Source organism: Noviherbaspirillum humi (assembly GCF_900188095.1).
In the GTDB taxonomy this organism is placed as follows: domain Bacteria; phylum Pseudomonadota; class Gammaproteobacteria; order Burkholderiales; family Burkholderiaceae_D; genus Noviherbaspirillum; species Noviherbaspirillum humi.
In genome coordinates this window covers 1-56,627 of sequence record NZ_FZOT01000004.1, presented here as the reverse complement: position 1 = coordinate 56,627, position 56,627 = coordinate 1, and the positions used below count along the sequence as shown (strand labels likewise).

53 protein-coding genes and 1 tRNA gene (1 of these 54 running past the window's edge) are annotated in these 56,627 nt (G+C 63.0%); 14 read left to right on the top strand and 40 right to left on the bottom strand.

Features of this window, described 5'->3' with window-relative positions; all coding sequences use genetic code 11:
• The 5 genes in view from ispG to ndk are tightly spaced (at most 45 nt apart) and all read right to left on the bottom strand, a layout consistent with a single transcriptional unit that may run on beyond the window.
• Positions 1-249, bottom strand: partial view of a flavodoxin-dependent (E)-4-hydroxy-3-methylbut-2-enyl-diphosphate synthase gene (gene ispG, locus CHB88_RS08585; RefSeq protein WP_089398914.1) — the start only. It extends 1,017 nt beyond the left edge of the window; only the first 249 of its 1,266 coding nucleotides appear in the window; its start codon is at positions 247-249; the stop codon falls past the left edge of the window.
• A 6-nt stretch (positions 250-255) separates the two neighbouring features.
• Positions 256-1,287 carry a helix-turn-helix domain-containing protein gene (locus tag CHB88_RS24355; protein ID WP_176442384.1) on the bottom strand — a complete coding sequence of 344 codons (1,032 nt, stop codon included), beginning with the start codon at positions 1,285-1,287 and terminating at the stop codon, positions 256-258.
• Complete coding sequence (gene pilW / locus CHB88_RS08570) at positions 1,280-2,074, bottom strand: type IV pilus biogenesis/stability protein PilW (protein WP_245844846.1); 795 nt, start codon at positions 2,072-2,074, stop codon at positions 1,280-1,282. Before pilW ends, CHB88_RS24355 begins: the two co-directional genes overlap by 8 nt.
• The gene (gene rlmN, locus CHB88_RS08565) at positions 2,071-3,243 is read right to left on the bottom strand and encodes a dual-specificity RNA methyltransferase RlmN (RefSeq protein ID WP_089399146.1); all 1,173 of its coding nucleotides are present in this window, start codon (positions 3,241-3,243) and stop codon (positions 2,071-2,073) included. The genes pilW and rlmN overlap by 4 nt, the downstream gene beginning before the upstream one ends.
• A gap of 45 nt (positions 3,244-3,288) precedes the next feature.
• Positions 3,289-3,714, bottom strand: coding sequence for a nucleoside-diphosphate kinase (gene ndk, locus CHB88_RS08560; protein ID WP_089398912.1), 426 nt, complete (start codon positions 3,712-3,714; stop codon positions 3,289-3,291).
• Between the two features lie 203 nt (positions 3,715-3,917).
• Here ndk and CHB88_RS08555 point away from each other — a divergent pair, with 203 nt between their 5' ends.
• The gene (locus tag CHB88_RS08555; protein WP_089398911.1) at positions 3,918-4,610 is read left to right on the top strand and encodes a Bax inhibitor-1/YccA family protein; all 693 of its coding nucleotides are present in this window, start codon (positions 3,918-3,920) and stop codon (positions 4,608-4,610) included.
• Positions 4,611-4,677: 67 nt separating this feature from the next.
• Here the strand turns inward: CHB88_RS08555 and rlmD are convergent, their stop codons facing one another.
• The 6 genes from rlmD to surE all read right to left on the bottom strand — a co-directional run bounded on the left by rlmD (position 4,678) and on the right by surE (position 10,527).
• Positions 4,678-6,018, bottom strand: coding sequence for a 23S rRNA (uracil(1939)-C(5))-methyltransferase RlmD (rlmD, locus tag CHB88_RS08550; RefSeq protein ID WP_089398910.1), 1,341 nt, complete (start codon positions 6,016-6,018; stop codon positions 4,678-4,680).
• A 75-nt stretch (positions 6,019-6,093) separates the two neighbouring features.
• A complete protein-coding gene (locus tag CHB88_RS08545; protein WP_089398909.1) occupies positions 6,094-6,879 on the bottom strand; it encodes a 3'-5' exonuclease in 786 nt (261 codons plus the stop codon).
• Positions 6,876-7,907, bottom strand: a complete 1,032-nt coding sequence (gene rpoS, locus CHB88_RS08540; protein WP_089398908.1) for an RNA polymerase sigma factor RpoS — start codon at positions 7,905-7,907, stop codon at positions 6,876-6,878. Before rpoS ends, CHB88_RS08545 begins: the two co-directional genes overlap by 4 nt.
• Positions 7,908-8,882, bottom strand: a complete 975-nt coding sequence (locus CHB88_RS08535) for a peptidoglycan DD-metalloendopeptidase family protein (protein ID WP_089398907.1) — start codon at positions 8,880-8,882, stop codon at positions 7,908-7,910.
• Positions 8,883-8,932: 50 nt separating this feature from the next.
• A complete protein-coding gene (locus tag CHB88_RS08530; RefSeq protein ID WP_089398906.1) occupies positions 8,933-9,793 on the bottom strand; it encodes a protein-L-isoaspartate(D-aspartate) O-methyltransferase in 861 nt (286 codons plus the stop codon).
• A complete protein-coding gene (gene surE / locus CHB88_RS08525) occupies positions 9,790-10,527 on the bottom strand; it encodes a 5'/3'-nucleotidase SurE (protein WP_089398905.1) in 738 nt (245 codons plus the stop codon). The genes CHB88_RS08530 and surE overlap by 4 nt, the downstream gene beginning before the upstream one ends.
• Positions 10,528-10,635: 108 nt before the next feature.
• Here surE and CHB88_RS08520 point away from each other — a divergent pair, with 108 nt between their 5' ends.
• Entirely contained in the window at positions 10,636-11,616 is a 981-nt protein-coding gene (locus CHB88_RS08520; RefSeq protein WP_089398904.1) for an NADPH:quinone oxidoreductase family protein, read from the top strand.
• Positions 11,617-11,664: 48 nt separating this feature from the next.
• Here the strand turns inward: CHB88_RS08520 and CHB88_RS08515 are convergent, their stop codons facing one another.
• The 3 genes from CHB88_RS08515 to CHB88_RS08505 all read right to left on the bottom strand — a co-directional run bounded on the left by CHB88_RS08515 (position 11,665) and on the right by CHB88_RS08505 (position 14,961).
• Positions 11,665-12,603 carry a flagellar brake protein gene (locus tag CHB88_RS08515; protein ID WP_089398903.1) on the bottom strand — a complete coding sequence of 313 codons (939 nt, stop codon included), beginning with the start codon at positions 12,601-12,603 and terminating at the stop codon, positions 11,665-11,667.
• A gap of 93 nt (positions 12,604-12,696) precedes the next feature.
• On the bottom strand, positions 12,697-14,718 hold the full coding sequence (yoaA, locus tag CHB88_RS08510) for a DNA repair helicase YoaA (protein ID WP_089398902.1): 2,022 nt from the start codon (positions 14,716-14,718) through the stop codon (positions 12,697-12,699).
• A gap of 42 nt (positions 14,719-14,760) precedes the next feature.
• Entirely contained in the window at positions 14,761-14,961 is a 201-nt protein-coding gene (locus CHB88_RS08505; protein WP_089398901.1) for a YdcH family protein, read from the bottom strand.
• Between the two features lie 267 nt (positions 14,962-15,228).
• Between CHB88_RS08505 and CHB88_RS08500 the strand changes: the two genes are divergently transcribed.
• The gene (locus tag CHB88_RS08500) at positions 15,229-16,035 is read left to right on the top strand and encodes a PP2C family protein-serine/threonine phosphatase (RefSeq protein WP_089398900.1); all 807 of its coding nucleotides are present in this window, start codon (positions 15,229-15,231) and stop codon (positions 16,033-16,035) included.
• Positions 16,036-16,066: 31 nt separating this feature from the next.
• On the opposite strand, the gene CHB88_RS08495 is transcribed toward CHB88_RS08500, so the two are convergent.
• The 13 genes from CHB88_RS08495 to CHB88_RS08435 all read right to left on the bottom strand — a co-directional run bounded on the left by CHB88_RS08495 (position 16,067) and on the right by CHB88_RS08435 (position 30,314).
• Entirely contained in the window at positions 16,067-16,753 is a 687-nt protein-coding gene (locus tag CHB88_RS08495) for a hypothetical protein (RefSeq protein ID WP_089398899.1), read from the bottom strand.
• The gene (zapE, locus tag CHB88_RS08490; protein WP_089398898.1) at positions 16,731-17,828 is read right to left on the bottom strand and encodes a cell division protein ZapE; all 1,098 of its coding nucleotides are present in this window, start codon (positions 17,826-17,828) and stop codon (positions 16,731-16,733) included. Before zapE ends, CHB88_RS08495 begins: the two co-directional genes overlap by 23 nt.
• Before the next feature lie 154 nt (positions 17,829-17,982).
• Entirely contained in the window at positions 17,983-18,381 is a 399-nt protein-coding gene (locus tag CHB88_RS08485; RefSeq protein WP_089398897.1) for a hypothetical protein, read from the bottom strand.
• A gap of 10 nt (positions 18,382-18,391) precedes the next feature.
• A complete protein-coding gene (gene lpdA, locus CHB88_RS08480) occupies positions 18,392-19,819 on the bottom strand; it encodes a dihydrolipoyl dehydrogenase (RefSeq protein ID WP_089398896.1) in 1,428 nt (475 codons plus the stop codon).
• A gap of 88 nt (positions 19,820-19,907) precedes the next feature.
• Positions 19,908-21,179, bottom strand: a complete 1,272-nt coding sequence (odhB, locus tag CHB88_RS08475) for a 2-oxoglutarate dehydrogenase complex dihydrolipoyllysine-residue succinyltransferase (RefSeq protein ID WP_089398895.1) — start codon at positions 21,177-21,179, stop codon at positions 19,908-19,910.
• A gap of 60 nt (positions 21,180-21,239) precedes the next feature.
• A complete protein-coding gene (locus tag CHB88_RS08470) occupies positions 21,240-24,095 on the bottom strand; it encodes a 2-oxoglutarate dehydrogenase E1 component (protein WP_089399145.1) in 2,856 nt (951 codons plus the stop codon).
• Positions 24,096-24,349: 254 nt separating this feature from the next.
• The gene (gene gltA, locus CHB88_RS08465; protein ID WP_089398894.1) at positions 24,350-25,663 is read right to left on the bottom strand and encodes a citrate synthase; all 1,314 of its coding nucleotides are present in this window, start codon (positions 25,661-25,663) and stop codon (positions 24,350-24,352) included.
• A 70-nt stretch (positions 25,664-25,733) separates the two neighbouring features.
• Entirely contained in the window at positions 25,734-26,003 is a 270-nt protein-coding gene (locus tag CHB88_RS08460) for an FAD assembly factor SdhE (RefSeq protein ID WP_089398893.1), read from the bottom strand.
• Between the two features lie 100 nt (positions 26,004-26,103).
• Entirely contained in the window at positions 26,104-26,814 is a 711-nt protein-coding gene (locus tag CHB88_RS08455; protein WP_089398892.1) for a succinate dehydrogenase iron-sulfur subunit, read from the bottom strand.
• Positions 26,815-26,823: 9 nt separating this feature from the next.
• Complete coding sequence (sdhA, locus tag CHB88_RS08450; RefSeq protein ID WP_089398891.1) at positions 26,824-28,602, bottom strand: succinate dehydrogenase flavoprotein subunit; 1,779 nt, start codon at positions 28,600-28,602, stop codon at positions 26,824-26,826.
• Between the two features lie 3 nt (positions 28,603-28,605).
• On the bottom strand, positions 28,606-28,974 hold the full coding sequence (gene sdhD / locus CHB88_RS08445) for a succinate dehydrogenase, hydrophobic membrane anchor protein (RefSeq protein WP_089398890.1): 369 nt from the start codon (positions 28,972-28,974) through the stop codon (positions 28,606-28,608).
• Positions 28,975-28,977: 3 nt separating this feature from the next.
• Complete coding sequence (gene sdhC / locus CHB88_RS08440; RefSeq protein WP_089398889.1) at positions 28,978-29,388, bottom strand: succinate dehydrogenase, cytochrome b556 subunit; 411 nt, start codon at positions 29,386-29,388, stop codon at positions 28,978-28,980.
• A 137-nt stretch (positions 29,389-29,525) separates the two neighbouring features.
• Positions 29,526-30,314 (bottom strand): GntR family transcriptional regulator, encoded by a 789-nt coding sequence (locus CHB88_RS08435; protein WP_089398888.1) that lies wholly within the window; start codon positions 30,312-30,314, stop codon positions 29,526-29,528.
• Positions 30,315-30,612: 298 nt separating this feature from the next.
• On the opposite strand from CHB88_RS08435, the gene CHB88_RS08430 reads away from it, so the two are divergent.
• The 6 genes from CHB88_RS08430 (at position 30,613) to CHB88_RS08405 (ending at position 37,804) form a co-directional block, all read left to right on the top strand.
• On the top strand, positions 30,613-31,602 hold the full coding sequence (locus CHB88_RS08430; RefSeq protein WP_089398887.1) for a malate dehydrogenase: 990 nt from the start codon (positions 30,613-30,615) through the stop codon (positions 31,600-31,602).
• A 74-nt stretch (positions 31,603-31,676) separates the two neighbouring features.
• Positions 31,677-32,636, top strand: a complete 960-nt coding sequence (locus CHB88_RS08425; RefSeq protein WP_089398886.1) for an HpcH/HpaI aldolase/citrate lyase family protein — start codon at positions 31,677-31,679, stop codon at positions 32,634-32,636.
• Between the two features lie 76 nt (positions 32,637-32,712).
• Positions 32,713-33,183 (top strand): hypothetical protein, encoded by a 471-nt coding sequence (locus tag CHB88_RS08420; protein WP_089398885.1) that lies wholly within the window; start codon positions 32,713-32,715, stop codon positions 33,181-33,183.
• Positions 33,184-33,324: 141 nt separating this feature from the next.
• Positions 33,325-36,036: an aconitate hydratase AcnA gene (gene acnA / locus CHB88_RS08415; RefSeq protein WP_089398884.1), complete on the top strand. Its 2,712-nt coding sequence runs from the start codon at positions 33,325-33,327 to the stop codon at positions 36,034-36,036.
• 126 nt (positions 36,037-36,162) lie between these two features.
• Positions 36,163-36,342 carry a hypothetical protein gene (locus CHB88_RS08410; RefSeq protein ID WP_089398883.1) on the top strand — a complete coding sequence of 60 codons (180 nt, stop codon included), beginning with the start codon at positions 36,163-36,165 and terminating at the stop codon, positions 36,340-36,342.
• 211 nt (positions 36,343-36,553) lie between these two features.
• Entirely contained in the window at positions 36,554-37,804 is a 1,251-nt protein-coding gene (locus tag CHB88_RS08405; RefSeq protein WP_089398882.1) for a DUF2863 family protein, read from the top strand.
• Positions 37,805-37,839: 35 nt separating this feature from the next.
• Here CHB88_RS08405 and CHB88_RS08400 read toward each other — a convergent pair whose 3' ends face one another.
• Both CHB88_RS08400 and CHB88_RS08395 read right to left on the bottom strand, forming a co-directional pair.
• Positions 37,840-38,304: a CYTH domain-containing protein gene (locus CHB88_RS08400; protein WP_089398881.1), complete on the bottom strand. Its 465-nt coding sequence runs from the start codon at positions 38,302-38,304 to the stop codon at positions 37,840-37,842.
• A complete protein-coding gene (locus CHB88_RS08395; protein WP_089398880.1) occupies positions 38,304-39,437 on the bottom strand; it encodes a M14 family metallopeptidase in 1,134 nt (377 codons plus the stop codon). The genes CHB88_RS08400 and CHB88_RS08395 overlap by 1 nt, the downstream gene beginning before the upstream one ends.
• Before the next feature lie 55 nt (positions 39,438-39,492).
• Here CHB88_RS08395 and CHB88_RS08390 point away from each other — a divergent pair.
• A tRNA-Pro gene (locus tag CHB88_RS08390) sits at positions 39,493-39,569 on the top strand.
• 588 nt (positions 39,570-40,157) lie between these two features.
• Here the strand turns inward: CHB88_RS08390 and CHB88_RS08385 are convergent.
• Positions 40,158-40,769, bottom strand: a complete 612-nt coding sequence (locus CHB88_RS08385; protein ID WP_245844844.1) for a response regulator transcription factor — start codon at positions 40,767-40,769, stop codon at positions 40,158-40,160.
• Positions 40,762-42,219: a sensor histidine kinase gene (locus CHB88_RS08380; RefSeq protein ID WP_176442383.1), complete on the bottom strand. Its 1,458-nt coding sequence runs from the start codon at positions 42,217-42,219 to the stop codon at positions 40,762-40,764. The genes CHB88_RS08385 and CHB88_RS08380 overlap by 8 nt, the downstream gene beginning before the upstream one ends.
• A 245-nt stretch (positions 42,220-42,464) precedes the next feature.
• On the opposite strand from CHB88_RS08380, the gene CHB88_RS08375 reads away from it, so the two are divergent.
• Genes CHB88_RS08375 through CHB88_RS08365 form a run of 3 tightly spaced genes read left to right on the top strand, consistent with a single transcriptional unit; the run spans position 42,465 to position 45,258 of the window.
• Positions 42,465-43,010: a TRAP transporter small permease subunit gene (locus tag CHB88_RS08375; protein ID WP_245844843.1), complete on the top strand. Its 546-nt coding sequence runs from the start codon at positions 42,465-42,467 to the stop codon at positions 43,008-43,010.
• On the top strand, positions 43,007-44,731 hold the full coding sequence (locus tag CHB88_RS08370) for a TRAP transporter large permease (RefSeq protein ID WP_089398877.1): 1,725 nt from the start codon (positions 43,007-43,009) through the stop codon (positions 44,729-44,731). The genes CHB88_RS08375 and CHB88_RS08370 overlap by 4 nt, the downstream gene beginning before the upstream one ends.
• Before the next feature lie 50 nt (positions 44,732-44,781).
• Positions 44,782-45,258: a group I intron-associated PD-(D/E)XK endonuclease gene (locus CHB88_RS08365; RefSeq protein WP_089398876.1), complete on the top strand. Its 477-nt coding sequence runs from the start codon at positions 44,782-44,784 to the stop codon at positions 45,256-45,258.
• A 70-nt stretch (positions 45,259-45,328) separates the two neighbouring features.
• On the opposite strand, the gene CHB88_RS08360 is transcribed toward CHB88_RS08365, so the two are convergent.
• From CHB88_RS08360 to CHB88_RS08350, 3 genes are all read right to left on the bottom strand, one after another.
• Complete coding sequence (locus CHB88_RS08360) at positions 45,329-45,958, bottom strand: 3'-5' exonuclease (RefSeq protein ID WP_089398875.1); 630 nt, start codon at positions 45,956-45,958, stop codon at positions 45,329-45,331.
• A 969-nt stretch (positions 45,959-46,927) separates the two neighbouring features.
• Positions 46,928-48,088, bottom strand: a complete 1,161-nt coding sequence (locus CHB88_RS08355) for an L-talarate/galactarate dehydratase (protein ID WP_089398874.1) — start codon at positions 48,086-48,088, stop codon at positions 46,928-46,930.
• Positions 48,089-48,250: 162 nt separating this feature from the next.
• On the bottom strand, positions 48,251-49,219 hold the full coding sequence (locus CHB88_RS08350; RefSeq protein WP_089398873.1) for a Bug family tripartite tricarboxylate transporter substrate binding protein: 969 nt from the start codon (positions 49,217-49,219) through the stop codon (positions 48,251-48,253).
• 261 nt (positions 49,220-49,480) lie between these two features.
• On the opposite strand from CHB88_RS08350, the gene CHB88_RS08345 reads away from it, so the two are divergent.
• Entirely contained in the window at positions 49,481-50,551 is a 1,071-nt protein-coding gene (locus tag CHB88_RS08345; RefSeq protein ID WP_089399143.1) for a LacI family DNA-binding transcriptional regulator, read from the top strand.
• A gap of 73 nt (positions 50,552-50,624) precedes the next feature.
• Here the strand turns inward: CHB88_RS08345 and CHB88_RS08340 are convergent, their stop codons facing one another.
• The 6 genes from CHB88_RS08340 to CHB88_RS08315 all read right to left on the bottom strand — a co-directional run.
• On the bottom strand, positions 50,625-51,611 hold the full coding sequence (locus CHB88_RS08340; RefSeq protein WP_089398872.1) for an aldo/keto reductase: 987 nt from the start codon (positions 51,609-51,611) through the stop codon (positions 50,625-50,627).
• A gap of 149 nt (positions 51,612-51,760) precedes the next feature.
• A complete protein-coding gene (locus tag CHB88_RS08335) occupies positions 51,761-52,153 on the bottom strand; it encodes a VOC family protein (RefSeq protein WP_089398871.1) in 393 nt (130 codons plus the stop codon).
• A gap of 232 nt (positions 52,154-52,385) precedes the next feature.
• The gene (locus CHB88_RS08330; protein WP_089398870.1) at positions 52,386-53,987 is read right to left on the bottom strand and encodes an ATP-binding response regulator; all 1,602 of its coding nucleotides are present in this window, start codon (positions 53,985-53,987) and stop codon (positions 52,386-52,388) included.
• Positions 53,987-54,442 carry a response regulator gene (locus tag CHB88_RS08325; protein ID WP_089398869.1) on the bottom strand — a complete coding sequence of 152 codons (456 nt, stop codon included), beginning with the start codon at positions 54,440-54,442 and terminating at the stop codon, positions 53,987-53,989. The genes CHB88_RS08330 and CHB88_RS08325 overlap by 1 nt, the downstream gene beginning before the upstream one ends.
• Before the next feature lie 10 nt (positions 54,443-54,452).
• A complete protein-coding gene (locus CHB88_RS08320; protein ID WP_089398868.1) occupies positions 54,453-55,868 on the bottom strand; it encodes a sensor histidine kinase in 1,416 nt (471 codons plus the stop codon).
• A gap of 591 nt (positions 55,869-56,459) precedes the next feature.
• A partial coding sequence (locus CHB88_RS08315) for a 2Fe-2S iron-sulfur cluster-binding protein (RefSeq protein WP_143131188.1) occupies positions 56,460-56,627 on the bottom strand: 168 nt, incomplete at its 5' end.

Below are 56,627 nucleotides of genomic sequence, written 5' to 3'. Positions count from 1 at the left end.
GATCGCCGGAACGGCGGCAGCGGCTTCCGGATTGTTGACCGTAATGCGCACCAGCTCGGAACCGGCCCGCGCCAGGTCCTTGACCTGGATCGCGGTGCCGATGACGTCGGCGGTATCGGTATTGGTCATCGATTGCACGCGCACGGGTGCGTCGCCGCCGATGATCAGGCTGCTGGTGCCGGTGCTGACGGTGACGGCGCGGCGCTTCAGGCGCGGCAAGGGTCCGGAGGGAATCGGTTGAGCGGACATGGCTGCTTATTTCAAAGTGAGGCGGGCGACATGGCCTTTGTCTAGCCCCTTGGTCTTGATCGGGGCGCCCCGAAACGTCACGTCGACGCCGGGCGCATTGCCGAGCACGAGGACGGCCTGACCCGGCACATCGAAGTTCTCGGTACTGCCTGCCTTGAACAGGCGCGCCACCATGGACTTGCTTTCACCGGCGCGCTTTAGGTCAACCCAGGAATCCTCCCGGAATTGCAGGACAAGCCCGTTGCTTGAGGTCGCCTCCGCAGCCGGCTTCGAATCGGTGGCCGGCGTATTGACGACTTGCTTCTCGGCGGCGGCGTCGATGCTTCCGCTCGGCGCGGCTTTTTCCGGGGTCGCCGGGCGCGATGGCGCGGGAACCGGCGCCGCGGTTTCGGGCTTGGCTTCCGGCGCGGCGGCAGGTGTCGCTGGGGCGGAGGATGCGGCGGCGCTGCCTGTAGCGGCATCAGGTGCCGAGGGACTCGCCGGCTCCGCTCCTACGGCGCCCGATTTCTCGGCGGGCTTGTCGGGGGAAGTTGATTCAGCCGTTTTGGGTACTGCGGGCGCGGTGCCGCCGGACAGGACGCCGGACTGATATACGGCCCAGGCGAGTAGTGCCAGCAGCGCCAGCACTGCGAGAACAATGTAGGGCTTTTTCATCCCATTCGAACGGCCCGTCATGAGCGGCGAGCGCCGCTCCGAGAACGGCTCGGAGATCGCCCGCCGCGACGCCGTCGGCTCGATTGCAGGGGCAGCCTCCTTCGGCAAGGCAGCCATCAGCTGCGCCGGATCAAGCCTTACCAGCTTGGCATAGGCACGGATGAAACCGCGGGTGACGGCCATGGTAGGCAGCGCCGCGAAATCGTTGGCTTCGATGGCCACTACCTGCTTTGGCGCCAGGTATAGCTGGCTGGCCACCTGCTCCACCGTCCAGCCAAGCTCCTGGCGCTGGCGGGAAAGCTGCTCGCCAATCGACAGGCCGGAGGAAGAGGAAGACCCGGTATCGCCGGCCTCGGGCTTTTCATTGAATTCGGAATCACTCATCGAATGCTCCACGCTCGTAAGCGGAATACTCTGCCGACCGCGGAAAACGACGGCGCAACTGGGTGGCAAGGCTGGTTTCCGCATCGCGATTGCCCAGCTTGCGTTCTATGCGGACGGCGAGCCATAGCGCCTCGGGACCGGCGCCTTCAGCGGACACGGCGCGATTGGCATAGAAACGGGCACGCTCGTAATCGCGCTGCTGATAAAAAATTCTGGCCAGACCAATGTTTGCTGTTGAATTGGCCGGATTGAACTGAAAGGCCTGCATGAAATAGCGCTCGGCAGCGGCACGGTCCTGCAGCTTCAGGCTGCACAAGCCGGCATTGGCGAGGGCCTTGTCGGGCGACTGGTAGCCGCGGCTTTTCAGCGCGGTTTCGAAATAGCCAATCGCTTGTCGTTCGCGGCCGTTTTGGCACAGGAACCAGCCGTAATTGTTGTTGAAATCCGGATTGGCGGGACTGAAGCGAATGGCTTGCTGCAGATTCTCTTCCGCCAGCTTGGCTTCGCCCATGTCCATGTAGATCAGGCCGCGCAGACTGTAGGCATCGGCGAAGGCGGGATCCGCCAAAAGCGCCTGCTTGACCTCGTCCAGCGCCACCTCGGTCTGGCGCTGTTCGTAGTAACCCACCGCCAGTTGCAGGCGGATACGGGCCCGGCGCTGACTGTCAGTCTGGTCAGAGCTGGTGCTCGGCTCGCTGCTGCCTTGCGCCGGCAACGAGCGACATCCCGCCACCAGACAGGCCGCTGCCAGCAGCAGCGCCCAAGTCAATCCCTGCAGCCGCGTCACGTAGGCACCTGAACGATGCGGCCGAAGTTCTTGCCGTACTTGTTCTGATACTCAGCCATTTTTTGCATCCTCTCCTGAACCCGCGTCCTGTCCTGGACTTCCCCCGCCAGCTGGCCGCAGGCGGCATCGATATCATCGCCGCGCGTCTTGCGGATGGTGGTGACGATGCCGGCATCCATCAGGATCTGGGCAAATGCCTTGATGCGCTTGTTGTTGGACCGGACCAGCCCGGACTCGGGGAATGGATTGAATGGTATCAGGTTGAACTTGCATGGCACCGGATGCGGATTGTCCTTGACCAGCCGCACCAGCTCGCGCGCGTTTTCATCGCCATCATTCACCCCGTCGAGCATGCAGTACTCGAAGGTGATGAAATCGCGCGGCGCGAAATCGAGATATCGGCGGCAGGCGGCCATCAGGTCCGCCAGCGGATACTTGCGGTTCAGCGGCACCAGCCCATCACGCAAGTTATCATTCGAAGCGTGCAGCGACACCGCCAGCGCAACCGGGCATTCCTGCGCCAGCTTGTCTATCATCGGCACCACGCCGCTGGTGGAGAGCGTCACGCGCCGCCGCGACAGGCCGTAGGCATTGTCGTCCAGCATCAGCTTGAGCGCGGTGACCGTCGGCTCGAAGTTCAGCAGCGGCTCGCCCATGCCCATCATCACCACGTTGGTGATCTGGCGCTCGCCTTTGGGACCAGGCTCCACGCCCTTGGTGCGGCGCAGTTCGAATTCGGCCATCCAGAGCTGCCCGATGATTTCGCCGACCGACAGGTTGCGGCTGAAGCCCTGCTTGCCGGTCGAGCAGAAACGGCAGTTCACGGCGCAGCCGGCTTGCGTCGAAATGCACAGCGTGCCGCGATTTTCCTCGGGAATGAATACGGTCTCCACGGCATTGCCCTGCCCGACGTCGAATAGCCACTTGCGCGTGCCGTCGGCAGAAGTGTGGTCGCTGATGATGGCGGGCGCCGTGATGGCGGCGTTCTGCTTCAGCTTTTCGCGGAACGATTTGGCCAGATCGCTCATCTGGTCGAAATCCGCCACGCCAAACTGGTGTATCCAGCGCTGAAGCTGCTTGGCGCGAAATGGCTTCTCACCCAGCTCGGCACAGTAAGCGGCAAGTTGTGCGGGATCGAAATCCAGAAGATTGGTGAGAGCCATGTTCAGCAAAGCCTTGTGGTTCGCCCGCCGTCGCGGCGGACGAGCGGGACATTAACGGGAATAAACGTTCAATGCCGGGAAGTAGTAAGCGATCTCGACAGCCGCGGTTTCGGGCGCGTCGGAACCGTGAACGGCATTGGCGTCGATGGAGTCGGCGAAGTCGGCGCGGATGGTGCCCTTCTCTGCCTTCTTGGGATCGGTTGCGCCCATCAGCTCGCGGTTCTTGGCAATGGCGCCTTCGCCTTCCAGAACCTGGATCATGACCGGGCCGGAAATCATGAAGTCAACCAGATCCTTGAAGAAGGGGCGCTCGCGGTGAACGGCATAGAAGCCTTCAGCCTCGGCACGGGACAGATGCGCCATGCGGGCAGCGACGATCTTCAGACCGGCATTTTCAAAACGGGTGTAGATTTGGCCGATCACGTTTTTCGCGACTGCGTCCGGTTTGATGATCGACAGGGTGCGCTCGATTGCCATCTGTAAAAACTCCAATGAAAATAAGGGTTTAAGGAGAAAAATCAAGAATCAAACTAACCTTTGATTTTACCACGAAACCCATATCTAAGAGACTGGGTAGTTGCCGTCGATGAAAAGCGCTCGATTTGCACCTATTCTTCGTCATTCGGGCACATGATATGCTCTGAATACTGTTCAACAATTCAACGATTCCTGGAGGTTACATGGATAGCAATCTGCATACCGCGTACGGCACATCCAGCCAAGCCCTGCTTGTACGTAACCGGGTTTTGCGCAATACCTACTGGCTGCTCGCCCTTTCCATGATTCCCACTGTCTTGGGCGCATGGCTTGGCGTTCAGTTCAAGTTTTCCCTCTTCTCGAGCAGCCCGTTCATCGGTTTCATGGCTTTCCTGGCAATCGCCTTCGGTTTTTTCTATGCCATTGAAAAGACCAAGAATTCCGGCCTCGGCGTTGCCATCTTGCTTGGCTTTACCTTCTTCATGGGATTGATGCTGTCTCGCCTGATCAGCCTCACCCTCGGATTTGCCAACGGTCCGGCGCTGATCATGACCGCCTTCGGCGGCACCGCCGCCATCATGGCCGTCATGGCAAGCGTGGCCACCTTTTCCAAGCGTGATTTTTCAGGCTTGGGCAAATGGTTGTTCGGCGGCGTGCTGGTCATTCTGCTTGCAGCAGTGGCAAATATCTTCCTGCAGATGCCGGCGCTCTACCTGGCGGTATCGGTGATGGCCATCGGCATCTTCTCGGCCTTCATCCTCTACGACGTGCAGCAGGTGATCAACGGCGGCGAAACCAACTACATCACCGCCACCCTGGCCATCTATCTCGATCTCTACAACATTTTCAGCAACCTGCTTGCGCTGCTCGGCATCGTTGGCGGCGAACGCGAATAAGCCAACGGCAAAGCGTCAATGAAAAAGCCGACCGTCAGGTCGGCTTTTTCGTTTACACCGGTGACGATCAGGGCAGGTCGAATACGGCAATGGATTCCACATGCGCCGTATGGGGGAACATGTTGACCACCCCGGCTTTCTTCAGCACGTAGCCGCCCTGATGCACCAGCAGCCCCGCATCGCGGGCGAGGGTGGCCGGATTGCAGGACACGTAGACGATGCGCTTCGGCATCAGGTCCGGCCGGTTTTCCTTCAATCCGACGATGGCCTGGCAAACCGCAATCGCGCCTTCACGCGGCGGATCGACCAGCATGCGATCAAATCTGCCCAGCGCGACCAGGTCCTCGCTGCTGGCCTCGAATAAATTGCGGCAATAAAACACCGTTTTCTGCGCCAGCCCATTGGCGGTTGCATTCTGCAATGCGCGCTCGTTCAGCGCGGTGCTGCCTTCGATGCCTACCACCTCGCGCGCCTGGGTTGCCAGCGGCAGGGTGAAGTTGCCGAGGCCGCAGAACAGGTCGGCCACGCGGTCTTCCGGCTGTACGTCCAGCAGCTTCAAGGCCCTTGTCACTAGCAGCCGGTTGATCTGGTGGTTGACCTGAGTGAAGTCGGTCGGCTTGAAGGGCATGCGGATGCCGAACTCGGGCAGCGCGTAATACAGCTGCTTGTCGAGCGGATAGAACGGATACACGGTGTCCGGCCCCTTGGGCTGCAGCCACCACTGGATCTCATGCAGGTCGGCGAAGGCGCGCAGCTTGTCCTTGTCGGCCTCGGTCAGCGGCGCCATGATGCGCAGCACCAGCGCGATCACTTCTTCACCCACCGCCAGCTCGATCTGCGGCATCTGCTCGAAGATGGTCAGCGATTCCACCAGGCGGCGCAGCGGCACCAGCATCGCCGATACCTTGGGCGGCAGGATTTCGCAGGTTTGCATGTCGGCCACGTAAGAGGATTTCCGCTCATGGAAACCGACCAGCACGCCGCCCTTCTTGCGCACGTTGCGCACCGACAGGCGGGCACGATAGCGGTAGCCCCAGGTCGGACCGTGGATCGGGCGCATCATGTTCTCGGCCTTCACCTTGGAGAGATGCCAGAGATTGTCCTCCAGCACCCGCTGCTTCATCGCGACCTGGGCGTCGGCATCCAGGTGCTGCATGGCGCAGCCGCCGCAATTGCCGAAATAGCGGCATTTCGCCTGCACCCGCTGCGACGATTCACGTACCACCTCGGTCAGGGTGGCCGCTTCCCATTTCGGCTTGCGCCGATAGGATTCATAACGCACGCGCTCGCCGGGAAGCGCGCCTTCCACGAAGATGACCTTGCCTTGGGTGCCATCTTCGTTCGTCAAGTGGCCCACGCCCCGGGCATCCATGTCCAGGGCTTTGATGTCGATTGCGTCTTGCTGCATAAATTGAAATGGTCACGGCCAAGCCTTGCCGGACTTGGCGACTATGAAGGGTGATGCCGGGAGAGCAGGAAAAAGTCAGGCCAGCGGATCGCGCCAGGCATCCAGGTATTGTTTCCAGTGCGGCCCGTCGAGTTCCGCCAGGTGCGCCCGCACCAGCGAAAGCTCGCTATTGTACTCGTCCCGCGTCATTGATCCACGCATGAGCTGGAAACGGCAGTACATGAGGTAAGTGTTGACCACGTCGGTCTCGCAGTAATCGCGGATTTCCTGCAGCCGTCCTTCCTGGTACAAGGTCCAGACCTGGCTGCCATCCACGCCGAGCTTGCCGGGGAAGCCACACAGCTTGGCCAGCTCATCCAGCGGCGCGTTGGCGCGGCCGGTGTACATCGCCAGCAGGTCCATCAGGTCGAGATGGCGCATGTGGTAGCGGCTGATGTAGTTGTTCCACTTGAAATCGCGGTCGTCGTCGCCCATCTCCCAGTAGCGGGAGGCGGTGACGCCGCTCACCATGGCACGGTAGTGCAGCACCGGCAGGTCGAAGCCGGTGCCGTTCCACGAAACCAGCTGAGGCGTATAGCGGTCGATGGTGCGGAAGAAGGCATGCACCAGCTTGGATTCCTCATCATGAGTGCTGCCCAGCGACTTGACGCGAAAACCCTCGCGGTCACGGAACACGCAGGAAATCGCCGCCACCTTGTGCAGATGATGCTGCAGGAAGTCGCTGCCGGTGCGCTCGCGCCGTGCAGCGAAGGCGGCCGCCGCGACGTCGGCGTCGAGCATGCTCTCCGGATGGCCCTGGAGTAAGCGCAGGCCGTGCACGTCGGGGATGGTCTCGATGTCGAATACCAGAATCGGGATCAAAGCAGCGCATCCTTGCCCACGCCGCGCGCAGTCAGGGCGCGCTTGAGCTTGACCAGCGCCTCCTGCTGAATCTGCCGCACCCGTTCGCGCGTGACGTTCATCTCCGCCGCCAATTCTTCCAGCGTGGCGGGATCGTCGTTGTCGAGGCCGAAGCGCCGCATGATCACCAGGCGCTGCTTGTCCGGCAATTTTTTCAGCCAGTCGCGCACCAACACCGTCATTTCGTGATGCTCGGCGCGGGAGTCGGGGCTGTCGGCGCCGTCGCCGGGCAGCATGTCCATCAGGCTGGCTTGCGGGTCGTTGTCGAGCGGCGCGTCGAGCGAGGTAGCATGCTCGGACAGCGCCAGGATATCCTGCACGTCCTCCACCGGCCGCTCCACCAGATGGGCGATGTCCTCGGCGGTGGCATCCTTGCCATCGTGATGCTGGGCTTCGAGATGGTACTTGGCCCGCAGTATCTGGTTCAGTTCGCGCACCATGTGCACCGGCAGGCGCACGGTGCGCGCCTGATTCATGATGGCTCGCTCGATGCTCTGGCGTATCCACCAGGTAGCGTACGTCGAGAAACGAAAGCCGCGTTCCGGCTCGAATTTGTCGATGGCGCGCATCAGGCCGAGATTGCCCTCCTCGATCAGGTCCAGCAGCACCACGCCGCGGTTGATGTAGTGCTTGGCGATCGACACCACCAGACGCAGGTTATGTTCGATCATCTTCTGCCGCGCATCGAACTCGCCCTGCTTGGCCAGGGTGGCGTAATGCACTTCCTCCGCCGCCGTCAGCAGCGGCCGGGAACCGATCTGATTCAGGTAATGCTGCGTGGTATCGGTGGAGAGCTCCGCCGCGAGCACGGTCTTGAGTTCCTCCACCGGGTCGAGGGCCACCGCTACCGCGCCCTCGCCGCCATCAGTCATCGCATCGGCGCCGTCCGCAAGAACGGCTTCGGCATCTTCCCCGGAGTCCGCCCGGATATCGGACAAATCATCGGGGGATAAATCGTCTTCCGGCGTGGCTTCGGGTTTGCGCGTCATTTATCTGGCAGGTAAGAATTTGGAAGGATCCACCGGCTTGCCCTGATGGCGGATCTCGAAGTGAAGCTTTACCGAATCGCTGTCCGAACTTCCCATTTCGGCTATCTTCTGGCCCTTGCTGACCGTCTGGTCTTCCTTGACGAAAATGGCCTTGTTGTGAGCATAGGCCGACAGATAATTCGTGCTGTGCTTGAGGATCACCAAATTGCCGTAGCCGCGAATGCCACTGCCGGCGTACAGCACCCGACCGGCGCCGGCCGCCAGCACCGGCTGTCCGGGCTTGCCGGCAATGTCTATGCCCTTGCGGCCATCGCTGAAACCGGCGACGACCTTTCCTTCGGCCGGCCAGATCCAGGCAATGCCTTCTTCATCGGTCGCCGGCGGCGCGCTCTCTGCCGGCCTTTCCGGTGTCTTGCTGTCGCTCACCTTCGGCGGTTCGGTCTTCGAAGGCACAGTCGGCGCGGTCGCATCAGGCTTGTTAAGTTCGGCCAGCGCGGATTCCGAGAATGCCCGCTTCTCCCCCCGCGGACCGGTCTTGTGGGTGGACGCCGCCGCGCCATTGGGCAACGGGCGCGATTCGGCCGTGGAATTTGGAACCACGCTGCCAGTCTGAACGCCCGAAGGAGCAGCGCCAGCCACAGGTGCATCCGGAGGAAGCACGCGCAACACCTGGTCTACCTTGATGTCGTTGGGATTGGAGAGATTATTCCATATCACGAGGTCGCGGTAATTCTGACCGAACTCAAGGGCAATCTGGATCAAAGTATCGCCACGTTTCACGGTGTAAAAACCGCGGGTGTCGGCTTGCTTGGGCGGCTGCGGCTGCGCGGGCGCCGGCGCGGGCAACGGTCGCGGAGCCTCGGCGTTGCGCGACGGAACCGGCCGCTCCACTACCGGCGCCTGATTGCGGGTGGTGCTGCATCCGGAAACGATGGCAAGCAGCATTGCCATCCATGTTAAGCGGTATTTTTTCATTATCACTACGATGGAATCAGTGCCGCCGGCGGCGGCGACCTGGGTCGGCGTCAGACCGTGCCGGACTTCAAGGGTACGAAATGGCAGTCTTCAAGCGTCGTCCTGGTCCACTCGAAACGGCTGACGCGTTCGATCAATTGCAGCACCTGGCGCTCTCCCCCTACCGGCGCCACCAGCCTGCCGCCTACGCTCATCTGTTCGAGCAGGGCCTGGGGTACCTCGAGGCCCGCAGCGGCGAGGATGATGCCGTCGAATGGGGCAGCTTGAAGCAGGCCAAGCATACCATCTCCATAATGCAAGCGGATATTGGGAATCCGCAGCGGCCGCAGATTGGACTTTGCCAGTTCATGCAGCGGCTTGATGCGTTCGATCGAATACACTTCCTTCGCCACCAGTGACAGGACCGCTGCCTGATAGCCGCAGCCGGTGCCGATTTCGAGCACCCGTTCCAGCTTTCCCTGCTGCTGGTTATCGCGCATGACTTCGATCATTCGAGCGACGATGTACGGCTGTGAAATCGTCTGCTGATGACCGATGGGCAGCGACGCATCAATGTACGCCTGGCTCGCCATTGCCGGCTCGACGAACAGATGGCGCGGCACGGCTTCCATCGCCGCCAGCACCGTACGGTCGGCGATGCCCTGCTTGGCCAGGCGCGCCACCATGGCGCCGCGTACCGAATCAGGCACCGCGGCGCCATTGCGGGCCGGCTGGGCAGGCGTGGCCGGCAGCGATACCGCCACCGCAGCCGGTTTGACGGCAACCGGCCGCTGCTGATGCTGGGCCGCATTGCGGGTGGCAGTCTGAGGCGTGGCGACCTTGGCTGCGCCGGGCTTCTGCCTGCCTTCCTTGGGCCGGCCCTCCACCACGTTGGAAAGCGTCAGCGGAAAGCGCTTGCTTGCTTCGCTCACTGCAACTCCTTCTTCAGCAGGTCGAGCTGAGCGCTGTGCGTCAGGTCGATTCGCAGGGGCGTAATCGATACCCGGCCGTTGGCCACCGCATTGAAATCCGTTCCTTCTGCCGCGTCCTTCTCCTTGCCGGCCGGCCCGATCCAGTAAATCTCGCGGCCATGCGGATCCTGGGCGCGGATGACCGGCTCCGACTGATGCCGCTTGCCGAGCCGGGTGGCGCATTTGCCGCGGAGGCTGGCGTAAGGCAGGTTGGGTATATTCACGTTCAGCAAATAGGGCTTGGGCAGCGCCGGCAAGCCGTGCTCGACGATTTCCCGGGCCACGCGCGCGGCCGTGTCGAGATGCGCCCAGCCTTTGTCGACCTGGGAAAAGGCGATCGCCGGCACGCCGAACAGAAAGCCTTCGGTGGCAGCGGCGACGGTGCCGGAATAGAGGGTGTCGTCACCCATGTTCTGCCCCTGATTGATGCCGGAGACGACCAAGTCCGGCTTGAAGGCCAGGGCGCCGGTAAGCGCGATATGTACGCAGTCCGATGGCGTGCCGTTGACGAAATAAAAGCCGTTCTCGGCGCGATAGACAGAGAGCGGGCGGTCCAGCGTCAGGGAATTGGAACTGCCAGAGCGGTTGCTGTCGGGAGCAACCACCATGATCTCGGCAATCGGGCGCAACGCCTCGGCCAGGGCAACGATGCCCGGCGCCAGATAGCCGTCGTCATTACTGATGAGTATCTTCATGGAATGATTTTACCTGAAGCCCTTGCGGCTTCGGCGCATATTGACATTTCCTGATGCCCCCATAAAATCAAACGCTCGTTCTTTTTTTACAATCACTCAGGAGACAAGATGAAAGCCATCCTCTGCAAACAATGGGGCGCGCCCGAGACGCTGGTCGTCGAGGAGTTGCCCGATGCCGTACCGGCCGCAGGCCAGGTGGCCATCGATGTGCAGGCCGCCGGCGTCAATTTCCCGGATGTGCTCATCATCCAGAACAAGTACCAGTTCAAGCCTGAACTGCCTTTCACCCCCGGCAGCGAACTGGCCGGCGTTGTGCGCGCCGTCGGTGAAGGCGTCATCGCCTTCAAGCCGGGCGACAAGGTCATGGCCTTCGTCAGCCAGGGCGCCTTCTCCCAGCAGATCAGCGTCGCGCAAAACCTGGTCATGCCGATGCCGCCCGGCCTCGACTTCGACACCGCGGCCGCCGTCACCCTCACCTATGGCACCTCGCATCATGCGGTAGTCGACCGGGCGGCACTGCAGCCTGGCGAAACCATGCTGGTGCTGGGCGCCGCCGGCGGCGTCGGCCTTGCAGCCATCGAAATCGGCAAGGCCCTCGGCGCCCGCGTCATTGCCGCCGCCTCGACCGATGAAAAGCTGGCCGTGTGCAAGGCCCATGGCGCCGACGCCACCATCAATTACGCGACCCAGGACCTTCGCGAGGCGATCAAGGAAGCCACTGGCGGCAAGGGGCCGGACGTGATCTACGACCCGGTCGGCGGCGTCTATGCCGAGCCGGCGTTCCGCTCCATCGGCTGGCGTGGGCGCTATCTGGTGGTGGGTTTCGCCAATGGCGAGATACCCAGGCTGCCGCTGAATCTGGCCCTGCTGAAGGGCGCTTCGCTGGTGGGCGTATTCTGGGGCGACTTTGCGCGGCGCGAACCGAAAAAGCACATGGCGGCGATGCAGCAGTTGATGGGATGGATGGCCGAAGGCAAGATCAAGCCGCATATTTCGCATCGCTACGCGCTGGCCGAGACGTCCCAGGCGCTTAACGACATGGCGGCACGCAAGGTCACCGGCAAGGTGGTGATCAATCCGCAGCGCTGAAATCGGCCCCAGCCACGCCGTACGCGTCGTGGCTGATGGTTCGCAGCCTCAGTCCGCTTCTGCCAGCGTCTGGTGCACGAAGGCGGACAGAATCAGGCGCTCGTGCAGCGGCACGTCGACGAATTCGAAGCCGTGCCGATATCCGTCTCCGTTCTCCGACGGGATCACGGAACGCAGCACCGCAGTCAGGCTGAGATACTCGTCCTGCTCGGCCGCATTCACCTTGAACTTGATGATTCCCTGACTGGCCTTCTCGCCCAGGGGGTGCTTCGCGATTGCCGAAGCACCGCCGACGCTCAGGTCCAGCAGCGTTGCCGCTCCCGTCTTTTCCGGCGTGCCGAGGGAAATCGCGGCAATGATTTTCACCTGGGCGCGCACCCCACGGCGCACCGTGGTGCAGCGTACTTCGCGCGGATACGACAGGTGGATGTAAGGATAAGGCGTATGCACCGACTTCAGCGCTGACGAGGTGAAGGCATAGGCCTTGCGCCCGGAGAAGGCGCGAATCACGAAGGTCTGACCGTCGCGGATGAAGGCGATCTTGCCATCGATGATGGGCGCGGTGACCATGACCGACCGGCCCTTGACGAAACCGATCAGTTTCACATGATAGCGGGCGGAGGGATTGTCGATCTGCTGCAGATACATCGCCTCGCCGACCTGCCATCTCGCATCGTCGAGCGCGATCATGCGTTCCTTATCGGCTTCATTCTCGATCGCTGCGGTCGCCGCGCCAGGCTTGCCATTAGCGTCAGGCGCGGACCTGGCGCCATCCCCGGTTTCCTTCCGCGTGTCCGAGAAATTCCACGGGTCCGCCTGTACAAAGCCATTTTTCAGCAGCCCGTCGAGCTGAGACTGGCTCTCGATGGTGCAGCCGGAAGCCAGCAGCAATTTCCCATGCCAATCGTAGACAGGCCGATTCAACGGCTTGCCGATCGCAATCTCGTTCACCTTGAGGGGAACCAATGAAGAAACCGTCTCGCCCATGTCCGCTTATCTGATCTCTCGCGTGTTTTACCGGAAGTTTCGACAACTAGTATAACGGCAATCGCTTGAATTCAAGCAATTGTTTAGCGCAAGTCAGGATGCCAGATCGACAACCAGCGGGACTTCGGTGGTTGGTTGCCTCGTCTCCTTGAAGAACGCCTTGACCGCTTCCGCATCGCGGGTGCGGCTGAAGGGTGGCAGGCTTTGCCAGATGCGGCGTCCGTAGGGCTTGTTGATCAGCCGCGGGTCGCAGATCATCAGCACGCCCCGGTCGCTGCGGTCGCGGATCAGTCGGCCGGCACCCTGCTTCAGGGTGATGATCGCCTCCGGCAGCTGGTGATGGACGAATCCATTCAAGCCCTTCTTTTCCAGCGCCTCGATGCGGGCCGCCAGTACCGGATCGTCGGGCGGCGCGAATGGCAGCTTGTCGATGATCACCAGCGACAGCGCGTCGCCCCGCACGTCCACGCCTTCCCAGAAGCTCTGGCTGCCGACCAGCACCGCCTTGCCGCTCGCGCGGAACCGGTCCAGCAGTTCCGTGCGCCCGGCCTCGCCCTGCACCAGCAAGGGGAAATCGAGCCCGCGCTGTTCGAATTCCTTCTTCAGCCGCTCCGCCACCCGGTTCACCGCGCGCAGGGTGGTGCACAGGAAGAAGGTTCGCCCGCCCGCCGCCTCGATCGCCGGCAGGGCGGCATCCACCGCCGCGTCGGTATAGTCCGGCGCGTTCGGCTGCGGCAGGTTGGACGGCACATACAGCAATCCCTGCCTGGCGTAATCGAAGGGGCTTGGCCAGGTATGGGCCGGCTCGTTGTAGAGGCCCATCTGCGAGGTGTAATGGGTGAAGTCGTTCTTCACCGCCAGCGTGGCGGAAGTGAAGATCCAGGCGCGGGGCGGGCCCTCCCGCTGCTTGCTGAAGATGGGCGCAATCGACAGCGGGGTCTGATGCAATTGCAGTGACGAGGAATAGGCTTCCACCCAGAGCACCTTGTCCACCGCCTTTTCCACGTTCTCCGGCGCGTTCCAGGCATTCAGCTTTTCGAGCAGTTCGAGCGCCCGAGTACGGCACTGGTCGATGGTCTCGGCGCGCTCGGCCTGGCTTTCCAGCACCTCGGCCATGCCCTGCATTTCTTCCTTGAGCTTTTCCAGCGCCGGGAAAAACCGGCTGGACGGCGCAATCTGGCCGAGAGACAACCGGACTACATCCTGCGGAAAGGCCAAACGCAATTCGCGCGCCGCCAGTTCGACGGCATTGACCACTTTCGGCCAGTCGGCACCGTCCCGCGCATGGGACAATCCTTCTGCCAGAACGTCGCGGCAGAGTTCAAATACCTGCGAGGTGGAGACGGTCTCGCCAAAGAACAGCGTTGCGGTTTCCGGCAACTGGTGCGCCTCGTCGAAGATGATGGTATTGGCCGACGGCAGCAGTTCGGCCACGCCGGTATCGCGCAAGGCGACGTCGGCAAAGAACAGGTGGTGGTTCACCACGACGACATCGGCCTGCTGCGCTTCCTTGCGCGCCTTCATGACGAAGCAATCCTGGTGGTACTGGCATTCGGTGCCGAGACAGTTGTCGCGTGTCGAGGTGACGAGGTTCCAGACGGTGGCAGTCTCCGGCACCCGGGACAGTTCCGCCTTGTCGCCGGAAGAAGTGGTCTTGACGAAACGCGAGATCTCCCGCAGGTAGCCGACGTCATCGCGCGATGTCAGCCGGCCGTTGGCCAGGGTGCGCTCCAGATGAAAATGGCAGACATAATTGGCTCGCCCCTTCAGCAAGGCGACCGAGACCGGCGCGTTCAAAGCCTTGCGAACGGTGGGGATGTCCCGCAGGTAGAGCTGATCCTGAAGGTTTTTGGTCCCGGTGGAAACGATCACCTTGCCGCCCCACAGCAGAGCCGGTACCAGATAAGCGTACGTCTTTCCGGTACCGGTGCCGGCTTCGGCGATCAGGGATTTCTGCTCGGCGATGGCTTGGGCGACTGCCTTCGCCATCTCCGTCTGCGAATCGCGCGGCCGAAAGCCGCTGATGGTTCCGCTCAGGGAGCCGCTTTCGGCAAACAGGCGGTCGATGTCCGCGTCATGGGATCCGGCGGGTGGCGTATTGTTATGGTCAGTCAAGGCGAATCAACAATCAATGCAAGTGGGCTTACTGCGAGCAGCTTAGGCAGGGATATCCGGCACCAGTTGCATCTTCAGCAGCGTAATATGGTCCTTCAGCTGCAGCTTTCGCTTCTTCAGCCGGCGCAGCTGCAATTCGTCGTGCAGCGCGTCCTTTGCCAGAAGATCGATCACGGCATCGAGATCCCGATGCTCGATTTCCAGTTCGGTGATGCGACGACGGATGTCTTCAGATGGGGTCATGGCAAAGTAAAGTAAACCTGTCGGTGGCATAAATTTCGGAGCCACATCGTAATTCAAATCCGGACGATTGATCCCGCCAAGGTGTGAAAAAGGACCATGCCGGCGGCAAAGTTTGCAACATGCACATAAAAATGTCGCTTTGCAGTACGATGAGCCGGCCGCCGTTGATCGTATGCGGCGATTGTTGTAACAATTCGTCTTTGCCGGAAGGATAGAATTCCCGACTGCAATAATCTTAACGGCGTCAAGTTTAATTTACCCGACCCCATGAGCCAATACAAAATCGAGGGCAGCACCGGTCAGCACCTAGGCGACCGCGACGAGCAGCAGGATCGCGTGGCCCTGTTCGGATCGCCCAAGGCGCCCGGCTACATGATGGCCGTGCTGGCGGATGGCATGGGGGGGATGAAAGGCGGCGCCCTGGCCGCGGAGCAGGTGATCCGGACCGCGCGCCAGGCTTTCGAGGCATTCTCGCCTCAGGCCGACGACATCGGCGCAATGCTCCGCGCCATCGTCGCCGATGCGCATACGGTGATCAAGCTTACGGCGGTGACGTCGGAAAAGAATCCGCACAGCACGGCAGTCATTCTGGTGCTCACCCCCGACCGGCGCGCCTACTGGACCCATGTCGGCGATTCCCGCCTGTACCGTTTCAGCGGACCGAACTTCGCCGAGCACACCCCTGATCATTCCTACGTGGCGAAGCTGGTGGCCGAAGGCAAGCTGTCGGAAGAGGCGGCGCATAGCCATCCGCTGGCCAATGTGCTGGTCAACATTCTCGGGAGCCACGAGCATGAGCCCGAGGCCAGCGTCGCCAGTCATGACGGCCTCAAGGCGGGAGATGCCTTCCTGCTCTGCTCGGACGGTCTGTGGCGCTATTTTTCCGGCATGGAGCTTGGCGTGGCGGTCGCGGTCAACAGTCCGCGTCATGCCGCCGAAATGCTGATTCGAAAAGCCAGGGAGCGCGCCGTCGGCACCGAGGCTGACAATTGCACCCTGGCGATCGTCAAGCTGGTCCCGGTTGAAGTGTCGGAGAAGACGTATTCTGCTAACCAGATGAAACGGGCCGTCTGAAACGGCCCGATACGCTATTGAAATCAAAGGGTCACGGCTTGGCGGCTGCCGCCTTCTGCCGGGCCTCTTCTTCCCGCTGCCGCCGCTTTTCCTCGACTTCGCGCTGTCTTTCCTCGGATTCCTGCACCTTGCGGTTGTAGGCCTCCACCTTCGCGGCACGCTTTGCTTCGCCTGCCTTCTCTTCAGCTTCCAGCTTGCGAAGCTTCTCCTCATGCCTGGCCACACGCGGGTTGACGCCGGCCGCCGACTCCGACGGCGGCTGCGCCTTTGCCGGAGCAGACGGTTTGGGCGTCCGGGGCAGGCCGGGCGGCGGCGCCTCGCGGGCATTTCTTTCCGCCAGCCCGCGGTCACGCTCCTCGATCTGGGCGCGGCGCTTATAGGCATTCGCTTCCACTTCGATTGGGCGCACCGCTGCCAGCGCCTTGCGGCGACGTTCCTTTACCGCGTCCATGCAATCGGAGGCAAAGAACTTCTCCGTGCACAGCTGTTCTTGCTGCGCCGCCCGGGCCGCGATGTCCTGCTTGGCGGAAGCAACCGCCGCCAGTGCCTCGTCGGCGGCCTCGGCAGACTGGATGGAGCCGGCCGGATACTGCTGCACGACCCTGCCGGCGCCCATGTCCCCGTGATCGTCGGCGCGCGCCGGCGAAAACGCCATCAGCAGCAAGGCAAAGACCAGCCATGCCGCATGGACCACGCTAGGAAAGCGAACCGGCGACATCGCGGCGCTCGCTTTCCATGTACTCGTGCGACTGCATTTCGATGATGCGGGAAACGGTGCGGTGAAATTCATTGGCGAGCATACCCTCGGTGTACAGTTCTTCCGGCTCGACTTCGGCCGACATCAGCAGCTTGACCTTGTGATCGTACAGCACGTCGATCAGCCACGTGAAGCGCCTGGCCTCCGATGACATGGCTGCCGACATGCGGGGAATGCCGGATAGAACGATGGTATGGAAGCGGCTCGACAGTTCAAGGTAATCGTTCTGTGAGCGCGGACCGCCGCAGAGGGTGGCGAAGTCGAACCAGACGACGCCGCCGGCGCGTCGCAGCGCCTTGATTTCGCGCGCCTCGATGTGGATTCGGGGATCCTCGTCCTCGGTCTCGGCGATCGCGGCGAAGGCGTGGCGCAAAGCCCGGTCGGCCTCGGCGCCGAGCGGAGTGTGATACGCCTCCACCTGTTCCAGCGCGCGCTTGCGGTAATCGAGGCCGGCATCGACATTGAGGATGTCCAGCTTGTCCTTGAGCAGGCCGATCGCGGGCAGGATGCGGTCGCGGTGCAGTCCTTCCGGATACAGCGCATCCGGCACATAGTTGGACGTCATGATGAACGAGACGCCGTTCTCGAACAGGGCCTTGAGCAGGTTGTAGAGAATCATGGCGTCGGCGATGTCCGAGACGTGGAATTCGTCGAAGCAGATCAGCCGGTACTTCTTGGCGATGCGGCGCGCCACTTCCAGCAGCGGATCGGCCATGCCCTTGAGTTCGTCCAGCTCACGGTGGACGCCGCGCATGAATTCGTGAAAATGCAGGCGCGTCTTGCGATGCACCGGCACCACCGAATAGAAGCTGTCCATCAGGAAGGATTTGCCGCGGCCGACGCCGCCCCACATGTACACGCCACGCGGCACCTGGGGCCGGGTGATGATGCGCATCAGCTTGTTGGAGCGCTGCGACTTGTACGCCACCCAGTCGTCGTAGGCTTGCTGCAGCCGCTCCACGGCGCGCCGCTGTGCCTCATCGGACTGATAGCCGCGCTGCGCCAGCGCGTGTTCGTAGAACTCCCTGACATTCATGATAGTTTCTTTACGTTCATCGACGTCGGCAGACTCGTTTCATCGGTCACCGGCGTAAAAATGGGCGAGACCAGCTCGCCCATGCATCAACAGGTATATCGCCACGTCAACGGGACACCCGGCACGACGGATGCCCGTTACCGAAAAACTGCGCTCACTGCGGCGTCAGCTCGACCGCCACCCGCGTCGGATAGCCGCCGCGGCCGAGCGTGATCGGCACATTCAGGCCGACGCCCACGCCGACATGGCCGCCACCGCCTCCGACGCCGAGCCCGAGGCCGGAACCGACGGGACCGGAGGGCCGCAATAGCAGCTCGGAGGTGCGGTAGCCCTGCATATTGCACACCACACGCAGATCGCCGGTGGAAGCGCCGACGTTGATCGACGCCGGCGTCATCACGTTCCAGCTGCCGCCGTTGGAGCTCACCATGCAGGCGGCGCCCGGCACGGCCTGGCCCCGGCTGACGGTTTCGATGGTCATGTTGCCGCCGCTCGATCCCGTGGTGGCGCATGCTGCAAGCAGGACGGACACGGACAGGATCAGGCGGCGCATGACGGACTCCTTAGAAGTTGAGCGAACGCTTGTCCACTGCCAGCGCCGCCTCCTTGGTAGCTTCGGAAAGCGAGGGGTGAGCGTGGCAGATGCGCGCGATATCCTCGGCGGAGGCGCGGAACTCCATCGCCACCACGGCTTCGGAGATCAGCTCGGAAGCCACCGGTCCGATGATGTGCACACCGAGGATTTCGTCGCTCTTGGCATCGGCCAGGAACTTCACCATGCCGCTGGTATCGCCGAGCGCGCGGGCGCGGCCATTGGCCAGGAACGGGAAAGTGCCGGCCTTGTAAGCCACGCCTTCGGCCTTCAGCTGCTGCTCGGTCTTGCCGACCCAAGCGATTTCCGGGGACGTATATATGACCCAGGGAATTGTGTTGAAGTTCACATGACCATGCTGGCCGGCGATGCGCTCGGCCACGGCAACGCCCTCTTCCTCGGCCTTGTGCGCGAGCATCGGACCGCGCACGACGTCGCCGACCGCCCAGACGTTCGGCAGGCTGGTCTTGCAGTCGCCGTCGACGGCGACGAAGCCGCGTTCATCGAGCTGCAGGCCCACCGCCTCGGCATTCAGGCCGATGGTGTTGGGCACGCGGCCGATGGAGACGATCAGCTTGTCGAACACCGCCTTCTGCGCATTGCCCTTGTCGTCGGTGTACTCGACGGTGACATCGTTCTTGCCCGGAGTGATGGTGCCGATCTTCACGCCGAGGCTGATGGACAGTCCCTGCTTGGTGAACAGCTTGAACGCTTCCTTGGCGATCTGTTCGTCGACCGCGCCCAGGAACGCCGGCAGCGCTTCCAGCACGGTGACATCGGCGCCGAGGCGGCGCCAGACGCTGCCCATTTCCAGGCCGATGACGCCGGCGCCGATCACGCCCAGCTTCTTCGGCACGTCGCCGATGGCCAGGGCGCCGGTGTTGGACAGCACCAGCTTTTCATCGAACGGCACGTTCGGCAACTGGCGCGGATTGGAGCCGGTGGCGACGATCACGTGCTTGGCGGTGATCGTTTCCTCGCTGGCGCCGGCGACCTTGATCTCGTAGGTGCCGCCCTCGGCCTTGACGAAGGAGCCGCGGCCGTGGAAGAAGGACACCTTGTTCTTCTTGAAGAGGTAGAGGATGCCTTCGTTGTTCTGCTTGACGACGGTATCCTTGCGGCCCAGCATGCGGCCGAGGTCGAGCTTCAGGCCCTGGACGTCGATGCCGTGCTCGGCGAAGCCGTGGCCGGCGTGCTCGAAATGCTCGGAAGATTGCAGCAGCGCCTTCGACGGGATGCAGCCGACGTTGGTGCAGGTGCCGCCGGGAGCGGGCGTGCCTTTCTCGGTCTTCCACTCGTCGATGCAGGCGGTGGAGAAGCCGAGCTGGGCGGCGCGGATGGCCGCGACATAACCACCGGGGCCGGCCCCGATGACGACAACATCAAAATTTTTTGCCATGGTGTGATCCAGTCAACCTAAACGGAGCGGGGATCGCGTCACGATCCCCGCCCTTCAATTCACTTTCGTTGCGCCGCTTGCGCAGCGATCAGAGGTCCAGCAGAAGGCGAGCCGGGTCTTCCAGCGCTTCCTTCATGGCCACCAGACCCAGGACGGCTTCGCGGCCGTCGATGATGCGGTGGTCGTAGGACATGGCGAGATAGTTGATCGGACGGATGACGATCTGGCCGTTCTCGACAACCGGACGCTCCTTGGTGGCGTGCACGCCGAGGATGGCCGACTGCGGCGGGTTGATGATCGGGGTGGACAGCATGGAACCGAACACGCCGCCGTTGGAGATGGAGAAGGTGCCGCCGGTGAGCTCGTCCAGGGTCAGCTTGCCGTCCTTGGCCTTGACGCCGAATTCGGCGATCTTCTTCTCGATGTCGGCGATGGTCATCTGGTCGGCGTCGCGCAGGATGGGCACGACCAGGCCGCGCGGCGAACCGACGGCGATGCCGATGTCGAAGTAGCCGTGGTAGACGATGTCGTTGCCGTCGACCGAAGCGTTCAGGATCGGGTATTTCTTCAGGGCGGCCACGGCGGCCTTGACGAAGAACGACATGAAGCCGAGCTTGACCCCGTGCTCCTTCTCGAACTTGTCCTTGTACTTGTTGCGCAGCTCCATGACCGGCAGCATGTTCACTTCATTGAACGTGGTCAGGATGGCGTTGGTGGATTGCGACTGCAGCAGGCGCTCGGCGATGCGGGCGCGCAGGCGGCTCATCGGCACGCGCTCTTCCGGACGACCGGCGAGGTTCAGGCCAGTCGGCGCGGCTACTTGCTGCAGGGCCGGCTTGGCAGCCGCTGCAGGAACGGCGGGCGCCGGTGCAGCCTTGTTTTCGACGGCGTTGATCACGTCGCCCTTGGTGACGCGGCCATCGCGGCCGGTGCCGGCCACGGAAGCAGCGGAAAGGTTGTTATCGGCCAGCATCTTGGCGGCGGCCGGCATGACCTTCACGTCGGAAGCGGCGGGCGCCTTGGCGGCCAGTGCGTTCACGGCCGCGGCAACCGGATCGGCGGCCGGGGCTGCGGCTGCAGCAGGCGCAGCTGCGGCGGGCGCCACGGCGCCAGCGACGGCTTCGGTGTCGATGCGGGCGATGATTTCGCCGGCGACGACCGTGCTGCCGTCGCCCTTGAGGACTTCGGTGATGACGCCGGCGTCAGGGGCCGGCAGTTCGAGCACGACCTTGTCGGTCTCGATGTCGATCATGTTTTCGTCGCGGCCGACGGACTCGCCGACCTTCTTGTGCCACTGCAGCAGCGTCGCTTCGGCGACGGATTCGGACAACTGCGGGACTTTCACTTCGATGATTGCCATGTAACGCTCCGTTTCGGGTTGTTCTTGCGGCGCGCCAGTTTCTAGCGCGCCGCCGGGTATTTATTTGGTGAGGACAAAGCCCTTGAGCTTCGAGAAGGCGGTATCGATCAGCGCCTTCTGCTGCGCGTAATGCTTGTCGTAGTAGCCGACTGCCGGCGAGGCGCTGGCCGGACGGCCGGCGTAGGCGAGCTTCTGACCCTCTTCGAGGTTTTCGAAGATGTTGTGCTGGATCTGGAACCAGGCGCCCTGGTTCTGCGGCTCGTCCTGCACCCATACCAGCTCGTTGAAGTTGGGGAACTTCTTGAGCTCGGCAGCGAAGGCCTTATGCGGGAACGGATACAGCTGCTCCACGCGGATGATGGCGGTGTCGGCCTGCGCGCGCTCCTTGCGGGCGTTGACGAGGTCGTAGTAGACCTTGCCGGAGCAGGCCAGCACGCGCTTTACCTTCTTCGGATCGATCTTCTCGTCCACTTCGCCGATCACGGTCTGGAAGGTGCCCTTGGCCAGCTCGGACAGCGGCGAACCGGCATCCTTGTTACGCAGCAGCGACTTCGGCGTCATGATCACCAGCGGCTTGCGGAACAGACGGATCATCTGACGGCGCAGCAGGTGGAAGATCTGGGCGGCGGTGGTCGGCTGGACGACCTGCATGTTGTTCTCGGCGCAGAGCTGCAGGTAGCGCTCGAGGCGGGCCGAGGAGTGCTCCGGACCCTGGCCTTCGTAGCCGTGGGGCAGCATCATCACCAGGCCGGACAGGCGGCCCCACTTCACTTCGCCGGAGCTGATGAACTGGTCGATGACGACCTGGGCGCCGTTGGCGAAGTCGCCGAACTGGGCTTCCCAGATGGTGAGGGTGTTCGGCTCGGCGGTGGAGTAGCCGTATTCGAAGCCGAGCACGGCTTCTTCCGACAGCACGGAGTCGATGACGTTGAACGGCGCCTGGTTTTCGGCCACGTTCTGCAGCGGAATGTAGGTGCCTGCATCCCAGCGCTCGCGCTTCTGGTCGTGCAGCACGGCGTGGCGGTGCACGAAGGTGCCGCGGCCGGCATCCTGGCCGGTCAGGCGCACGGCGTAGCCGGAGGAGACCAGCGACGCGTAGGCGAGGTGTTCGCCCATGCCCCAGTCGAGGTTCATCTCGCCGCGGCCCATGGCGGCGCGGTCGCCGAGGACCTTCTCGACCAGCGGATGGACCTTGAAGCCTTCCGGCGCGACGGTGATGCGCGCAGCCAGGCGCTTGAGCTCCGCCAGCGGCACGGCGGTGTCGGCGGCGTCGGTCCACTTGCGGTTCAGGAACGGCATCCAGTCAACGGCGTACTTGCCCTTGAAGTTGGAGATGACCGGATCGACGGTATGGCGGCCGGCGTCCATCGCATCGCGGAAGGCCTTGACCATGGCGTCGCCGCCGTCGGCCGGGATCACGCCCTGCGTCGCCAGCTTGTCGGCGTACAGCTTGCGGGTGCCGGGGTGGTTGGCGATCTTCTTGTACATCAGCGGCTGGGTCAGCGCCGGGGTGTCCTGCTCGTTGTGGCCGAGCTTACGGAAGCAGACGATGTCGATGACCACGTCCTTCTTGAACTCAAGACGGAAGTCGAGCGCGATCTGGGTGGCGAAGACGACGGCTTCGGGATCGTCGCCGTTGACGTGCAGCACCGGCGCCTCGATCATCTTCACGACGTCGGAGCAGTACAGGGTGGAGCGGGAATCGCGCGGATCGGACGTGGTGAAGCCGATCTGGTTGTTGATGACGATGTGAACCGTGCCGCCCGTGCCGTAGCCGCGGGTCTGCGCCAGGTTCAGGGTTTCCATCACGACGCCCTGGCCGGCGAAGGCGGCGTCGCCGTGCACCAGCACCGGCATGACTTGCGCGCCGTCCTTGTCGCCGCGGCGGTCCATGCGGGCCTTGGAAGAACCTTCGACGACCGGGTTGACGATCTCGAGGTGCGACGGGTTGAAGGCGAGCGACAGGTGGACCGGGCCGCCAGCGGTGGTGACGTCGGAGGAGAAGCCCTGGTGGTATTTCACGTCGCCGGCCGGCAGGTCGTCGGCATGCTTGCCTTCGAATTCCGCGAACAGGTCCTGCGGCATCTTGCCGAGGATGTTGACCAGCACGTTCAGGCGGCCGCGGTGAGCCATGCCGATGACGATTTCCTGCACGCCCTTTTCGCCGCCGCGCTGGACGGTTTCATCCAGGGAGGCGATGAAGCTTTCGCCGCCTTCGAGCGAGAAGCGCTTCTGGCCGACGTACTTGGTGTGCAGATAGCGTTCGAGACCTTCGGCAGCGGTGAGGCGCTCGAGGATGTGGCGCTTCTTCTGCTCCGAGAACTTGGCGGTGGAACGGGAGGATTCGAGACGCTCCTGCAGCCAGCGCTTCTGCGCCGGATCGGTGACGTACATGAATTCGGCGCCGATGCTGCGGCAGTAGGTGTCGCGCAGGGCATTCAGCAGATCGCGCAGGGAAGCGGTCTCGGTGCCGAAATAGGTATTGCTGATGTTGAACACGGTGTCCATGTCAGCATCGCTGAAGCCGTAGAAGCTCGGCTCCAGTTCGGGAATGCTCGGACGTTCCTGGCGCTGCAGCGGATCGAGATTGGCCCAGCGGTTGCCCAGGAAGCGGTAGGCGGAAATCAGCTGGGTGACGGCGACGCGCTTGCGGCCCATTTCCGCGTCGGCGGAGGCGGTGACGGTGCGAATCGGACCCTGCTTGGCCCGCTCGGCAAATGATGCGATGACCGGTGCGTGGGCGACGTCGGGACGGGCGGAGCCATCGACCGCAGGCACGTGCTGCATGGCGTCGAAGTAGGCGCGCCAGTTGTCGGGAACGGAACCGGGATTGTTGAGGTAGGCTTCGTACAGTTCTTCAACGTACGGGGCATTACCTCCAAACAGATACGAGTTGGAGAAGTATTGCTGCATCATCTTGCTCACCTTTCTTCGCGTTTCGCGAGATTAGCGGGTTGATTAAACCTTCCGCGACACGGCCTGACCGGTTAGCGGATCGCACATCAAGTTGTGGGGGAAGGGCTACGTGACGTGGACTACCGTGAAAGGACTTCCCAACTGCGGACATCCAGAATCATAGCCGGGTAGCATAGCATATTTGGTCTTGCGCAATACGAAAAAAGGCGGGCACGAGGCCCGCCTTTCCCATTCCCTGGAGAAGCTGTTGCTGCTTAGCCGCGGTCCGACATGGACGGCACATCGCGCTTCGTTGCGCCGATGAAGAGCTGGCGCGGACGGCCGATCTTCTGCTCCGGGTCGGAGATCATTTCGTTCCACTGAGCAATCCAGCCGACGGTACGGGCCATGGCGAAGATGCCGGTGAACAGCGAGACCGGGATGCCCAGTGCGCGCTGCACGATGCCGGAGTAGAAGTCGACGTTCGGATAGAGCTTGCGCTGCACGAAGTAATCGTCTTCCAGCGCGATCTTTTCCAGCGTCATGGCCAGCTTGAACAGCGGGTCGTCGTGCAGGCCCAGTTCGGTCAGCACTTCGTGGCAGGTTTCGCGCATCAGCTTGGCGCGCGGGTCGTAGTTCTTGTAGACACGATGACCGAAGCCCATCAGCTTGACGTTGGAGTTCTTGTCCTTGACCTTGGCGATGAATTCGCCAATGCGCTCGACGCCGCCCTGCTTCTGGATGTCTTCCAGCATGTTCAGTGCTGCCTCGTTGGCGCCGCCATGGGCCGGGCCCCACAGGCAGGCGATGCCGGCGGCGATACAGGCGAACGGGTTGGCGCCGCTCGAACCGGACAGGCGCACGGTCGAGGTGGAAGCGTTCTGCTCGTGATCGGCGTGCAGGATGAGGATGCGATCGAGTGCGCGCACCAGCACGTCATTGACCTTGTACTCCTCGCACGGCGTGGAGAACATCATGCGCATGAAGTTGGCGCTGTAGGACAGATCGTTGCGCGGGTAGACGAAAGGCTGGCCGACGGAATACTTGTAGGCCATGGCGACCAGGGTCGGCATCTTGGCGATCAGACGGATGGCCGACACTTCGCGGTGGTGCGGATCGTTGATGTCGAGCGAGTCGTGGTAGAAGGACGCCAGCGCGCCGACGGTGCCGACCAGGACCGACATCGGGTGCGCGTCGCGGCGGAAACCGCGGAAGAAGAACTGCATCTGCTCGTGAACCATGGTGTGGTGGGTCACGGTATCGACGAACTTGGCTTTCTCGGCGGCGTTCGGCAGCTCGCCGTTCAGCAGCAGATAGCAGGTCTCGAGGAAGTCGCAGTTGACCGCCAGCTGCTCGATCGGATAGCCGCGATAGAGCAGCTCGCCCTTGTCGCCGTCGATGTAGGTGATCGAGGAATTGCAGGCCGCGGTGGACATGAAGCCCGGATCGTAGGTGAACTTGCCGGTCGCGCCATACAGCTTGCGGATGTCGATGACATCCGGTCCGATGGTGCCCTTGTAAATCGGCAGTTCCAGCGAAGGGGAACCATCGGAGAATGATAGCGTTGCTTTGGAATCAGATTGGGTCATGGCTCGTCCTTCAGTTCACGAGATGTGAGTCGATTGTTGAAAGCAAAAACAAAAACGGGAACAACGGGAATCAGGCGCTGCGCAGGCGGCCGATCAGCGCATGGACATGCGGCAGGTCGACCTCGCCCTCCGGCTCCTTGCGGGCCAGCAGCAGGTCCATCAGTTCGTTGTCCGGCAATTCCATCAACCGCGAGAAAGCGTCGACTTCCTCGTCCGTCAGGTTCTGTTCATGCGCATCCAGAAAACGCGAGATGATGAGGTCGTTTTCGAGGAGGCCGCGGCGGGCGCGCCAGCGCAGGCGGGCGCGCTTGACAGGATCCGACTGGTGGTTGTCTAACATCGATTTTGAACCTTCTTGCGCCGGCGCGCTTGCGGGCGCCGGCGATTAACACCGGGCAACCGCCATGGCGGCGGAAGCCCTCTTCCATCGTCGAGCCGGTTTACACCGCGCGGCGGACCATCAGTTCCTTGATCTTGCCGATCGCGCGAGTCGGGTTCAGACCCTTCGGGCAGACATCGACGCAGTTCATGATGGTGTGGCAGCGGAACAGCCGGTACGGATCTTCCAGGTTGTCGAGACGCTCGTTGGTGGCTTGATCGCGGCTGTCGGCGATGAAGCGGTAGGCCTGCAGCAGGCCGGCCGGGCCGACGAACTTGTCCGGGTTCCACCAGAAGGACGGGCAGGACGTCGAGCAGCAGGCGCACAGGATGCACTCGTACAGACCGTCGAGCTCTTCCCGCTCGGCCGGGCTCTGCAGACGCTCCTTCTCCGGCGGAATGCTCTCGTTGATCAGGTACGGCTTGATCGAGTGGTACTGCTTGAAGAACTGCGTCATGTCGACGATCAGGTCGCGGATCACCGGCAGGCCCGGCAGCGGACGCAGAACGATCGGCTGGGACAGCTCGTTCAGGTTCGTGGTGCAGGCCAGGCCGTTCTTGCCGTTGATGTTCATCGCGTCCGAGCCGCACACGCCTTCGCGGCAGGAGCGGCGCAGCGCCAGCGAGTCGTCGACGTCGGACTTGATGCGCTGCAGGGCGTCCAGCAGCATCTTGTCGGTATCCTGCAGCTCGACCGTCAGGTCCTGCATGTAGGGCTTCGCATCCTTGTCGGGATCGTAGCGGTAGATCTGAAATTTAACGGTGCGTGGCATCTTGTTACCTTAGAAAGTACGTGCTTTGGGCTTGAAGGTCTCGACGGTCAGCGGCTTGGTGTTGACCGGCTTGTAGTCCAGACGGTTGCCCTCGGAATAGAACAGCGTGTGCTTCATCCAGTTCTCGTCGTCGCGCTTTTCAAAGTCGCGGTGCGCGTGCGCGCCGCGGGATTCCTTGCGCGCCGCTGCCGAGACGATGGTCGCCTTCGCGGTTTCGATCAGGTTGTCCAGCTCCAGCGCTTCCACCCGCGCGGTGTTGAACACCTTGGACTTGTCCTTGAACGACACATGCTTGCGGCGCTCGTCCAGCTCCATGATTTTCTGCACGCCGGTCTGCAGGAGTTCGTCGGTGCGGAACACGCCGCAGAATTGCTGCATGGTCGAACGGATGGCGTTGGCCACGTCCTGAACGCGCTCCGTGCCCTTGTCCGATTCCAGACGGGCCAGACGCGCCAGCGCCATGTCGGCGGCATCGGCCGGCAGCGGCTTGTGGCTCTTGGCCGGCAGGTTCTGCGCGACGATATGGTTGCCGGCGGCGCGGCCGAACACCACGAGGTCCAGCAGCGAATTGGTGCCGAGACGGTTGGCGCCGTGGACGGAGACGCAGGCGCATTCGCCGATGGCGTACATGCCGTTGACGATTTCGTTCGGATTGCCGTTCTTCGGCGCGACGACCTGGCCGTAGATGTTGGTCGGGATGCCGCCCATCTGGTAGTGGATGGTCGGCACGACGGGAATCGGTTCCTTGGTGGCGTCGACGTTGGCGAACTTGTGGGCGATTTCGAGGATCGACGGCAGGCGCTTGCGGATGGTGTCCGCGCCGATGTGGCGCAGGTCCAGCAGCACGTGGTCCTTGTTGGGACCGCAGCCGCGGCCTTCCTTGATTTCCTGGTCCATCGAGCGCGAAACGAAGTCGCGCGGAGCCAGGTCCTTCAGCGTGGGCGCATAGCGCTCCATGAAGCGTTCGCCGTTGGAGTTGATCAGGATGCCGCCCTCGCCGCGCACGCCTTCGGTGATCAGCACGCCGGCGCCGGAGACGCCGGTTGGGTGGAACTGCCAGAACTCCATGTCTTCCAGCGGCAGGCCGATGCGGGCAGCCATGCCCATGCCGTCGCCGGTGTTGATGAAGGCGTTGGTGGAAGCGGCCCAGATACGGCCGGCGCCGCCGGTGGCGAACAGCGTGGTCTTGCCCTGGAGGATCATGACTTCGCCGGTTTCCATCTCCAGCGCCACCACGCCGAGGATGTCGCCATCCTGGTCGCGGATGAGATCGATCGCCATCCACTCGACGAAGAAGTGGGTCTTGGCGCGCACGTTGCGCTGGTAAAGGGTGTGCAGCAGCGCATGGCCGGTACGGTCGGCGGCGGCGCAGGCCCGCTGCACCGGCTTCTCGCCGAAGTTGGCGGTGTGGCCGCCGAACGGGCGCTGATAGATGGTGCCATCCGGATTGCGGTCGAACGGCATGCCGAAGTGCTCGAGCTCGTAGACGACCTTGGGCGCTTCACGGCACATGAATTCGATGGCGTCCTGGTCGCCCAGGTAGTCCGAACCCTTGACGGTATCGAACATGTGCCAGTACCAGTTGTCCTCGCTCATGTTGCCGAGCGAGGCGCCGATGCCGCCCTGGGCAGCCACGGTATGGGAACGGGTCGGGAAAACTTTTGACAGCACGGCGACGTTCAGGCCGGCTTCGGCCAGCTGCAGCGATGCGCGCATGCCGGAGCCGCCGGCGCCGACGATGACCGCGTCAAAGCGGCGGACAGGCAGGGAAGATTTGATTGCAGCCACGATTTACACTCTCCAGATAATCTGCGCGGCCCAGCCGACACAACCGATGAGCCACACCAGGGTGGCGACTTGCAGGATCAGGCGCGCGAAGACGGATCCCGTGATGTAGTCCATCCAGATGGAGCGCATGCCGATCCAGGTGTGGTAGGCCAGGGAAATGACGGTGACGAAGGTCGCGATCTTGAACCACTGCTGGGAGAACAGGCCGGCCCAGCCTTCATAGCTGAAATTGCTGCCGGAGAGGAAGGACACCAGAAGGATGATGGTGTAAACCGCCATGATGATGGCGGTGGCGCGCTGGGCCAGCCAGTCCCGCAGGCCGTAATGGGCGCCGACGACCAGACGCTTCGGGCCGATGTTATTGTTAGCCATTTCTTAGAATGCTCCGAACAGTTTCAATGCAACCAGTGCGGTCAGCGTCAGGCTGACGGCGAAAACGAGGATGGAGGTCTTGCCGATGGTCTGCTTGTCCAGGCCGATGTGGAAGTCCTGGGACAGGTGGCGGAAGCCGGCGCAGAAGTGGTGCAGATAGGCCCAGGACAGCGCCAGGATCACCAGCTTGACGAACCAGCCGGAAGTAAATCCCTTCATGTATTCGAAGGAAATTTCCGACGTCAGGCTCTTGTCCAGCAGATAGAGCACGAACGGCAGCAGAAAGAACATGAGCGCGCCGCTTATGCGGTGCAAGATCGACAAGTAAGCCGCCAGCGGCAACTTGTAGTGGGCGATGTCCGCGAAGGTCATCACTCCGTGTCGCTTGCGGCTCTTCTGAATGGCTTCAGCCATGACTACACTCCCTACACATGAAAATCCCGTAATTTTCGCTTATTTTGTGCACCACACCAATAGGTATCGTGACCTTACGCTAATAAAATTGAATAACCGCATCGCATATCCACCGAGCTCATTGATTCAAAATCGGGTCAACTGAGCTCATTCTGGTAGTGATGGCGATCGGTGAGATAGAGGCTGCGACGCACCTCCACCGGCTTGTCGCCATAGGTATATGAAGTCCGCTCGACGCTTAACAATGGCGTTCCGGTAACGGTGCCGAGCAATTGCGCCGTCGCCTCGTCCGCAGCGACGGCACGGATCTTTTCGCTGGCGCGAATCATGCGCGTGCCGAACTCGCTCTCGAACAGCCCGTACATCGGCCCCTTGTACTCCGACAGGCGTTCCGCGGTGAGGCCCTTGAAGATGGAACCGGGCAGCCAGATCTCCTCGACGATGGTGGCCGCGCCGTCGAAGGATTGCACGCGCTTGATGCAAACCACGGAATCGCCGGCCTTGATGTCCAGGATGCGCGCCACTTCGGACGGCGCGCGCAGACGCTTGACGTCGAGAATCTTGTTGTCGGCCGAGTGCGGCTCACCGGCATCCGGCATCAGGCGCAGAAATCGAAACTGGGCGCGCGCCTCGTGATGGGTGGCGACGAAAGTGCCCTTGCCCTGACGGCGCACCACCAGGTTTTCCGCCGCCAGTTCGTCGATGGCCTTGCGCACCGTGCCCTGGCTGACCTTGAAGCGGGTGGCCAGGTCCACTTCGCTCGGGATCAGCTCGCCCGGCTTCCATTCACCGGCCTGGAGGCTCTGGGTGATGAGCGCCTTGATCTGCTGATAGAGGGGACTGAAGGTGGGCGACGTGCCGGAAGCGGATGCCGAACCGCCATTGACAGGCGGCTGACTGGGCAAATTGGGCGGCGTCGTGTTCATAACCGATCATTTCACCATAAAAATGGCATTGCGGTCCAGCAAAAAGCAAAGTGATATGTCTTATATATGATATAAGATGATTGTTGACAGGAGTGACATCTTGCGCCTACACTCGCGGGCATTATTAACCCGCTGCATCGCGCCGCCTGTCCAGTCGGCCCGGCACCTTCCGAATTCCCCGTGGCCTCGTCCGCAATCTGCCCCTCCAGTCTGATTTTCACCGGTATGATTACGGCTTTCGCCGCCGGACTCGCCAGTTCCCCCTCCCATAACTCACCACCACCTTTGGAGATTCATCATGGCTAAAGCCCCCATGCGCGTTGCCGTCACCGGCGCCGCCGGTCAAATCGGCTACTCCCTGCTGTTCCGCATTGCCAATGGCGACATGCTGGGCAAAGACCAGCCGGTCATCCTGCAACTGCTGGAAATCCCCGACGAGAAGGCTCAGAAGGCGCTCAAGGGCGTGATGATGGAGATCGACGACTGCGCATTCCCGCTGCTGGCCGGCATGACCGCCCACAGCGATCCGATGACCGCCTTCAAGGATGCCGACGTCGCCCTGCTGGTCGGCGCCCGTCCGCGCGGCCCGGGCATGGAGCGCAAGGATCTGCTCGAAGCCAACGCCCAGATCTTCACCGTGCAGGGCAAGGCGCTGGACGCCGTCGCTTCCCGCAACGTCAAGGTGCTGGTGGTCGGCAATCCGGCCAACACCAACGCCTACATCGCCATGAAGTCGGCCCCGAACCTGCCGGCCAAGAACTTCACCGCCATGCTGCGCCTCGACCACAACCGCGCCCTGTCCCAGGTCGCCGCCAAGGTCGGCAAGCCGGTGGCCGCCATCGAGAAGCTGTGCGTCTGGGGCAACCACTCCCCGACCATGTACGCCGACTACCGCTTCGCCACCGTCGATGGCAAGTCGGTCAAGGACATGATCAACGACCCGGTCTGGAACAAGGACACGTTCCTGCCGACCGTCGGCAAGCGCGGCGCCGCCATCATCGAGGCGCGCGGCCTGTCCTCCGCCGCTTCGGCTGCCAATGCGGCCATCGACCACGTCCGCGACTGGGTCCTCGGCACCAACGGCAAGTGGACCACCATGGGCATCCCGTCCGACGGTTCCTACGGCATCCCCGAAGGCGTCATGTTCGGCTTCCCGGTGACCACCGAGAACGGCGAGTACAAGATCGTCCAGGGCCTGGAGATCGACGAGTTCTCCCAGGAGCGCATCAACTTCACGCTAAAGGAACTGCTCGAAGAGCGTGACGGCGTGAAACACCTGGTCGGCTAATCGACTACCGCCCCGGCAGGCCGGCATCGTCCGGCCTGCCGGCTCCGCCTCGAGCCCAATTCCGAACACACTGCATGCATCCATCCGAGGTTTTATTCCAGGGCACGCGCCAGCCGGTTTCCCTTCCGGTCTGCGACCATTACGCCGGCTCCGAGAAGCTGATGCGCAAGTCGCTTGCCCTGCAACAAGAGCTTGGCCCCGTTTTTGACATCACCTTCGACTGCGAGGACGGCGCCGCCGCCGGCAACGAAGAAGCCCATGCCCGCCTGGTGGCGTCCCTGCTCGGCAGCGAAGACAACCGCTTCAACCGCATCGGCGCCCGGGTGCATGACCTGCGCCACCCCAGCTTCGCCCAGGACGTCGCCATCATCGGCGCACAGGCCGAACGACTCGCCTACTTCGTGCTGCCCAAGCCGGACAGCCTGGCAGAGGTGGAGGAAGCCCTTGCCGCCATCAACCGCCTCGTTCCGCAGCGCCAGGTGCCGCTGCATGTGCTGATCGAAAGCTACGGCGCATTGCGCGACGCGGAACGCATCGCCGCGCTGCCGCAGGTGGAATGCCTGTCCTTCGGCATCATGGATTTCGTTTCCGCCCATTACGGCGCCATTCCTGCCAGCGCCATGCGCAGCCCCGGCCAGTTCTCCCACCCGCTGGTGCAGCGCGCCAAGGTGGAAATCGCCGCCGCCTGCCACGCGCACGGCAAGGTGCCCTCGCACAGCGTCACGACTGAAATCAGGGACCTGTCGGTGGTGGCGGACGATGCCCGCCGCGCCGCCGGCGAACTCGGCTATACCCGGATGTGGAGCATCCATCCGAACCAGATCAAGCCCATCGTCGCCGCGCTGGCACCGTCCATGGAAGATGTGGCCGACGCGGCCGCCATCCTGGCTGCTGCCCGCGACGCGCAATGGGGTCCGATTCAGCATCAGGGAACGCTGCATGACCGCGCCAGTTACCGCTATTACTGGACCGTTCTGCAGCGGGCACGTCGCAGCGGCCTCGACGTGCCGGCTTCCGTGGCAGACATGGCATAACTCCGTGGAGCCTTTCCGCCTGCCGCCAGTCCAACTCTCAATCCCTCCCATTCCTCTTGCCTCAATGGAGACCCGCATGAAATTTCTGGCTACCCTCGTCGCTCTCACAGCCAGCCTTGCCGTAACCGCCCTGCCCGCACATGCCGAAGACGCCCATGCTCATCCGGCCAAGAAAACCGTGAAGAAGGCGCCGGCAAAGAAGCAGGCGCAGCCCAAGCATGAGCAGTCCGCCGCCGTCGACGAAGATGACCGCGAGCCGGACGTCAGCACGTCGACCCACGCCGAGTATCAGTGCGAACTGGGCAACAAGGTTTCCGTGTACAAGAATGATACTGATGACCAGCACATCGCCCTGCGCTGGAAGAAGCAGCTGCTGCGCCTGACCCGTGTCGAAACCACCACCGGCGCCAACCGTTTCGAGAACCGCAAGAACGGCCTGGTATGGATCGACATCCCGGCCAAGGCAATGCTCCTAGATTCCAAAAAAGGCGCCCAGCTGGCCAACGAGTGCAAGCATCCGGAGCCGGTGAAGACTGCCGCCCAGTAATTGGGCCATTGGGCCGTTGGGCCCCAGCAAGCAGCAGGCGCCACGCTTCCGGCCGTCCAGGGCATGGGGCGTGGCGTTGAATTTTGCAGTTCGTTATCGTGGATTGATCCGCATCTGGCACCTAAGAACTAAGGAGAGGATATGTCGCGCAATACAATGAACACCCTGAAGGAATTCAAGATCACGGATTCCAGGAAAGGCAAGTTTTACTCCCTGCCGGCGCTCGAAAAGAGTCTCGGCGTCAAGATCTCCCGCCTGCCGATCTCCATCCGGATCGTGCTCGAATCCGTGCTGCGCAACTGCGACGGCAAGAAGGTGACCGAGGAGCATGTGCGTCAGCTCGCCAACTGGGCGCCGAACGCCGAGCGCGTCGATGAAATCCCGTTCGTGGTCGCCCGCGTCGTGCTGCAGGATTTCACCGGCGTGCCTCTGCTGGCCGACCTGGCGGCGATGCGCAACGTGGCCTCGCGCATGGGCATGCAGCCGAAGAAGATCGAGCCGCTGGTGCCGGTCGACCTGGTGGTCGACCACTCGGTGCAGGTCGATTACTACGGCGAGAAGAAGGCGCTGGACCTCAACATGAAGCTGGAATTCCAGCGCAACAACGAGCGCTACCAGTTCATGAAGTGGGGCATGCAAGCCTTCGACACCTTCGGCGTCGTGCCTCCCGGCTTCGGCATCGTGCACCAGATCAACCTCGAGTATCTGGCGCGCGGCGTCCACAAGAAGGAGGATGTCTATTATCCGGACAGCCTGGTCGGCACCGACTCCCACACCACCATGATCAACGGCATCGGCGTGGTCGGCTGGGGCGTAGGCGGCATCGAGGCGGAAGCCGGCATGCTCGGCCAGCCGGTCTACCTGCTGACGCCGGACGTGGTCGGCGTCAATCTCACTGGCCAGCTGCGCGAAGGCGTCACCGCCACCGACCTGGTGCTGACCATCACCGAGCTGCTGCGCAAGGCCAAGGTGGTTGGCAAGTTCGTCGAGTTCTTCGGCGAAGGCACCGCCTCCCTGTCCACCACCGACCGCGCCACCATCGGCAACATGGCGCCGGAATACGGCGCCACCATGGGCTTTTTCCCGGTGGATGAAGCCACGATCGAGTACTTCAGGGGCACCGGCCGCACCAAGGCGGAAATCGATGCCTTCGAAGCGTATTTCCGCGCGCAGAACATGTTCGGCGTGCCGCGCGACGGCGACATTGACTACAGCAGCGTGGTCACGCTCGACCTCGGCACCGTCGCGCCGTCCCTGGCCGGCCCCAAGCGTCCGCAGGACCGCATCGAAATCGGCAACGTCAAGTCCACCTTTGCCGACCTGTTCAGCAAGCCGGTTTCCGAGAACGGCTTCAACAAGAAGGCGGAAGCCTTGGAAGCCGTCTACGAGAACGCCGACGGCGTGAAGGTGAAGAACGGCGACGTGCTGATCGCCGCCATCACCTCTTGCACCAACACCTCGAATCCGAGCGTGCTGCTGGCCGCCGGCCTGCTGGCGAAGAAGGCGGTGGAAGCGGGCATGAAAGTGGCACCGCACATCAAGACCTCCCTTTCGCCCGGATCGCGCGTGGTGACCACCTACCTGGAAGCGACCGGCCTGCTGCCCTACCTGGAAAAGCTGGGGTTCGCCGTGGCTTCCTACGGCTGCTCCACCTGCATCGGCAACGCAGGCGACCTGACGCCGGCGATGAACGATGTCATCGTGCAGAACGATATCGTGGCTGCGGCCGTGCTGTCCGGCAACCGCAACTTCGAGGCGCGCATCCATCCCAACCTGCGCGCCAACTTCCTCGCCTCGCCGCCCTTGGTGGTGGCCTATGCGCTCGCCGGCACCGTCACCCGGGACCTGATGACCGAGCCGGTCGGCAAGGGCAAGGGAGGCCGCGACATTTACCTCGGCGACATCTGGCCGACTTCGCAGGAGATTGAAAAGCTGATGCGCTTCGCCCTGAACGCCAAGGTGTTCAAGGAGAACTATGCGCAGGTGAAGGCAGCACCGGGCAAGCTGTGGCAGCAGATCAAGGGCGGCGCCACCGGCGACGTCTACAACTGGCCGCAGTCGACCTATATCGCCGAACCGCCGTTCTTCGAGCAGTTCGGCATGGAACCGGCCGCCGCCGCCAGCGGCATCAGCGGCATGCGCGCCATCGGCGTGTTCGGCGACTCCATCACCACCGACCATATCTCCCCGGCGGGCTCGATCAAGGAATCCAGCCCGGCCGGCAAGTGGCTGCTGGAAAACGGCGTTGCCAAGTCGGACTTCAATTCCTACGGCTCGCGCCGCGGCAACCATGAAGTGATGATGCGCGGCACCTTTGCCAACGTCCGCATCAAGAACCTGATGATCCCGCCGAAGGAAGACGGCTCCCGTGTCGAGGGCGGCCTGACCCTGCACCAGCCGAGCGGCGAGCAGATGCCGATCTACGATGCCGCCATGCGCTACATCGCCGACGGCGTGCCGACCATCATCTTCGCCGGCGAAGAGTATGGCACCGGCTCCTCCCGCGACTGGGCTGCCAAGGGCACGCAACTGCTCGGCATCAAGGTGGTGGTGGCGCGTTCGTTCGAGCGCATCCACCGTTCCAACCTGGTGGGCATGGGCGTGCTGCCGCTGCAGTTCATCGGCGACGACAGCATTCAGTCGCTCGGCATCACCGGCACCGAGACCTACGACCTCAAGGGCATCGAGGGAGAGATCCGGCCGCAGCAGAAAGTGACGCTGGTGATCCACCGCGCCGACGGCAGCTCGCAGGAAGTGCCGCTGCTGCTGCGCATCGACACGCCGATCGAGGTGGACTACTACAAGCACGGCGGGATTCTGCCGTTCGTGCTGCGCGAGTTGCTGGCCGCCTGAGATCCGGCGCCGCCCAGCGCAAGCCGGGCGGCGCAAGCATGATGTAAGCATTGCCGTCTATGCTGGCATCAGTCGGCATCCGTGCGCGGGTGCCTCAATCAATGCCAATAGATACGGAGACACATCATGTGGAAAATGCTGGTTGGATTTCTCGCCTTTGCGCTGATTGCACTGTTCGTCATCATGAAAGCCGGCGACAAGGTCGACATGGCGGGTGAATCGGGCGGACATCAGTCTGCGCCGGCCAGCTCCGCCCCGGCCGAACCCGCACCGGCGCCCGCTGCCAGCGCTCCGGCATCGAAGTAATAAAGTCCTTCCCGGCACCAAGCCGCATGGCGCAAGTCATGCGGCTTTGCTTTTTTGCACAAGGCACATTGCGGGCGCCCATTGCTGGCAGATATCGCGCATGAGCCAGCGCATCGCCGCCCGTGCGATTTGCCCTATCCTGTCGGTTGAGACGCCCTCCCAACCGGCGTACACTCGAACAAACCTTTTGCTACAACCCGATCAGAACAACATGCGCCGTTCAACCAAGAGTCCCTTTCAAAAGATCACCGGCGACAGCCATCGCCTGGTGATGTTGTCCCAGGGCCTCGCCCAATCCTCCAGCCGGATGGAAGAGCGCTCCTGGGAGCGCGCCTTGTCCAATCTGCTGGCCAAGCTGCTGCGCACCGGCCACCAGGAAACGCTGGACAATGCGCTCGACCACCTCTACAAGAAGGACCTGCCCGCCTACGACGCCCTGATGGAAGCAGCCGAAGAGGCAAGCAGTTCCTGCGTCATCGAGCACGAGGACGCGCAGTACGATGCGCTGCTGATCGCCGCGCCGGTACTGGCCTGGACGCGCTACACCATTGCCTCCGGCGCCATCCCGCCCGATACCCGAACCACACTGGCGGCGCACCTCAGCGCCCACCTCCTGGCCCCTGAAACCCACCTGGCGCTGGCGCCGACGCTGTATGCCATCGACCAGCTGCCGCGCACCCATGGCGAAACCTATGCACTGACCCACAAGCTGGCGCAGGCCGCCATCAAGAACACGCCGCCCAAGCCGCCCACCAGCAGCGAAGAAACCGCGCCTTTCCTGGCCGACACCCGTTATCTGCTCGCAGTTGTGACCGCCAGGGCCGGCGAGCCGCTGTTCCGATGGCAGGCCAGTCTGGATGCCGCCGACCGCATGCGCGCCCTGACCCAATGGCGCAACCAGGTCACGCCTACCGTCATGCGTTTGCTGCCGGGCTGCAGCGTTGAGCTGCTGCTGCCGGAAGCCTATTACGTCGCCTGCCGCGAAGCGGACCGCCTGATCCGTCCGGCTTCCATTCGCGCCGCGGTCAATTACCTGACCACGACCCTCGGCGTCGACCCGCAGAGCCTGCGCGCCGTCATCGGCGCCTTCGGCGAGGAACCGGTCGGCAGCCGGCTGGATGAATACCGCATCGGCTTCACCCTGCGCCATGACAGCGAAGTCGTGTACGGCGTGGTCTGGCCGCTGTTCGGGCAGGAGGACGACGACGAGGGCGACGGCTCGTCGCTGAGCGAAACCCTCGGCTCGCCGGAAGCGCTGATGGAAAATCCACGCAGCCCGCTGGAAGAAATCCAGGCCCTGCTGCGGGAGTGCGGCATCGTCCACATCAAGCGCCACATCGAACGCTTCCCGATGGAATTCTGCGACGATTGCGGGGCGCCGCTCTATCCCGATCCGGAAGGGGAGCTGGTGCATGCGGAGATGCCCGAGGATGCGCCTTCGGGCACCGAGCATTTCCACTGAAGACGAGCGCCCGCCAGGCGCTTTATCATGCCGGCTTACCAGCGGCGGAACGGATGCTGCAACAGGCTGGCGTTGTAATAGCGCGGGTCGTGCGTCACTTCCTCGCCCAGCCAGGGCGGCCGCGCGAAGGGCTGGTCTTCGCGCTCCAGCTCGATCTCGGCGACGATGAGGCCGGCGTTCTCGCCATGGAACTCATCCACCTCCCACACCATGCCCTCGTGCCGGATGCGGTAGCGGGTCTTCTCGATCAGGGGCCGCTCGCACAAGGCATCCAGCATCGCTGCCGCATCGGCCGGCGGAATCGGATACTCCCACTCGCTGCGGGTAGCGCCGCGGTTCAAGCCCTTGATGGTGAGCGTGCCCTGTCCATCCTCGATGCGTACCCGCACCACCCGCTCCGGCTGCGACGACAGGTAACCCTGGCGCAGCATGGCGCCCGTCCCCGCCGGCCGCCAGCCATCGTTGGCCACCAGAAACTTTCGTTCGATCTCGACGCCCATCAAGCCTCCGGCTCGCTCACTGCCGTCAGCATCGGCTGCAGGATGGCACGCCCGAGGGCGGCGCTGCGGGCGCCGTTCCAGCCATGGACCGTATCCGGAAGATCGGCATTGTCCTTGAATGGCATCTCCAGCGTGAGCGAAACGCAGCCGTAGGTGTGTCCGATGTACTTCGACGCCAGCTTCAGCATGTCCTCCCGGTATTTGGTCGGCTCATAACCAATGCGGGTCTGGAAATCCGGGCTGGCCTGGCGGAAGCTGTCCATGAAAGCCTGCTGCCGCATTGCCTGCTCCGGCGTGAAGCCTTCCAGCATCTCGCAGCCCGCCACGAAGACATAGGGCAGGCTCTCATCGCCGTGCACATCCAAAAACACGTCACAGCCGGTTTGCGCGATGCGCTCACGGACAGCGAATACCTCGGGACTGGACTCGCGCGACGGCGCTACCCACTCCCGGTTGAGGTTGGCGCCGGCGGCATTGGTGCGCAGGTTGCCGCGCACCGATCCATCCGGATTCATGTTCGGAACCACGTAGAACACCGCCTGCTGGAGCAGCCGCCGCGCCAGCGGGTTGGCGCCATCGGTGAGCGCCTCCAGCATGCCTTCCACGAACCACTCGGCCATGCTTTCGCCGGGATGCTGGCGGGCGATCACCCATATCTTCTTTGCCGCGTCCGGATTGCCGACCACCACCAGGTTCAGATCGCGTCCATCGACCGTGTCACACATATCCTCGACCTGGCACAGCGGCGAGGCTTCCATCCGGCCCAGCAGACACAGGTGGCGCTCCCAGGTATAGGGTTCGAAGTAGGCGTAATACACGCTGTCCCGCTCAGGCTGGTGGATGATGGTGAGCACCTTGCCGTCGTAGCTGGTCGGCACCCGGAACCAGGCTTCTCGGTCATAGCTGGCCACCGCCTGATAGTCCCGCCAGCCGTCTGGATACGTGGCCTCACCGGCATTGAGGATATGCATGCGGCAGGCCTGGCCTCGCGCGCCCTGGAGACGGAAATGGAACCACTGGGAAAAATCGGCGTGTGAGTCCTTGCGCAGGCGCAGTTCGATCGAAGCAGGATCCGCAGCGGCAACCACCTCGATGGCGCCTGCGTCGAACTGCTGGCTGATTTTTATTGTCATGGGGAATATATGGTTGTGGCGAAAATACGCACTGCTGCTATAATACGCGGCTCGTCGGGGCGTAGCGCAGCCTGGTAGCGTACCTGCATGGGGTGCAGGTGGTCGGAGGTTCGAATCCTCTCGCCCCGACCAAAGTAATCAAGCACTTACACTCGAACCTGTATGTGCATACATCGCTGTATATTTGAAGATTTCAAATATAGCCAAGAAGCCCGCCGTCAAACGCGGGCTTTTTTGCATTTGGCAGCCAATGACAGACCCGCCTTGCTCTCATCAATAGAAGAAAATACATGGCACAGGAATGCAAATCTTGCGGCACAGAGAAGCCGCTTGTTACGTGCCATCTTGACCTGCCCTCTCTGCCAGAGGCCAGTCCGGTTCTAGCAAAGTTCCGTTTAACAAGCGCCTGAGCGGCACGAGCGGCCGATGTTGGTCTGTGCCTGGCTTCAAACTCTGCCGTGATCCGCCAATCCCCATCCATCTGGTTCCACCTATGGCGATGCGGCGCCTCCGCTCTGCCGAACCCTGAAGCGTTATTGCTTCGGCCATGAACGCATCGTGAGCGGTCGTGGGCGGAACGACTTCTCGATCGCTGCCTTTACTTCACATTCGGCAGCGGCTCCCGTCACTTGACATGAACCGGTCCGAGGTCGCAGCGCTCGAGCCGGCCGCTGCTTGAATGAAAGTGCAGCAATCGATACCGGCGGCGAGCCACACCATTTACGCCCCCGGCCTTGCATTCTGCCGAAAGAAATCAGCGAGGCTCGCTACCTGCAATTTCTCGCACAGCCGCGCCCGATGGAATTCGACGGTCTTGACGCTGATGCCCATTTCCTCGGCTATCGCCTTGTTGGTGCGGCCTTCCCAAACCAGGGTCAGCACTTCGCGCTCGCGCTGGGTCAAGTCGGCAAACCTGGCATCATCGATCGCCGGCTGGCTGGTCGGCGTCTCCGCCAGACGCTTTCGAGCCTCCAGCTTCAGTGCTTCCTGAACTGCGGGCAGCAGCCGCTGGGAGTCGATCGGCTTCTCGATGAAGTCGACGGCGCCCTGCTTGAGCGCCCGCACCGCCACCGGCACATCCGCATGGCCGCTGAGGAAAACAATCGGAATGCCGATCTGCCGACGCGCCATTTCTTCCTGCAGCGCGAGGCCGCTCATGCCGGGCATGCGCAGGTCGAGCACCAGGCAGCCGCTTTGGCCGCGGCGATAGCTGTGGAGGAAGGCGGCGGCGGAGGCGAACGATTCCACCGCCAGACCGGAGGCCTTGAAGAGCATGGTCAAGGCATCGCGTACCGCTTCATCGTCATCGACGACGAATACCGTTTCATTCATCAGATTCTTCCGAGTGGTCATCCACGCTTCCGAGCGTGAAATGAAAAACAGTGCCAGCACCCGCCGGGCTCTCATGCCACATCTGGCCGCCGTGCGCCTCGACGATGGACCGGCAGATGCACAAGCCTAGCCCCAGGCCCTGCTCCTTGGTGGTGAAGAAAGGCGTGAACAGCTTGGCGGCGACGGCGGGCGGAATGCCCGCGCCATTGTCGCGAACCGATACCCGGATGCCATGGTCGCCATGACGGGCGGCCGCGATTTCCACCCTGCCCGGGTCCGCCCGGTGTTCGGCATTCATGCGCACCGCGTCGACGGCGTTGCCGAGCAGGTTGGTCAACACCTGCTCGATCAGTGTCCGGTCGAACGGCAGGACGGGCAATCCGTCCTCGAGCGAGGCGCGCAGATGCACCGACATGTCGCTGACCACCGGCTCCATCGCCAGGAGCGCATCATCGATGACCTGATTGATATGGCATTCCGCGACGCTCGGCTTGCGCCGCTGCAGGAAGCTGCGGGTACGCGCCACGATCTCGCTCGCCCGTACCGCCTGCAGGCGCGACTTCTCCAGCGCCGCCGTCGCCTCCGCAATGTCCGGCCGAGGCTGCGCCAGCAGCATCTTCGCCGCCGCGCTGTAAGTGGCGATCGCCATCAGGGGCTGATTGATCTCATGTCCCAGCATGGAGGAAATCTCGGCGAGCACGGCAAAGCGCGCGGTCTTGTGCAGGATCTCGCGCTGCTGCTGGCGCAGGCTTTGCACCGCTTTCTGTTCGGTGATGTCGATCAGCACATGCAGGTGGGCGCGAGTGCGGCCTTCCCAGCGTATCGGCCCGGTCTGCACCAGGAACCAGGCGCCGGTGAAGCGATCGCGCGCTTCGTGATAGGTGAACGCCGAAGAGGCGTCCGCCGCTTGGGCCGGGAGGCCGCCCGCGGCCGCTTCCAGGCGCTGCTCGATGTCGGCGGCGTTGATCCCGACGGGTTCGGCCCTCATCATGCCGGCGAAGCGGCGATTCGCGTAGAGCACGCGGCCGCTTCTGTCGCCGACGACGTAGATATAGGCTGACAGGCCTTCCAGCACATCGCGGAAGCGCAGCTCGGCGCGCGTCAGGGAAAGCTTCAGCCGGATCAACAGCCAGACGAAGATGTTGAACGTTGCAGCAAGAACCAGCCCTTCCCAGGCGTAGAGAATGTCGCGCGCATACACATGATCGGGCAGGAAGCTGAAGCCCCAGCAGGCCACCGCCAGCAGCGACAGCATCACGCCCGCCCGGGCGCCTGCGCTCCAGGTGCCGATGGCTATCGGCAGCAGGTAGAGGATCGACAGCCTGACTTCGTAGCCGGTGACGAAATCGACGATGGCCACCAGTACCAGCAACGTCAGCGCCGCGGCCATGCCGCGCCATGGATCGGCGACGATATTGATGGCGATGGCGCGTACCGCGGGACTCCGCATGAATGGTGGGGTCGACTGCATTCCTTCTCTATATCCTGCTAATAAAGTTGCATCAAACGTCCATGGTCTGACAGGCGGTTACGGTCGATGCGAAAGAAAATCCAGACAATACGCGCTATTACGTAGCGCCGAACTAGGGTACACCCTAGCGCCATTCCGGCCGCCCCCTCCTATACTCGTGCCCGCCCGATTCCGGCAGCCGGAACGGCCTTCCCTTTCAATTCAAACACCATCACGAGGACGACATGCTGCGAAGTCTGCTGCGGCTTTCAAGCTGGATCGACAAGCTTGGCGAGCGCATTGGCCGATTGGCCAACCTGATGATCCTGTTTTCCTGCATCGTCAGCGCTTCCAATGCGCTGGTCCGCTATGGCTTCGATTGGAGCAACAACTGGCCGCTCGAACTGCAATGGTACCTGTTCGGCGCCTCGGTCATGCTAGGCGCTTCCTATACTTTCCAGAAGAACGAGCACGTACGGGTCGACCTGGTCTATGGCCACGTCTCCAAGCGCACCCAGCTCTGGATCGACATCTTCGGCGTGATCGCCTTCCTGCTGCCCGCGTGCCTGCTGTTTTCCTGGCTGTCGTGGAAATCGCTGTTCCTGCCTTCCTGGGACATTCTCGAGCAGTCGGCCAATGCCGGCGGCCTGCCCCGCTATCCGATCAAGCTGATCGTTCCGGTCGGCTTCGCCGCGCTCGCGCTGCAGGGTCTGTCTGAACTGATCAAGCGCATCGCCGCCATCGCCGGCATCACCGAATTCGACGCCACCTACGAAAGGCCCGTCCAATGATTCCGCTCGAGTACATGCCGCCCCTGATGTTCGGGGGCCTGGTGCTTTTCATGCTGATCGGCTTCCCGGTCGCGTTCTCCCTGCTCGCCCTCGGCCTGTTCTTCGGCATCATTTCGATCGAGCTCGGCTTCTTCGGCGTCAGCTTCCTGCAGGCGGTGCCGCAACGCATCTTCGGCAGCGTGCTGGCCAACGACCTGCTGCTCGCCATCCCCTTCTTCACCTTCATGGGGGCGATCCTCGAGAAATGCGGGCTGGCCGAAGAAATGCTCGACTCGATGGGTCAGCTGTTCGGCCCGATCCGCGGGGGCCTCGGCTACTCGGTCATCATCGTCGGCTTCGTGCTCGGCGCGATCACCGGCACGGTGGCGGCGCAGGTCATCACCATGGCCATGATTTCACTGCCGGTAATGATGCGCTATGGCTACAACATGCGCTACACCACCGGCGTGCTCGCCGCCTCCGGCACCATCACCCAGCTGGTTCCGCCGTCGCTGGTGCTGGTGGTGCTCGCCGACCAGCTGCGCACGCCCACCGCCAGCGCCGACGTCGGCAGCATGTATCTCGGCGCCTGGGGACCGTCCCTGGTGCAGATCGGCCTGTTCATGCTCTACACCTTCATCCTGTCGCGGCTCAAGCCGCACTGGCTGCCGGCGATCCCGAAGGAAGCGCGCACCCTGCAGGGCTGGGCGCTTTGGCGCCAGTGCCTGCGCGGCATCGTGCCGTCGGCAGTGCTGATCTTCATGGTGCTGGGCACGATGATGCTCGGCATCGCCACGCCGACCGAATCGGGCGCCATGGGCGCGCTCGGCGCCGTGGTGCTGGCCGTGATCCGGCATCCGCAGTTCTCCGGCGTCGACAAGAAGATTTTCCGTGCCGGGATGGTCGGCCTCGCCATCGCCGCCGGCCTCGGATTGGTGTTCTACCGCCAGAACGTCGGCATCGCGCCCTCGGCCAAACCGGTGCTGCAGGCCGTGCTGGCGGTGGTCTACATTTCCATCGCCTGGTTGATCTACCGCGCAACTCGCCTGAAGGACTTGCGCGAGCTGATCGTGGTCGGCTACCAGTCGACCATGCGCCTGACCGCGATGGTGGTGTTCATCCTGATCGGCTCTACCTGCTTCTCGGTCGTGTTCATGGGCGTCGACGGCGGCAAATGGGTGGAGCATCTGTTCACCTCGCTTCCCGGTGGCTGGCTCGGCTTCCTGATCGTGGTCAATCTGTTCATCTTCTTCCTTGCCTTCTTCCTCGACTTCTTCGAAATCGCATTCATCGTCATCCCGATGATCGCGCCGGTCGCGGAAAAAGTGCTGGCTCCCGTACTCCTGGCCCAGATGGGCAGCCCGGAAGCGGCCTCGTCGGCAGCACTGGTGTGGTTCGGCGTCATGCTGTGCGTGAACATGCAGACCTCGTTCATGCACCCGCCGTTCGGTTTCGCGCTGTTCTACCTGCGCGGCGTCGCGCCGAAGGAAGTGAAGAGTTCCGACATCTATTGGGGCGCCCTGCCCTGGGTGTTCCTGCAGCTGGTCATGGTGGGACTGGTGGCGGCCTTCCCGCAAATGGTGACCGGCTTCCTCGACAAGGGCGTGGCTTCCTCGCCGAACGAGGAGCTCAGGATCGAAACCCCGGCGTCGGAGAACAACGAATGGACCGCGTCCGAGACGCCTCAGTTCAGCTCCGAACCCGAAGCTCCCAAGGCGGAATCGGGCGAACAGGCGAGGTAGGCATCCGCATCGATGCTTGTCTTGCCCGGATGCGCAGCCAGGATAGTTAAATGGCAGAACAGCCTTCAAAAGCGACGAGCGCGACTCTGAAGCTGGAGTTCGCCGCGGAGTGCGTCCGTCGCGGCGCAGTGGTAAGTCAGCCGGTGGGCGGCAATGCCTGCTACGACCTGCTCGTCGATACCGGCGCCAGCATTTCCAAGGTCCAGGTGAAGTCGGCTTCCAAGGCCGCCCGAGGCGACCATTTCCTCGTCAACACCACGCGCAAGGTGCCGCAGATGAAGCGGGGAAGCAAGGGCGGATCGTCACGGTCGGTGCCCTATGCCGAAGGGACGCTGGATTGCATCGTGACGCAGGTTGAAGGGGTGTGGTACTTCTTCGCCAACCCGCATACGCTTCCCAGTTCGGCGAAGATTTATCCCCATGCCGACGTCGATAGCCGCAAAGGCAACCAGGGGCGGGAGAAATGGGAGTCGGTCTGCCTGCCGAACGACTTCCGCGGCCCAGCGGCCTTGCCGGAGAACGGCTGATGCCGGATGTGCGGGTTGCAGGACAAAGATGCCTCGAAAGAGGTTGCCATTCCCCGGAAGCCTGCTTTTCCTACCCCGCCTGCGCCGCCGTCCTGCCGAAATAGGCTTCGACGCAGCGGTCCATCTTGTGCCGCGACGCCGCCTGAATCGAGCACAGCAATTCATGCGGCACGGAGCGCAGGCCATAGCGCTGGCGCACCTGCTCGACCAGCCGCATCGACAGATGCGCCGTCATCTCGGCATCCGCCAGGGCGCGGTGAAATACGCCGGTGACCGGCAGGCCGTGGTAGTTCACCAGAGCGCCCAGCTTATGGCTCGGCGCCTGCGGATACAAACGGCGCGACAGCAGCAGGGAGCAAGCGAACTCCTGGCGCCGTACGCGCCGCACATGGGATAGCTCGGCATCCCAGAACTTCTTGTCGAAGGCGGCGTTATGCGCCAGCAGAGGACGGTCGCCGACGAAGTCGGCCACCTCTTGCATCACCTGCTCGGCAGGAGGCGCCTTGCGCACCATCTCATTGGTGATGCCGGTGTACTGCTCGATAAAGGGCGGAATATGCCTGCCCGCGTTCATGAGGCTTTGATAGCGATCGACGATTTTCCCGTTTTCCATCAGCACCGCGCCGATTTCGGTCGCCCTGTCCCCCTGATGAGGTGAAAGTCCGGTGGTTTCAAAGTCGATAACTGCAATGGCCTTCATGGCTGGGTCCGTTACGAAAGTTGTGCGATTGGGACTGAACGGTCTGCCAATCATGATTATCAGGTCCCAGCGTCATCGCGCCCGCATGACACGCGAATGCCTTGGGGAAGACGCCGAAACAACGCGGCTTGGATCGCTCGATGCGCCTGTTGTTCCTGACGGTTAAATGTTGAACGGCAGGGCATCACCGAGTTCGCCTGCGGCGGCATCATCATGATTCCATGCCTGAAGGAGTTGATACAGGGGTCCGGTCGGAACCCCTCTCGGGCCGGGCATTATGACAGAAGCGGCTTGCGCCATATACCTGCCCGACGAAACGCGTTCAAATCCATGCCTTTAACGGACGCGCCCGCCACGCCCTCATCAATTGTGACGTCTTTGCAAGGCAGATGCCGTAAGCGCCAGCGACCGGACGGGGAATTTTGTCCGCCAACCCGTGCCAAGAAAAAGCCCGCGGGCCGGGGGCGCCGCGGGCGAACCAATCAACACCAGTAAGGAGATGGATTGGAGGAGACACTTTCAAGATAGTGTGCCGCGGGAAAAAAGCAAGGGCGCGATACGCCCGGCATCAGCTTCTTTCGCAAGCAGCGTTTGAGCAGCGCTTGTTTCAATGGCATCTGCGCGAATGCATGCAGGACGGATCGGATGGCCGATGCTTGGAGACCCAACACGCGCTCTGCCTCGTCGGCATCTGCAGTGCTTTCTTGCCGCCGTCGGCTGGCGCGTCGGCCATGTAGACGGCGCCAGTACCTGCCGCCCGCAGCCGCGTGACAGCCTGTCCATCGATGCGCTTGTCTGCTTGTCTGCTTGTCTGCTTGTCTATCGAGATTGACAAGTCCGGCGGCGCACGAGAGAATCCGCTCGCCAGTTGCGTGCCCTTCGGGGCCTGGCAGAACGCCGGTCGGAGCCCTCTTCCGCCGGCGTTTTTTTATGGCTATGCCATGTTTTGGAGAGGCCTTGGCGATCCAGTCAAGGCCGCTGGCCGGCTTCCGCCTCCGCCGCTGTCCATTGCTTGACCTGCTCGCTCAGCGTCACGCCCAGGCCGGGGCGGGTCGGCACGATCATGCGGCCATTCCTGGTCTCCAGGCGCTCATTGAATAACGGCTCGAGCCATTCGAAATGCTCGACCCACGGCTCGCGCGCATGGGTGGCGGCGAGATGGACGTGCAACTCCATCGCAAAATGCGGGGCGATCATCAGCCCCGCGTGTTCGGCCAGCGCCGCCACCTTGAGGTAGGGCGTCACGCCGCCGACCCGGGGCGCGTCCGGCATCAGGTAATCCGCGCCGCGCTGGCGGATGAAATCCCAATGTTCCGATACGCTGGTCAGCATCTCGCCGGTGGCGATCGGGGTGTCGAACTGCTGCGCCAGCGCGGCATGTCCTTCGGCGTCGTAGCAATCCAGCGGTTCCTCGATCCACACCAGGTTGAATTGCTCCAGGATCCGGCACATGCGCTGTGCAGCGGGGCGGCTCCATTGCTGGTTCGCGTCGACCATCAGCGGGAAGTGTTCGCCGAGGTGCTTGCGCACCGTCTCGACCCGGTGGATGTCGACGCTCGAATCCGGCTGCCCGACCTTGAGCTTGATGCCGCCAATGCCCTTCTCCCGCGAAGCATCGGTGTTCTTCAAAAGCTGGTCCAGCGGGGTATGGAGGAAGCCGCCGGAGGTGTTGTAGCACTGCACCGAGTCGCGCTGCGCGCCGAGCAGCTTGGCCAGCGACAGGCCGGCGCGCTTGGCCTTCAAGTCCCACAGCGCGACATCGAAGGCGCCGATGGCCTGGGTCGACAAGCCACTGCGGCCGACCGAAGCGCCGGCCCAGGCCAGCTTGTCCCAGAGACGCGCGATGTCGTTCGGGTTTTCACCGATCAGGCTCGGCGCGATTTCCTTGGCATGCGCGAACTGGCCCGGCCCGCCGGCGCGCTTCGAATAGCTGAAGCCGAGGCCGGAATGGCCGTCACGGGTGTGGATCTCGGCGAACAGGATGGCGATCTCGGTCATCGGCTTCTGGCGCCCGGTCAGCACTTTCGCATCGCTGATGGGCGTGGCCAGGGGCAGGAAAACGGACGAGACACGAATCCAGGCGATCTGGTCTTCATTAGCGTTCGGGCGGGGGATGTCTTGAGCGGTCATGGGTGCAAAGGGTTAAGGGGTCGGATGAAACGAAGCGAAATTCGGTGCCTAGGGATGCGCTTCGGCCGGCGTGGCCGAAACGCGTCGATATCGGGGGCGAGACGGATGCCGGCGTCCAGCGGAAGGCTGCCGCGCTCCGCACGCGACTGCGCCGCCGCTTGCTCAGTCAACCGTGATCCGGCCGACCTCGATCACCTTCTTCCAGCGGGCGAGTTCTTCCTGCTGGAATTTCGTCGCTTCCTCGGGCGTGGTGGCGACCACTTCGAAGCCCTGGTCGGTCAGCTGGGTCTTGGTCTTCGGATCGGTCAGCGCGGCGGCGATCGCGCCGTGCAGCTTGGTCTTCACGGCGGCGGGAATGCCCTTCGGCGCAGCGACCGCCTGCCAGGAGTAGACGTTCATCTCGCTGAGGCCCGCCTCGCCCACCGTCGGCACATTGGGCAGTTGCGGCGAACGCTGCTGGCTGGTGATCGCCAGGGCCTTCAGCTTGCCGGACTTGACATAGGGGATGACCACGTTGAGGTTCTGGAAGGAGGCTTCGATATGGCCCGCCATCAGATCGGTCAGCACGTTGGCGCCGCCCTTGTAAGGCGTGTGGATGCCGGTGGTGCCGGTGCGCTGCCAGAACAGCGCGGTGGTGAGATGGTCGGACGAGCCGGCGCCGGACGTGCCGAAGCTGGCCTTGCCCGGATTTTTCTTGAGGTAGGCGATCAGGTCGGCGACCGAGTTGACCGGAAGGTTGGGATTGACGATAAGGACGTTCGGCGCCCGCACCGCGATGCTCAGCATGTCGAAATCCTTGGACGGATCGTAGGCGAGGTTCTTCTGCAGATGCGGATTGACCGAGTACACGCCGATGGAAGCGACCATGACGGTGTAGCCGTCGGCAGGGGAATTCTTCACGTAGGTGGCGCCGATCGCGCCGGTCGCGCCCGCCTTGTTTTCCACCACCACCGGCTTGCTCAGCTGTTCACCCATCTTGGGGCTGATGGCGCGGGCGATCATGTCGGTCGAGCCGCCGGGCGGGAAGGTCACCACTGCGGTAACCGGCTTCTCCGGGAAATTCTGGTTCTGGGCGAACGCAAGGCTGCTGGCGCCGAGCAGAAGGGTGATCGCGATTTTTCCAATATGCATGTCGTCTCCTTGGGTCTCGTGTCAGGCGGTTCATCAGGCGACTCCTGCCTTCAACGGGGACGCCCGTGCCGCCATGGATCCAATTCTACCCAGCTTTAAAATGTTAGCGCAATCATTTTTGTTCAACACCCTGTCCAATTGCTGGCAAAATTTTTTTTTACAGTGATGTTACGGCTATCATTTTTGACTGCGTTTTTTAAAGTCATCGAAAGCCGGAACGCCCCCTCGGGTATACTTACCGGCAAACATGGAATGGGCCTCATGACTACCCGCAGATCGAAAACGAGCGCAAGAAAGGTCGCCGAAGACCAGCCGATCACCCTTGTGCGCCCGGAGGCTCGCGTCGACGCGGTGACCCTGAAGGATGTGGCGAAGGTGGCCGGTGTATCGCCGATGACGGTATCGCGGGCACTGAACCGCCCCGAGATCGTGCGCGCCGACACCGTGGCGCTGGTGCAGAAGGCGGTGAAGCTGACCGGATACATTCCCAACCAGCTCGCCGGCGCGCTGACCGGCGGACGCACCCGCCTGGTGGCAGCCATCGTTCCCCATATCTCCAATTCGATCTTCGTGGAAACCGTCCAGGCGCTGTCGGACCGGCTGTGGCAGGACGGCTATCAGCTCCTGCTCGGCTTGTCGGGCTATCCGGCATCGCGGGAGGACGATCTGATCACGGCCATTCTGAGCCGGCGCCCGGACGGCATCGTGCTGACCGGCATCGGGCATTCGCAAGACACCCGCATCAAGATTCTCTCGACCGGCATCCCGGTCGTCGAAATCTGGGACCTCACGCCGACACCGCTCGACATGGTGATCGGCTTTTCGCACGTGAGGATCGGCGAAGCGATCGCGCACGACCTGCTGAAACGCGGCTACCGCCGCTATGGCCTGCTCTGCGCGGACGACGAGCGTTCACTCATCCGCCAGCAAAGCATTGCCGACACCTTGAAGCAGCAGGGCATCTCCGCCATCCATGCGCAGGTGGGCCGCGCGCCCTCCACCTTCCAGCTCGGGCGCGAAGGCCTGGCCCGCCTGCTGGACGAAGGGAATCGGTTCGATGTGCTGGTCTGTGGTTCGGATGCGATCGCCCAGGGCGCACTGGCCGAGGCGCAGGCGCGGGCGATGCGGGTGCCGAAGGACTTGGCGGTGATGGGCTTCGGGGATTTCGACTTTTCCGCGCATACCCATCCTTCCCTGTCGACGGTGCGCATCGAGAAGAAAGCGATCGGCATCCAGGCGGCCGAGGCCCTGCTGGCGCGCGCAGTGGGCAGGGCTCTGGAACGCAAAGTGATCGACGTGGGATTCGAACTGGTAGCGCGGGCATCCACCTGACCGGCGGAAACCCGCGGCGCAATGCGGCTGCCGAAAGACTGCCAAATGACCGCCAAAAGGCGGCCGCAAAAGCCTACCGATTGAGCGCCTGCATCTGCGGCGCGGGATAGCGTTCGCCGGCGGCGGCGCCGGGCGGAAGGATGCGGTCGATACGGGCCAGGTCTTCCGCAGTCAGCCTGACATCGACCGCGCCGATATTCTCTTCCAGGGTACGCCGGCGCTTGCTGCCGGGAATGGGCACGATGTCCTCGCCCTGCGCCAGCACCCACGCCAGCGCAAGCTGGGCCGGCGCGCATCCCTTCTCTTGCGCCATGCGCTCCACCTCCGCCACCAGGTCGAGATTGCGGCGGAAGTTCTCGCCCTGGAAACGCGGCGAATTCCGCCGGTAGTCGCCTTCGGCCAGATCCTCGATGCGCTTGATCTGTCCCGTCAGAAAGCCGCGCCCCAGCGGGCTGTAGGCGACATAGCCGATGCCGAGTTCGCGCACGGTCGGCAGGATCTGCGCTTCGGCATCGCGGCTCCAGAGCGAGTACTCCGTCTGCAGCACGCTGATGGGATGCACCTGGTGGGCGCGGCGTATGGTCTCCACCCCGGCTTCCGAGAGGCCGAGGAAACGCACCTTGCCCGCCTTCACCAGTTCCGCCATGGCGCCGACGGTTTCCTCGATCGGCACTTTCGGATCGACCCGATGCTGATAGTAAAGATCGATGTGATCAACGCCCAGCCGCTGCAGCGAGGCGTCGCAGGCCCGCCTTACATAGTCGGCGTCGCCCCGGATGCCGAGGAACTCGCCCTTCTCGCCGCGCTCATTGCCGAACTTCGTCGCCAGCATGACCTGGTCCCGGTGGTCGCGGATCGCCTTGCCGACCAGCACCTCATTAACGAAGGGGCCATACATGTCGGCCGTGTCCAGGAAGGTGATGCCGAGGTCGATCGCCCGATGGATGGTGGCGATCGATTCGGCTTCGTCGCCTTGCCCGTAGAACTCCGACATGCCCATGCACCCGAGGCCGAGTGCCGACACTTCCAGTCCCTGCCGTCCCAGTTTGCGCTTTTGCATTTCGCCAGACCTTTCGGTTCATTGATCGTCCGATTGGAAATCGATGCGGCCGTCCGGTTCCCATCGCCGGCAAAAGAGCGCGTGCCGCGGCGGTATCGAAAAAGGGCCGCCGCCGCTGATCTCAAGCAATCCGCATCGAGCGGAAGACATTACTTCGGCCGGTAGATGGCGCAGAGCTTGTGGCCGTCGGGATCGCGCACATAGGCGAGATACAGTGCGCCCATGCTGCCCTCGCGCAGGCCCGGCGGGTCTTCGATCGAACGGCCGCCGTGGGCGACGGCGGTATCGTGGAATGCACGCACCTGCTCGGGCGAAGCGCACTTGAAACCGATGGTGCCGCCATTGGCAGGGGTCGCCTCTTCGCCGTTGATCGGCTCGGTGATGCAGAAGGAACTGCCATCGTGGCGGTAGAAGAGGCGGGTATGGCCGGAATCGGTCTTGTGGCGTATCGGTTCGCCGGCGCCAAGCGTGCCAAGCACCGCATCGTAAAAGCGCTTCGAGCGTTCGAGGTCGTTCGATCCGATCATGACGTGATTGAGCATGGTTTCTCCTCTGTGGGCCCGCGATGACGGGGCCGTCGTTATTGATCACCGCTGGTGATGGTCAGGCGCGCAAGCGTTTCCGATATTGCCGGGCTGCGCGTTTGGCGAAGCTTCATGCAGGACAGCTGCGTGCCGCAAGGCAGTCTAAAGACTAATCCACAGTCTTGCAACGAGACGGCGGCCCGGCGCAAGGAATATTGGGCTGCCTTCGGCACCTGCCCGCAGGCGCGGATCACGCCTTGTCGCTTCGCCTGCGTTTTACCAGGGACAGCACCACCGCGATGAGTTCACCCGGCTCGATCGGCTTCACCAGGTAGGCATCGAAGCCCGCCAGCAAGGCGCGCTCGCGGTCCTGGCTGCGCGCGAACGCCGTCACCGCTGCGGCCGGAATGTCGCGATTGCGATGGTCGGTGCGGCGCACCTGCTCGATCATCGTGAACCCATCCATGTCCGGCATGCCGATGTCGGACAGAAGCACGTCGTAATCCTGCTGCGCCAGCGATTCCAGCCCGTGCGTGGCCCGCAGCGCGCCATTGACCTGCGCGCCGTACATCGCCAAGATGCGCTGGACGATGTCGAGGGTATCCTGGTCATCGTCGATGACCAGGATGCGCAACCCCTTGAGGCGTTGCGCCGCTTCGTCGCCGGCCGAAGCCTCGGCCTGCTGCAGCACGGACTCGCGCATCACGGCGACCGGAAAGCGCACCGTGAAGCAGGCACCCTTGCCGATGCCCTCGCTTTGCGCCGTCAGGGAGCCGCCGTGCAGCTCCACCAGATTCTTCGCCACTGACAGGCCGATTCCCAGCCCACCGTGGCGCCGGGTCGGGCCGGCGTCGCTTTGACGGAAGCGATCGAACAAATGCGGCACGAAGCCTTGGTCGATTCCGACGCCATTGTCGGCGACGGCAATCTCGACGTGCGAGCCGACGCGGCGCAGGCTGACCGTGACCGCGCCGGCTTCGGGCGTGAACTTGATGGCGTTGGCAAGCAGGTTGGCCACGATCTGCTCGATGCGCTGCGCATCGCCCCGGATCAAGGGAGGCGCGGGATCGAATCGCGTGGAGAGCGAGATCGATTTTTCGCCGGCAGCGGCGCGGAAGGAGTCGACCGCCTTGTTCACGGCGTCCAGCAGATCGAGCGGACCGAGGTCGATGCGCAGCGTGCCGGAAATGATGCGCGACAGGTCCAGCAGGTCCTCGATCAGCTTCACTTGGGCGTGCGCATTGCGTTCGATGATGCGGAAGCCCTCCAATTCCCTTTCCCTCGGCAGCTTCTGCAGCTGCAGAAGATGCACCCATCCGAGGATGGCGGAGAGCGGCGTGCGTAGTTCATGAGACACGGTAGCGAGAAACTCATCCTTCAGGTGGTTCGCGCGTACCGCTTCGGCGCGGGCGAACTGCTCGCGTTCCAGCAGCTCGCGCAACTGGCGGTCGCGCTCCAGCAGCGCCTGCCGCGCCTGCGACAGCTCCATGGCCGTAGCGACCAATGCCGGCAGGCGCGGAAATTCTTCCTTGCGCTTGACGATATAGTCGGACAGCCCGGCCTTCATGCCGGCCGCGCAGACCTCCTCGCTTCCCGTATTGGTGAACATCAGGATCGGCACCTCGGGATGACGCTGCCTGACGTCCCGCAGCACGGCCAGGCCATCGGTCCAGCCGATGCGGTAGTCGGTGATGACGCAATCCAGATGGGTGTCGATATGGCGCGCATAGTCGGCTGCCGTGCCGACGCCTATGTAGTCCATGTCGGGAAACCGCGGTGCCAGCGCACGCTGCACCAGAATGCGGTCGTCGGGATTGTCATCGACATGGAGAAGCCGGATGAGGTGGGGCATCAGAAACCTCGTCGCACTTGCGGCGGCGCCTCGTTGTGGGTGAGCCAGTACAAGCCGGCGGCGCGCAGCATTTCGGTGGTGTCTTCCAGCGTCACCGGCTTCTTCAGATAGGAGTTCGCGCCGAGGGAATAGGCTTGCTCGAGGTCGGACGCCTGCGCCGACGTCGTGAAAACGATGACCGGCAGCGTGCCCAGCGCCGGATCGGCGCGAATCCAGCGCAGCACATCGAGCCCGCTGCGGCGCGGCAGCTTCAGGTCGAGCAATACGATGGTGGGCAGCGGGAAGCTGCGGCGGTCGCCGTACCGTCCGCCGCCGCCCAGGTAATCGACCGCCTCGTCGCCGTCCCGGACGACGCAGATCGGCACATCGACGCCTGCCTTGCGGAAGGCCCGCTGGGCGAGGATCACGTCGTCCTCATTGTCTTCGACGAGCAATATCAATTGCTGTGCTTGCATGCCGGCTCCTTCACGTCGCCAAGGGAAGATCGAACCAGAAGCGCGAACCCCCGCCCGGCTCCGATTCCACGCCACAGGCGCCTTTCATGCGGCTGACGGCCTTGGCGACGATGGCCAGGCCGATGCCGGTTCCCGAATATTCTTCCAGGCTGTGCAGGCGCTCGAACGGCGCAAAGATCCGTTCCTGGTGTTGCGCCGGAATGCCGATGCCGTTGTCGCACACCCATACGCGGGCCTCGGCGCCATTGCGGATCTCCGCGGCGATGCGGACCTCGGGCACCGCATCGCCTTGCCTGAACTTGATTGCGTTCGACAACAGGTTCTGCAGCACCTGCACGCAGGCTGCCCAGTTGCCGACGACCATGGGCAAGCCGTCCGCGACCTGTATCCGCGCCCGGCTTTCCGTGATCGGCGCCTGCAGGTGGCCCAAGGCCTCGTTTACCGCCTGCTCCAGCGGTACTTTTTCCAGCGGCAGATCGCTGCGCGCCAGGCGGCTGTAGGCAAGCAGATCCTCGATCAAGCCCTCCATGCGCTGCGCCGCGCGGCAGATGCGCCGCAGATAATCCTGGCCGGTGATGTCGAGCCGATCCGCGTAGTCTTCGAGAACCGCCTCGGCGAACCCCTGCACGCCGCGCAGCGGCGCGCGCAGGTCGTGCGCCACCGTATAGCTGAATGCTTCAAGCGAATGGTTAGCATCCTGCAGCTTGGCATTGGCCTGGCCCAGTTCCTGTGTCCGATCCAGCACCCGCTGTTCCAGGCTCTGATTCAATGCCGCCACCTGCCGCGCCGACTGCTCGCGCGCCCTGGCGTCGGCCCTGACCGCCAGCATCAGAAACACCAGCAGCCCGACGTTGATCGCGCCGGCCACCGCGATGGTGGCAAACGCCGCTTCGGCACTCTGCGCTGATCGAACGATGCGCTGATTCAGCTGGGAAACTTCGACTTGTTCCATTGCGCGAACATTGGCGCGCATTTCTTCCATCAGGCGCCGGCCCTGATCGGACAGCACGATCTTCTGCGCCGCTTCAAAGCCGGATGCGCGCCGCGTCAGAATGCTCAGGTCGAGTTCGGCGAACTTTTGCGCTTGCAACTTTTCGACGGCATCGATGCGAGCAAGCTGAGAGGGATTGCCGGCGAGATTCTTGCGCAGTGCCAGCAGGGATCGCGGCAGGCGATCCTTGGCGTCCGCATACGGCTCGAGGTACTCTTCCCTGCCGGTAATGACAAAGCCCCGCTGGCCGGTTTCGGCCTGCACCGCCAGGCCGAGCAGAGTTTGCAGTTCAATGGCGGTCAGGCGGGCGGCAACCTGGCTGCGCTGATTTTCCACGAGCGTGTCCACCGCCCGGTAACCGAAGCCGGCGGTCATTGCGAAGACGACGATGGCAACGAAGAAATAAATTGCCAGGCGCTGATCCTTGTTGGACATGAGATAGATACCACCGATTGGATATTGCCGCTTCGATAAGAGCGGCAACAGGGGAAGTTGGTTCGAACCGGCATGCTGCCTGCGACGGGGGCCGGAAGCAATGCCTGGCGGTGCCGACGGGGACCTCGCAGCGTCTGCGACGGCGGCCAACCTGGGCGCTGAAGAGTTGCCTGCCGTTCAACTGATGGTGCGGGACGAAATGAATCCGGACCTGCCGCCTTTCCTGCTGCCTTTCCTGCCTCCACCTCCATCGGCAGTTCATCGCCGGGGCGCTGACCATTCTTCCGCAGGACACGCGGATAACCGGATTCGCGGCGGCCGGGTCGTTCCCGCCTGGACCTGGTCATCGTTACCACGGCCGACCGGCATGCCGAAGTGATGCGAGAGCGGGAGAGCAATGAAGGGCGATTGGCTGCATCGCCAGTCTCACCGGGGACCATGTGGGCGAACCGGGGCGGCCGATTATCGCGATTGGCGCAGCGCCTACGTCGTCACCCGCCGGAATGCGGCGGCCGAGCGGGCGGAGTTGACGACCGGGATAGGATCGAAGCCCGCCTGGGCGAGGCGGGTCAATAAGTTTCGGCGTGAGGGTTAAAGATCCAGCACCAGCAGCTTGCCCTTGGCGCGGGAACAGCAGGGCGTGAACTGGTCGTTGGCCGCCTTCTCTTCATCGGTGAAGTACAGGTCGCGATGGTCCGGCTCGCCCTCCAGCACCCGGGTGATGCAGGTGCCGCAGATGCCCTGCTCGCACGACACCGG

Excerpts from the sequence above, each read along its gene's own strand:
- CHB88_RS24355 (WP_176442384.1), bottom strand. The coding sequence starts at position 1,287 with ATGAGTGATTCCGAATTCAATGAAAAGCCCGAGGCCGGCGATACCGGG.
- ndk (WP_089398912.1), bottom strand. The coding sequence starts at position 3,714 with ATGGCAATCGAGCGCACCCTGTCGATCATCAAACCGGACGCAGTCGCG.
- CHB88_RS08555 (WP_089398911.1), top strand. The coding sequence starts at position 3,918 with ATGGATAGCAATCTGCATACCGCGTACGGCACATCCAGCCAAGCCCTG.
- rlmD (WP_089398910.1), bottom strand. The coding sequence starts at position 6,018 with ATGCAGCAAGACGCAATCGACATCAAAGCCCTGGACATGGATGCCCGG.
- rpoS (WP_089398908.1), bottom strand. The coding sequence starts at position 7,907 with ATGACGCGCAAACCCGAAGCCACGCCGGAAGACGATTTATCCCCCGAT.
- CHB88_RS08535 (WP_089398907.1), bottom strand. The coding sequence starts at position 8,882 with ATGAAAAAATACCGCTTAACATGGATGGCAATGCTGCTTGCCATCGTT.
- surE (WP_089398905.1), bottom strand. The coding sequence starts at position 10,527 with ATGAAGATACTCATCAGTAATGACGACGGCTATCTGGCGCCGGGCATC.
- CHB88_RS08520 (WP_089398904.1), top strand. The coding sequence starts at position 10,636 with ATGAAAGCCATCCTCTGCAAACAATGGGGCGCGCCCGAGACGCTGGTC.
- CHB88_RS08515 (WP_089398903.1), bottom strand. The coding sequence starts at position 12,603 with ATGGGCGAGACGGTTTCTTCATTGGTTCCCCTCAAGGTGAACGAGATT.
- CHB88_RS08505 (WP_089398901.1), bottom strand. The coding sequence starts at position 14,961 with ATGACCCCATCTGAAGACATCCGTCGTCGCATCACCGAACTGGAAATC.
- CHB88_RS08500 (WP_089398900.1), top strand. The coding sequence starts at position 15,229 with ATGAGCCAATACAAAATCGAGGGCAGCACCGGTCAGCACCTAGGCGAC.
- CHB88_RS08495 (WP_089398899.1), bottom strand. The coding sequence starts at position 16,753 with ATGTCGCCGGTTCGCTTTCCTAGCGTGGTCCATGCGGCATGGCTGGTC.
- zapE (WP_089398898.1), bottom strand. The coding sequence starts at position 17,828 with ATGAATGTCAGGGAGTTCTACGAACACGCGCTGGCGCAGCGCGGCTAT.
- CHB88_RS08485 (WP_089398897.1), bottom strand. The coding sequence starts at position 18,381 with ATGCGCCGCCTGATCCTGTCCGTGTCCGTCCTGCTTGCAGCATGCGCC.
- lpdA (WP_089398896.1), bottom strand. The coding sequence starts at position 19,819 with ATGGCAAAAAATTTTGATGTTGTCGTCATCGGGGCCGGCCCCGGTGGT.
- odhB (WP_089398895.1), bottom strand. The coding sequence starts at position 21,179 with ATGGCAATCATCGAAGTGAAAGTCCCGCAGTTGTCCGAATCCGTCGCC.
- CHB88_RS08470 (WP_089399145.1), bottom strand. The coding sequence starts at position 24,095 with ATGATGCAGCAATACTTCTCCAACTCGTATCTGTTTGGAGGTAATGCC.
- gltA (WP_089398894.1), bottom strand. The coding sequence starts at position 25,663 with ATGACCCAATCTGATTCCAAAGCAACGCTATCATTCTCCGATGGTTCC.
- CHB88_RS08460 (WP_089398893.1), bottom strand. The coding sequence starts at position 26,003 with ATGTTAGACAACCACCAGTCGGATCCTGTCAAGCGCGCCCGCCTGCGC.
- CHB88_RS08455 (WP_089398892.1), bottom strand. The coding sequence starts at position 26,814 with ATGCCACGCACCGTTAAATTTCAGATCTACCGCTACGATCCCGACAAG.
- sdhD (WP_089398890.1), bottom strand. The coding sequence starts at position 28,974 with ATGGCTAACAATAACATCGGCCCGAAGCGTCTGGTCGTCGGCGCCCAT.
- sdhC (WP_089398889.1), bottom strand. The coding sequence starts at position 29,388 with ATGGCTGAAGCCATTCAGAAGAGCCGCAAGCGACACGGAGTGATGACC.
- CHB88_RS08435 (WP_089398888.1), bottom strand. The coding sequence starts at position 30,314 with ATGAACACGACGCCGCCCAATTTGCCCAGTCAGCCGCCTGTCAATGGC.
- CHB88_RS08430 (WP_089398887.1), top strand. The coding sequence starts at position 30,613 with ATGGCTAAAGCCCCCATGCGCGTTGCCGTCACCGGCGCCGCCGGTCAA.
- CHB88_RS08425 (WP_089398886.1), top strand. The coding sequence starts at position 31,677 with ATGCATCCATCCGAGGTTTTATTCCAGGGCACGCGCCAGCCGGTTTCC.
- CHB88_RS08420 (WP_089398885.1), top strand. The coding sequence starts at position 32,713 with ATGAAATTTCTGGCTACCCTCGTCGCTCTCACAGCCAGCCTTGCCGTA.
- acnA (WP_089398884.1), top strand. The coding sequence starts at position 33,325 with ATGTCGCGCAATACAATGAACACCCTGAAGGAATTCAAGATCACGGAT.
- CHB88_RS08410 (WP_089398883.1), top strand. The coding sequence starts at position 36,163 with ATGTGGAAAATGCTGGTTGGATTTCTCGCCTTTGCGCTGATTGCACTG.
- CHB88_RS08405 (WP_089398882.1), top strand. The coding sequence starts at position 36,554 with ATGCGCCGTTCAACCAAGAGTCCCTTTCAAAAGATCACCGGCGACAGC.
- CHB88_RS08400 (WP_089398881.1), bottom strand. The coding sequence starts at position 38,304 with ATGGGCGTCGAGATCGAACGAAAGTTTCTGGTGGCCAACGATGGCTGG.
- CHB88_RS08395 (WP_089398880.1), bottom strand. The coding sequence starts at position 39,437 with ATGACAATAAAAATCAGCCAGCAGTTCGACGCAGGCGCCATCGAGGTG.
- CHB88_RS08385 (WP_245844844.1), bottom strand. The coding sequence starts at position 40,769 with ATGAATGAAACGGTATTCGTCGTCGATGACGATGAAGCGGTACGCGAT.
- CHB88_RS08380 (WP_176442383.1), bottom strand. The coding sequence starts at position 42,219 with ATGCGGAGTCCCGCGGTACGCGCCATCGCCATCAATATCGTCGCCGAT.
- CHB88_RS08375 (WP_245844843.1), top strand. The coding sequence starts at position 42,465 with ATGCTGCGAAGTCTGCTGCGGCTTTCAAGCTGGATCGACAAGCTTGGC.
- CHB88_RS08370 (WP_089398877.1), top strand. The coding sequence starts at position 43,007 with ATGATTCCGCTCGAGTACATGCCGCCCCTGATGTTCGGGGGCCTGGTG.
- CHB88_RS08365 (WP_089398876.1), top strand. The coding sequence starts at position 44,782 with ATGGCAGAACAGCCTTCAAAAGCGACGAGCGCGACTCTGAAGCTGGAG.
- CHB88_RS08360 (WP_089398875.1), bottom strand. The coding sequence starts at position 45,958 with ATGAAGGCCATTGCAGTTATCGACTTTGAAACCACCGGACTTTCACCT.
- CHB88_RS08355 (WP_089398874.1), bottom strand. The coding sequence starts at position 48,088 with ATGACCGCTCAAGACATCCCCCGCCCGAACGCTAATGAAGACCAGATC.
- CHB88_RS08350 (WP_089398873.1), bottom strand. The coding sequence starts at position 49,219 with ATGCATATTGGAAAAATCGCGATCACCCTTCTGCTCGGCGCCAGCAGC.
- CHB88_RS08345 (WP_089399143.1), top strand. The coding sequence starts at position 49,481 with ATGACTACCCGCAGATCGAAAACGAGCGCAAGAAAGGTCGCCGAAGAC.
- CHB88_RS08340 (WP_089398872.1), bottom strand. The coding sequence starts at position 51,611 with ATGCAAAAGCGCAAACTGGGACGGCAGGGACTGGAAGTGTCGGCACTC.
- CHB88_RS08335 (WP_089398871.1), bottom strand. The coding sequence starts at position 52,153 with ATGCTCAATCACGTCATGATCGGATCGAACGACCTCGAACGCTCGAAG.
- CHB88_RS08330 (WP_089398870.1), bottom strand. The coding sequence starts at position 53,987 with ATGCCCCACCTCATCCGGCTTCTCCATGTCGATGACAATCCCGACGAC.
- CHB88_RS08325 (WP_089398869.1), bottom strand. The coding sequence starts at position 54,442 with ATGCAAGCACAGCAATTGATATTGCTCGTCGAAGACAATGAGGACGAC.
- CHB88_RS08320 (WP_089398868.1), bottom strand. The coding sequence starts at position 55,868 with ATGTCCAACAAGGATCAGCGCCTGGCAATTTATTTCTTCGTTGCCATC.